The organism is Nocardioides montaniterrae, assembly GCF_054782655.1.
The window spans coordinates 55,880-113,550 of the sequence record NZ_BAAGSB010000004.1 but is presented as its reverse complement, the minus strand read 5'-3'; the positions used below and the strand labels follow the sequence as shown (position 1 = coordinate 113,550).

The window sequence follows — 57,671 nt, the reverse complement described above, 5'->3', positions numbered from 1 at the left end:
CCGGCCTGGTACCTCCGCGGCTACTGGCTGGTCCTGGGCCGGCTGCGGGGCCGCACCAACGAGCGCGGCATGCGCACCACCCTCGAACGCATCAAGATCGTCGTCGAAGGAGAAGCGAAGTGACCGACACCGTGACGACCCCGGAGGTCGAGCCTGTCGAGACCGAGCCGCTCACGCGGCGGGACGCGATGCTCGCCAAGATCGAGCGCATCCGGGCGGCGCAGCAGCAGGCCGTCGAGGCCGGTGGCAAGTACATCGAGCGCCACCACGAGCGCGGCAAGCTGACCGCCCGCGAGCGGATCGAGCTGCTCGTCGACGAGGGCTCGGCGTTCCTCGAGCTGATGCCGCTGGCCGGCTGGGGCTCGGACTTCACCGTGGGCGCCTCGATGGTCGCGGGCATCGGCGTGGTCGAGGGCGTCGAGGTCATGATCATCGCCAACGACCCGACCGTGAAGGGCGGCGCGCTGAACCCGATGACGCTGCGCAAGTCCTTCCGCGCCGCCGAGATCGCGGAGAAGAACGGCCTGCCCTCGATCAACCTGACCGAGTCCGGTGGCGCCGACCTGCCCACGCAGAAGGACATCTTCATCCCCGGCGGGCGCGGCTTCCGCGACCTGACGCGGGCGAGCGCGGCCAAGCTGCCGACGATCTCGGTCGTCTTCGGCAACTCGACGGCCGGTGGCGCGTACGTCCCCGGCATGAGCGACTACGTGATCATGGTCAAGGAGCGCGCCAAGGTCTTCCTGGCCGGCCCGCCGCTGGTGAAGATGGCCACCGGCGAGGAGTCCGACGACGAGTCGCTCGGCGGCGCCGAGATGCACTCCCGGATCTCCGGCTCGAGCGACTTCCTGGCGCTCGACGAGCAGGACGCGATCCGGCTCGCTCGCCGCTGCGTGGCCCGGCTCAACTGGCGCAAGAAGGGCAGCACGCCCGACCCCACGTCGTACGCCGAGCCCGACCTCGACCCCGAGGAGCTGCTCGACCTGTTCCCCGACGACCTCAAGGAGCCGTTCGACCCGCGCGACGCGATCCTGCGGATCGTGGACGGCACCTCGCCCGACAACGGGCAGCCGTTCGACGAGTTCAAGCCGCTCTACGGATCGTCTCTCTGTGTCGGCTGGGCCAAGCTGCACGGCCACCCGATCGGCATCATCGCCAACGCACGCGGCGTCCTGATGAGCGAGGAGGCCCAGAAGGCCGCGCAGTTCATCCAGCTGGCCAACCAGAAGGACACCCCGCTGCTGTTCCTGCACAACACGACCGGCTACATGGTCGGCGCGGAGTACGAGCAGGGCGGCATCATCAAGCACGGCGCGATGATGATCAACGCGGTCTCGAACTCGCAGGTCCCGCACCTGACGGTGATCATGGGCGCGTCGTTCGGTGCCGGCAACTACGGCATGAACGGCCGCGCCTACGACCCGCGCTTCCTCTTCACCTGGCCCTCGGCCAAGTCCGCGGTCATGGGCCCCGCCCAGCTCGCCGGCGTGATGGAGATCGTCGCGCGTGAGTCCGCGGAGAAGAAGGGCCAGCCCTTCGACGCCGAGGGGTTCCAGGGCATCAAGGACTTCGTGATGCAGGCCATCGAGGACCAGTCGCTGCCGGAGTTCCTCTCCGGCCTCGTGTACGACGACGGCGTCATCGACCCGCGGGACACCCGCACCGTCCTGGGCATCTGCCTGTCCGTCATCGACAACCGACCGATCGAGGGCGCGATGAACTTCGGCGTCTTCAGGATGTGATGGGAATGAGCATGCAACGCGTCCTCGTGGCCAACCGCGCGGAGATCGCTTCGCGCGTCTTCCGCACCTGCCGCCGGCTGGGCATCGACACCGTCGCGGTGTTCTCCGACGCCGACGCCGACCTGCCCTACGTCGGAGAGGCGGACCTGGCGGTGCACCTGCCGGGCACCTCGCCGACCGACACCTACCTGCGGACCGATCTCATCCTCGAGGCCGCCCGCCGGACGGGTGCCACCGCGATCCACCCCGGCTACGGCTTCCTCTCCGAGAACGCCGCGTTCGCGCGGGCGGTCATGGAGGCCGGTCTGAAATGGATCGGCCCCGCACCGGAGTCGATCGAGCAGATGGGCTCCAAGATCGAGAGCAAGAAGCTGATGGACGCGGCCGGCGTACCCGTGCTGACTGCGCCCGCCTCGCCGACCGACGCCGACCTGCCGCTGCTGGTCAAGGCGTCCGCAGGTGGTGGCGGTCGCGGTATGCGGGTCGTCCGCTCGCTGTCCGCGCTGGCCGGCGAGATCGAGGCCGCGGAGTCGGAGGCGCTGTCGGCGTTCGGCGACGGCACCGTCTTCGTCGAGCCGTACGTCGAGAACGGCCGGCATGTCGAGGTGCAGGTCGTCGGTCACCCGTCCGGCGTCCTGGTCTTCGGTGAGCGCGACTGCTCGGTGCAGCGTCGCCACCAGAAGGTCGTCGAGGAGGCGCCGGCGCCAAAGCTGCCCGACGTCACCCGCACCGCCCTCCATGACGCGGCCCGCGCCGCCGCCGAGGCGATCGACTACCGCGGCGCCGGCACTGTCGAGTTCCTCTACGACCCGGCCCGCGACTCGTTCTTCTTCCTGGAGATGAACACCCGGCTGCAGGTCGAGCACCCCGTCACCGAGGAGATCTTCGGGGTCGACCTGGTCCAGCTGCAGCTGGAGTCGGCCGGCGTCATCGCCCCCACGTCCCCGACCGTCGGCGCCCCCGCCGGTCATGCGATCGAGGTCCGCCTCTACGCGGAGGACCCGGCGGCGGACTACGCCCCGCAGGTCGGCCGGCTGAGCCGCTTCGAGTTCCCAGAGGTCGAGGGGCTTCGGGTCGAGGCCGGCTTCGTCTCCGGCTCGGTCGTGTCGCCGTTCTACGACGCGATGCTGGCGAAGCTGGTGGTGCACGCTCCGACGCGCGACGACGCCGCCCGGCGGATGGTCGCGGTCCTTCGCAAGGCCCGCCTGCACGGCCTGACGACCAATCGCGAGCAGCTGATCGACGTGCTGACCCGGCCCGACTTCCTCTCCGGCGACGTGTCGACCGCGATGCTCGCGCCGGAGAACGGACCGATCGGCATCACGACCGGGTCCGGTGACGCTCAGCGGGGCGACGCCGAAGCGCGTTCGGTCCGTTCTGCGGCCGCGCTGGCCTGGGTGGAGAGTTGCCGCGCGGCCGCGCGGATCCAGCAGCGCATCGCGCCGGGCTTCCGCAACGTGCCGAGCCAGCCGCAGCGCGTGGAGTTCACCGATGACACCGTCGCCGAGTGGTGGGGCGAGCGGACGGGCTATCGGGTCGAGGGCGCGACGGTCATCTCGGTCTCGACAGGCTCGACCACCGGTACTTGGGCGGTCGAGCTCGAGGTGGACGGCGTACGCCGCCGCTACGAGGTCGCCATCGACGGCCACCGGATCGACGTGGACGGCCCCGACGGCCACACCGCGCTCGAGGGCAAGCCGCGTTTCGTCGACCCGTCCACCCAGGTGGCCGAGGGCTCGCTGCTCGCGCCGATGCCCGGCTCGGTGATCCGGGTCAGCGCCGCCGTCGGCGACGTCGTCGAGGCGGGCCAGCCCCTCCTCGTGATGGAGGCCATGAAGATGCAGCACACCATCACGGCGCCGTACGCCGGCACGATCACCGAGCTCGCCGCCACCGAGGGCCAGCAGGTCGAGGCGGGCAGCGTGCTGGCCGTCGTCGAACCGTCCGAGAACACCGACACCGCAGGAGCAGACGCATGACCGTCCCGTTCACCGAGACCGAGGAGCGCATCGCGCTCCGCGAGGCCGTCAAGGGCCTGGCTTCGAAGTACGGCTACCAGTACATGGCCGAGACCGTCGCCAAGGGCGGGAAGACCACCGAGATGTGGCTCGACTACGGCAAGCACGGCTTCCTCGGCGTCAACATCCCCGAGGAGTACGGCGGCGGTGGCGGCGGCATGGGCGACCTGGCGGCCGTGCTCGAGGAGGCGTCCGCCGCAGGTGCCCCGCTCCTGATGATGGTGGTCAGCCCGGCGATCGTCGGCTCGATCATCACCCGCTGCGGCACCGAGGAGCAGAAGAAGACGTGGCTGCCGGGCATCGCCTCCGGCGAGATCACGGCGGCCTTCGCGATCACCGAGCCGGACGCCGGGTCGAACTCCCACCAGATCACCACCACCGCCACGCGCGACGGCGACGAGTGGGTGATCAAGGGCCAGAAGACGTTCATCTCCGGCGTCGACGAGGCCGACGTGATCCTGGTCGTGGCCCGCACCGCGGACGCCAAGACCGGCAAGCTCAAGCCGGCCCTGTTCCTGATGCCGACCGACGCCCCCGGCTTGGAGCGCCAGGTCATCCCGATGGAGTTCGTGGCGCCGGAGAAGCAGTTCACGCTGTTCTTCGACGACGTGCGCCTCCCCGCCGACCGGCTCGTCGGCGACGAGGACGGCGGCCTGTGGCAGCTGTTCGCAGGCCTCAACCCCGAGCGGATCATGGGCGCCGCGATGACCTGCGGCCAGGCGCGCTACGCCCTGGAGAAGGCCGTCGAGTACGCCAAGACCCGCAAGGTCTGGAAGGACGTCATCGGCACCCACCAGGCGATCGCGCACCCGCTCGCCAAGTGCAAGATCGAGCTCGAGCAGGCCCGGCTGCTGATGCAGAAGGCGGCGGCGCTGTACGACGCCGGCGACGACTTCACCGCCGGCGAGTACGCCAACATGGCCAAGTACGCCGGTGGCGAGGTCGCCTGCAACACCCTCGACGTCGCCGTGCAGACCCACGGTGGCAGCGGCCTCACCACCGAGCTCGGTCTCGGCAACCAGCTGGTCGCCGCCCGCCTCGGTCGGATCGCTCCGGTCTCGCGGGAGATGATCCTCAACTTCGTCGCGATGCACTCTCTGGGGCTGCCCAAGTCCTACTGACGGCAGGGCTGCACGGACGGGGCCCACGGTCGGGATAGGTTGCGGCCGTGGGCTTCGTCGAGGACTTGGACAGGGGGCAGCGCAAGAACCGCTGGATCGGGTTCCCGCTGGCGGTCTTCTACAAGTTCTTCGACGACCAGGGCAACTACCTCGCGGCGATCCTGACGTTCTACGCGTTCCTCTCGATCTTCCCGCTGCTGCTGCTGGCGACATCGATCTTCGGCTTCATCCTGCAGGGCAACCCGGACCTCCAGGAGAAGGTGCTCGACTCGGCCCTGGGCCAGTTCCCGATCATCGGTGACGCGCTCGGCCGTCCCGAGGGGCTGCAGGGCTCGACCGGCGGCATCATCGTCGGCGCGCTCGCGGCGCTGTACGGCGCGATCGGCCTCGGCCTCGCGCTGCAGAACGTCCAGTCGGCCGCGTGGGCGGTGCCGCGCAACAGCCGTCCGCACCCGGTGATGACCCGGGTCAACTCGCTCTTCATCCTGATGGCCGCGGGTACCGCGATCCTCGGTTTGTCGATCGGGTCGGCGATCCTCACCTCGACCCAGCTGATCGGCGACCTGTCCACCCACGGGTGGTTCACCTGGTTCCTCCGACTGCTGACCGTGCTGATCCTCGGCCTGATCTTGACCATGCTGCTGCGGATGGCCGCGGCCCGCAGCATCAAGGAGAACGTGGTCCACGCGGCCCCCGGCGCGTTCACCATCGCGATCCTGTGGCAGCTGCTCCAGCACATCGGTACCTGGTACGTCACCAACGTCATCGCGGGCGCCCACCACCAAGGGATGCTCGACGACTTCGCGGTCCCGCTGGGCCTGATGGGTCTGCTCTACATCGGTGCGGTGATGGGCGTCCTCGGCATCGAGGTCAACGTCGTGCTGGCCCGCCGCCTCTGGCCCCGCGCCCTGCTGACGCCGTTCACCGACCGCGTCGACCTCACCGACGCCGACCGCCGGGCGTACGCCATGTACACCCAGATGCAGCGCCACAAGGGCTTCCAGACCGTCGCGGTCCGCTTCGACGGCCGCGACGGCGACACCCACGAGATCGTGCTCGACCCCAAGACCGAAGAGGTCATCAAGCAGCACATCCCGGGCCTGCCGCCCCGCCCCGAGGCCGCCGACGAGCTCACCGAGCTGATCAACCTCGACGACCTCCGGAACCCGCCGCCCTCGATCTGACGTGGGCGCCTGGTCCGCGATGCGTGGTGAGGACGGGCTCTGCCGGAGAGGTAGGGACTATGGGCCAACTGGCCCATAGTCCCTAGCGGCCCGAAGGTGGTCGGTCGGTGCGCACCCACGGCGGGATCTCACCAGGTTTCGGCGGGTTCGTGGCGCGGGTAATACCTCTTTGACCCGCTCGGACGGACCTGGCGGAGGAGGGGAAAAACCATGAAGCGCTCGTTCACAGTGAAGTCGGCAGTCCTCGCCGTCCTTGTCTCGCTCCTGGCCGTCGTCGGTGGCGTCGCGGCGCCCGCCGCCCACGCCAGCTGCCCGCCGCCCGACTCATCGGCGCAGTACATCTACAAGTTCGCCAACAAGACCACGACCTACCACTCGACCAACCTGGCGAGCGACTGGGTCTACTGGCCCCAGGGCGGCAGCATCAACTACACCAAGAACACGACCGGAACCACCTCGGCCTCGGTCACCGCGACCGTCTCTGCGGAGGCGGGTGTCATCTTCGCCAAGGCGTCGACCAGCTTCGGCATCACCGTCGGCAAGACGTGGAGCAAGTCTCAGGTCTGGAGCTACACCGCGAACGTGCCCAGCGGTACCGGCTACCGCTACCGCCTCCACATGTACCACTACTCGCTCAACTTCGACGTGATGAAGAAGACGTGGAGCTACGGCACCTGCGGCTACATCAACTACTGGAGCAGCTGGCAGCACGTCGCCCACGCCCCCGTGGCCTCGAGCTCGAACATCTGGAGGCTCGACCGCGCCTCGATCTGACGCGAAGGTCCGTACGTCGCCCCCGGTCGCCCCTGCGCACCGGGGGCGACGTCGTTCCGGCGGCTACGCGCGTCACGGGAGCAGCAGCGCCCGCAGCCGCTCGAGCACCTCGTCGCCCAGCCCGAGCCCGTCCCGGAGATAGGTGAGCCGGTCGCCGTACAGGCTCTCGACGGACGCGTACGCCGAGTGCAGGTACTCCAGGTCCGCCACGAGCGTCGGCTCGAAGATCTCCACGCCGTGCTCGCCGAGGTGGGTCCTGATCTCGGACTCGACGCGTGCCCGGGACCCCGCGCCGAGGGAGTTGGTGAGCAGGTAGTCGTCCTCGATCACGGTGTCCGGGACTCCGCACACGTGCAGCAGCAGCGCCGCGACCCATCCGGTGCGGTCCTTGCCGGCCGTGCAGTGGAAGACCTGGGGGCCGCCAGCGGCCAGGGTACGGAAGACGCCCGCGAAGCCGGCTCGCGAGTGCGCCGACTCGACGAAGCCGGAGTAGACACGGTCCATCAGCGTCACCGCCTCGGCCCGGCTCGAGAGCGCACCGACCTCCTCCATCGGGATGCCGATGACGTCGAAGTGGCGCCAGGTCGACCCGGGCACCTCCGGATCGGGGTGTCGCTCGATCTCCAGGTCGGCGCGCAGGTCGATGATCCCGCTCAGCCCGAGTGCCGAGAGCGCCGCGAGGTCCTCGCCGGAGAGGCGCAGCTCGTTGGAGCGGTAGAACACGCCCGGTCGCAGCGGCGCGCTCCCCGCGCCGACGTAACCCGGCCCCGCCACGTCGCGGAAGTTGTCGGCCGAGGCGAGCCGGAGCAGCTCCTCGCCGGACTCCTCGACGCTCATGAGTCCCAGCCCTCGACGACCTCGGTGAGGACGTCGGGCGGCAGCGGCCGGTCGGCGACGGCGATGTGGACCAGCGCGTCACCCGCGTTGACGATCGGCGCCATGGTCAGCCCGATGACGATGCCCGAGCGGTCGGCGTGGACCAGCCGCACGCGGCGTCCGAACGTGTCGGACAGACCGCCGATCCGGCGCCCCTCCTCGACCCAGTCGCCCAGGTGCACCTCGAGGTGCAGGATGCCGGTGCTGCGTGCCCGCACCCAGCCGCTCTCGCGCGACTCGACGACCACCGGCGTCGGCAGCGGCTCGGCGGGCGGGTCGATCATGTCCAGGGTCTCCAGGACGCGGCGTACGCCGGTGACGCCGACCGCGATCGGCGCCTCGTCGAAGCGCAGGATCTCGCCGGCCTCGTAGAGCAGCACCCGAGCACCGGCCTCGAGCGCGGCCTGCCGCAGCGAGCCGTCGCGCAGCTTGGCGTGCAGCTTGACCGGTGCGCCGAACGCCTCGGCCAGCTCGCTGGTGCGGGGGTCGTCGAGGTCGGCGCGGATCTGCGGGAGGTTGTTGCGGCGGTCGGCGGCGGTGTGGAGGTCGATGCCGAGCTCGCACTTGCGGACGACCTCGGTCATGAACAGGTGCGCGATCCGGCTGGCCAGCGACCCGCGCGTGGAGCCGGGGAAGGAGCGGTTCAGGTCGCGGCGGTCGGGCAGGTAGCGGTCGCCGGCGAGGAAGCCGAAGACGTTGACGACGGGTACGGCGAGGATCGTGCCGCGCACATCCTTGGCCTTCAGGGTGGCCGTCACCTGGCGGATGATCTCGACGCCGAGGACCTCGTCGCCGTGGATCGCCGCGCTGATCCAGATCACCGGGCCCGGCGCGCGGCCGTGGATGACCCGGACCGGGAGGGTCGCGTCGCCGCCGGTGACCATCTTGCTGATCGGCAGCTCCACCTCCTTGGTCGAGCCGGCCCGGACCCGGACGTTGCCGATCGCGAACGACTCACGCGCCACGGGGGGTGCTCCTCTCGGCGACGCCGCGGTTGCGGCGGCGTACCTGCTTGGGCGGACGACCGCCGAGATAGCTGCGGCCCGAGTGCACGAGGAACCCCTGGCGCAACGCCTCACGGCCGATGAGGAGCCGGAAGCCCATCGAGTCGCGCCGGGTGAGCGTCACCTCGGACACGACGTCGGCGCCGTGGATCTGCAGTCGCATCAGGACGACGTACCTCTCCTGCTCGTGGCCCGTGCTGCTGCGGACCTGTCGGCGGTCGTGGACCGGCAGCTCGACGCGCTGGGAGTCCTCGGCGCTGCGCTGCCACGGATGGATCGAGAACCGGACCCACGCGGCGCCGTCGCGGGTGAACTCCTCGACGTCGAACGCGTGCAGCGCTGAGGTGCGGGCACCGGTGTCCAGCTTGGCCTTGATGTGCTCGACACCGAGGTCCGGCAGACCGACCCACTCTCGCCAGCCGGCGGTCACCGAGGGCCTGATTGAATGGGTCACGGGATGGGTCGCCCGCTTCGGGTCCTTCGCATCCTTGGCCACGCCACCATCCAATCAGGTCGGAAATTTCACCCCCATGAAACTCGCGATCCTCTCCCGCGCACCCCGTTCCTACAGCACCCAGCGTCTGCGGACGGCCGCGCTCGATCGCGGGCACGAGGTCAAGGTCCTCAACACCCTGCGCTTCGGCATCGACCTGTCGAACGACCTCCCGGACCTGACGTTCCGCGGCCAGCCGCTCTCGGACTACGACGCCGTGCTGCCGCGGATCGGCAACTCGATCACCTACTTCGGCACCGCCGTCGTGCGGCAGTTCGAGCAGATGGACGTCTACACCCCGAACACCGCGTCCGGCATCACCAACTCCCGCGACAAGCTCCGGGCGTTCCAGATCCTCAGCCGGCACAACATCGACATGCCGCCCACGATGTTCGTGCAGGACCGGGCCGGCGTGATCCCGGCGATCGAGCAGGTCGGTGGCGCGCCCGTGGTGATCAAGCTCCTCGAGGGCACCCAGGGCATCGGCGTCATCCTGGCGCCCGGCCTCAAGGTCGCCGAGGCGATCGTCGAGACGCTGCAGTCGACCCGTCAGAACGTCCTGATCCAGAGCTTCATCAAGGAGTCCAAGGGCCGCGACATCCGCGCGCTGGTCGTGGGTGACCGGGTGGTCGCGGCGATGCGACGTACGGCGAAGGGCGACGAGTTCCGCTCCAACGTCCACCGCGGCGGCTCGGTGGAGAAGGTCGAGCTCGACCCCGAGTTCGAGCGTACGGCGGTCCGCGCCGCCCAGATCATGGGCCTGAAGGTCGCCGGCGTCGACATGCTCGAGGGCGACGACGGCCCGCTGGTCATGGAGGTCAACTCCTCCCCGGGCCTGGAGGGCATCGAGACCGCGACCAACCTCGACGTCGCCGGCGCGATCATCGACTACATCGACAACCAGGTCGCCTTCCCGCAGATCGACGTCCGCGAGCGCCTGGCCGTCTCCACCGGCTACGGCGTCGCCGAGATCGTCGTCCACGGCGACGGTGCGTTCGTCGGCAAGACCCTCGGCGAGTCCGGCCTGCGCGAGAAGGACATCACCGTCCTCACGCTCCACCGCGGCACCCAGGTCATCCCGAACCCGTTCCCCCGCCACGTCCTCGCCGCCGAGGACCGACTCCTCTGCTTCGGCAAGCTCGAGGAGATGCGCTCGATGATCCCGGCCCGCCCCAAGCGGCGTACCCGGGTCAAGAAGCTCCCCAAGCAGCCCATCCACGTCGAGGACTGAGGCTCGGTCCTGCAGGTTTCCCAAGGGATGCAGGGAAACCTGCGCTTCCCCATGGTTGCAACGCTTGGGGAGTGCAGTTTCGGCTGCATCCCTTGGGAAACCTGCAGGACCGGCGTGAGGCAGGATGGCGCGCATGACTGACACGACCACCGAGCTCGTCCACCTCGACGTCGCCGACGGCGTCGCGACGATCACCCTCGACAGCCCGGCGAACCGCAACGCGCTGTCCAAGCAGCTGGTCACCGAGCTGCTCGGCCACCTCGAGGCGATCGACGGTCGGGAGGACGCGAAGGTCGTCATCCTCAGGTCGAGCGGACGTGTGTTCTGCTCCGGCGCCGACCTCTCCGAGGCCAGCACCGTTCCGCTCGAGGAGGGCCTCGCCGCGATCGCCCGCCTGCAGCGCCTGATCCTCACCCTGGCCCAGCCGGTCGTCACCGTCGTCCAGGGCGCGGCCCGCGCCGGCGGCATCGGCATCGTCGCGGCCTCGGACGTCGCGATCGTCGCCGAGGACGCCACCTTCGCCCTGACCGAGGTCAAGCTCGGCCTGACGCCGGCGATCATCTCGCTCACGGTCTTCCCGCGGCTCACCCAGCGCGCCGCCCAGATGGCCGCGCTCGGCGGTGAGGTGTTCAGCGGGGCCGACGCCGCGGCGTACGGCCTGGTCAGCCTCGCCGTCCCCGCCGCCGAGCTGGACGAGGCCGTCGAGGCCGTCGTCGAGCGCCTCGGCACGGGCGCCGCCCAGGGACTGCGCGAGACCAAGGCGCTGCTCAACGCCGCGATGGTTGCCGACATCGACGCCCGCGCGGGCGAGCTCGGGGCGCTGTCGGGGAGGCTGTTCGCCTCCGACGCGGCGCGGGAGGCGATGCTCGCCTTCCTGTCGCGGAAGAAGTGACTGGCCGCTCCCGCCTGTAAAGTTGGGTGCCTGCCTTTTCGGGGCCGGCATCAACAGCCAGGACAGCAGGGGAGCAGCGTTGTCGGAGCAGCAGGAGACGCGCGAGGTCGCGACGGAGCAGGCGTTCGTCGACCGCGTCTACCGTCAGATGGAGATCGCCGGCAAGGCCGCGCAGGACCTGGCCGAGGAGGGCCACCAGCGCGGCAAGCTCGGCCACGAGGGTGGCCTCGTCGAGCGCGACGCCATGGTCTTCCAGGCCGCCAAGCGGATCGCCCAGCTCGACGCCGCCCACGAGGGCCTGGTCTTCGGGCGCCTCGACCTGACCGACGACATCGACAAGCAGCCGAGGTACGTCGGCCGCATCGGGCTGCGCGACGACGACCGGGAGTCGCTGCTCATCGACTGGCGCGCCCCGGCCGCCGCGGTCTTCTACCAGGCCACGGCCGCGACCCCGCACGGCGTGATCCGCCGCCGAGTGCTGCGCAGCGGCGGCCGCAAGGTCGTCGGTGTCGAGGACGAGCTGCTCGACGCCGAGGCCCACGAGCAGGCCGAGGCCAACGGTCGTGAGCTGCCGATCATCGGCGAGGGCGCGCTGATGGCGCAGCTCTCCCGCGCTCGCGACCGCTCCATGCACTCCATCGTCGCCACCATCCAGGCCGAGCAGGACAAGGCGATCCGCGCACCCGCCAAGGGCGTCGTCTCGATCTCGGGCGGCCCGGGCACCGGCAAGACCGTCGTGGCACTGCACCGCGCGGCGTACCTCCTCTACACCGACCGCCAGCGCTACGAGCGCGGCGGCGTGCTCGTGGTCGGCCCGTCGGGCGTCTTCATGCGCTACATCGAGCGCGTCCTCCCCTCGCTCGGTGAGACCGCCGTGGCGCTGCGGTCCCTCGGCGAGGTCGTGTCCGACGTCCGCACGACCCGCCACGACGACCCCGCGGTCGCCGACATCAAGGGCTCGGACCGGATGGCCGAGCTCGTACGCCGCCTCGCGCGCCAGCAGGCGCCGGGCTCGCCGGAGGAGTTCCGGTTCTACTACCGCGACGACCGGCTGCTGCTGGACCGCGGCCGGCTCGGCCAGATCCGGCGCAGCCTGATGGGCCAGGGCCTGCGCAACAAGCAGCTGCCCCGCGTCTCGCACGCCCTGCTCGACCAGCTCTGGCGCCAGGTCCGCTCCCAGCGCGGCCGCGACCTGGGCCGCGAGGCGTTCAACGAGGAGCTGCTCGGCAACGACGGCTTCCTGGAGTTCTCGGCGGCCTGGTGGCCGCCGCTGGACGCGCCGACGGTGCTCTGCTGGCTGCGCGACCCCGAGCTGGTCGCCCGCATCTCCGACGGCCTGCTCAGCCCCGACGAGCAGCGCCTGCTCGCCAAGTCGTGGGCCCACTTCGACCCCTCGGCCAAGATCGACGGCCAGCTCTCGATCGAGGACGTCCCGCTGCTCGACGAGCTGCGCTACCTCCTCGGTGACAAGCCGCAGCGCAAGGTCGACGACGACGGGTACGCCGACCTGCTCAAGGCCAGTGATCGCGACGAGCTGATGACGGCCTCCGACCGCGAGTTCGCCGGACCGGGTGGCTGGGTCGCGCCGACGTACGGCATCGACGACGACCCCTACTCCCACGTCCTCATCGACGAGGCCCAGGACCTGAGCCCGATGCAGTGGCGGATGGTCGGCCGCCGCGGACGTACGGCGACCTGGACCATCGTCGGCGACCCGGCCCAGTCATCGTGGCCGGTGCGCGCCGAGGCCGAGGCCGCCCGCGCCAAGGTGCTCGAGGGCAAGGCCGTGCACGGCTTCCACCTCTCCACCAACTACCGCAACAGCGCGGAGATCTACGCCTTCGCCGCGGCGTACGCCGAGCGGGTCGGCCTCGACGCCGACCTGCCCGACGCGGTCCGGCGTACCGGCGAGGAGCCGGTTCGGGTCGGTCCGGTCGACGACCTGGAGGCCGCCACCCGGGCCGCCGTGGCCGAGCTGGCCGGGCGGGTCTCCGGCACCGTCGGCATCGTCGTGCCGGTCGCCCGGCGCAGCGAGGTCAACGGCTGGCTGGCCTCGTGGCCCGAGCTCGCCGAGGACGCCCCGAGCGCTGCGGCCTCGGCGCGCGACGCCCACACCACGCCGAGCGGCACCGACCGGGTCGTGGTGCTGACCGGCCTCGACACCAAGGGCCTGGAGTTCGACGCGATCGTCGTGGTCCGGCCGCAGGAGATCGAGGACGAGTCGGCCACCGGCCGCGCCACGCTGTACGTCGTGCTCACCCGCGCCACCCAGCTGCTCACGACGGTCTCCTGAGCGAGATTCGCGGGCAACCGTGACAGTTCTGCTGTCACGGTTGCTACGCTGTCCCCAGCTTCGACCGCTACACGCTGTAGCGGTCCACCCCCTAGCTTCGGAGGAACACCGTGCCCGCACGCCGCCAGCCCTGGATGAACCAGGACCTCGACGACTTCCGCGCCATGTGCCGCACCTTCATGGAGAAGGAGGTCCGGCCGAACGTCGAGAAGTACATCGAGCAGAAGGAGGTCGACCGCGACCTCTGGAACAAGGCGGGCGCGCAGGGCCTGCTGTGCCTGTCCATCCCCGAGGAGTACGGCGGCGGTGGCGGCACGTTCGCCCACGAGGCGATCCTCATCGAGGAGCAGGCCCGCGTCGGCGACTCGTCGTGGGGCGTGAGCCTGCACAACGGCATCGTGGCCCACTACCTCCTGGCCTACGGCTCGGAGGAGGTCAAGCAGGAGTGGCTGCCGAAGATGGCCTCCGGCGAGGTCGTCGCGGCCATCGCGATGACCGAGCCCGGTACCGGCTCGGACCTCCAGAGCGTCAAGACCAAGGCGATCCGCGAGGGCGACGAGTACGTCATCAACGGCTCGAAGATCTTCATCACCAACGGCCGGCAGGCCGACATGGTGGTCACGGTCGCCAAGACCAACCCGGAGGAGGCCGCTGCCGGCATCTCCCTGATCGTGGTCGACACCAAGGCGGCGGGCTTCTCCCGCGGCAAGACCCTCGACAAGGTCGGCATGAAGGGCCAGGACACTGCTGAGCTCGTCTACGAGGACGTGCGCGTCCCGGTCGGCAACCTGCTCGGCGCCAACGAGGGCGAGGGCTTCATCCAGCTGATGACCCAGCTGCCCCAGGAGCGGCTCATCATCGCCGTCTCCAACGTCGCCGCGATGGAGTTCATGGTCGACGAGACCCTGCGCTACGTCCACGACCGCCAGGCGTTCGGTCGCCCGATCTGGGGCTTCCAGAACACCAAGTTCAAGCTGGCCGAGTGCGCCACCGAGGCCCGCGTCGCGCGCTCGTTCGTCGACGAGTGCCTCCAGCTGCACCTCGAGGGTCAGCTCGACATCCCGACCGTGGCGATGGCCAAGCTGCACTGCTCGGAGAAGGCCCAGGAGGTCGCCGACAAGTGCCTGCAGCTGCACGGCGGCTACGGCTACATGAACGAGTACCCGATCGCCCGCGCCTGGGCCGACCTGCGCATCTCGCAGATCTACGGCGGCACCAGCGAGATCATGAAGGAGATCATCAGCCGGACCATGCAGGCCCCGGCCTGATCGATCCCGCGCTTCGTCGTACGACGAAACGGCCCGCCTGTCCGAGGACAGGCGGGCCGTTGTGCGTCTGAGGTGTTCTCAGCAGGCCTTGTCGTAGGTGCCGCGGACGAGCTGCGGGGCCTTGATCGACTTGGTGCTGGGCCGGTTGTAGGTCCAGTAGCGCATCCAGTCGGCCTGCAGGCGCGAGTGGTTCATCCGCTTGCCGGGGGTGCCGATCAGCGAGAACCGGAAGGTCATCAGCTTGCCGGACAGGGCGGCGTCGCGACGCTCGGTGCGGACGACGTGCGCGTCGATGAACCAGGAGATGTGGCTCTTGGTGACCTCGACCGCGAAGGTGTGCCACTGGTCGTTGCGCAGGTGCATGCGGTGCTTCGCCGCGAACTCCAGGTTCGGCAGGGTCCGCGTGTAGAGGTGGGCACGGCGGGTGCCGAGGCGGTAGTTCTCCAGGCCGATGTTCTGCGCGCCGCAGTGGTAGCCGGCCGCACGGGCCGGGATCAGCTCGGTGGCGACCTTGTAGTTGGTGTACTTCTCCTCGTAGCGCCGCGAGCGCAGGCGCACCTCCCAGCGACCGTAGCGGTGGGCGTGCCCGGTGAGCGTGGCGCTCAGGGTGCCGTGGCTGGTCTCCAGCGTGATCATGCCGTGCTGGGTGCGGACGGTGCCGCGGCCGTGGCGGTGCCAGAAGCTGGGCAGCCCGCCGACGAACTCCTGGCGCCACACGTTGTTGTGGTGGTACCAGCCGTAGGTGTTGCCGGCGTGGATCGGGCCGGGCACGGCGGACTCCGACGCGGCGATCCCGGCGGTGGCCAGAACGGTCGCGAGGAGGAGGACGAACGCGGCGCGAAGAGACTTCGGTGCGCGGGTCCCGTTGGTCTGGGGCGGGTGTGCCGAGAACATGGTCAACGACGGTATCTCGCGATCCGTGCCGGGTCGAATCCCCTCGAACAGGCCCCGCAATAGGCTTCGCCCATGACTGACGCCACCCTCACCGCCCGGGACGCCATCGCCGCGATCCAGGGGCACGAGGCGTGGGCGATCATCCGGCGGTCCACGCGGGCCGGTGAGAGGGACACCGTGGGCGTCATCGGTGGCTCGCGCAGCGTCGTCGACTCGATCATGGACATCCCCCTCTCGGAGGGGGTCCCGGGTGACGGGCACGTCGCGGACCGCCTCGTCGCGGTGCCGTTCCGGCAGATCGCCGAGCGCGGCTTCGAGGCCCACGACGACGGCACCCCGCTGGTGGTCGTCGACGTGGCCGAGGAGCACGAGTTCTCCGTGGCCGACGTCATCGAGGCCATCGCGCCGGAGGAGGTCGGGTTCACCGACCGTGGCGGCTTCGACCTCGACGACGAGTCCTATGCCAAGGTCGTCCGCCAGATCATCGACGAGGAGATCGGTCAGGGCGAGGGCGCGAACCTCGTCATCGGCCGCACCTTCCGTGCCGAGGTCGCCGACTGGAGCGCCGCCAAGGCGCTGACCGTCTTCCGGCGCCTGCTCGAGCGCGAGCGTGGCGCCTACTGGACCTACGTCTTCTTCACCGGCGACCGCTTCCTGATCGGCGCATCGCCCGAGCGGCACGTCTCGGTCCACGGGGGCGACGTACGCATGAACCCGATCTCGGGCACGTTCCACCTGCGCGCGCCGGCCGGTGAGACCCGCGGGATCGAGGCGCGGATGCGCGACTTCCTGCGCGACGAGAAGGAGATCTACGAGCTCTTCATGGTCGTCGACGAAGAGCTCAAGATGATGTGCGACATCTGCAACGAGGGCGGCCAGGTGCTCGGCCCGTTCCTCAAGCCGATGACCCACCTGATCCACACCGAGTACCTCCTCGCCGGCCGCACGTCCAAGGACGTGCGCGAGGTCCTGCGGGACACGATGTACGCCGCCACGGTGACCGGGTCGCCCGTCGAGAACGCCTGCCGGCTGATCAAGGCCTACGAGCCCGAGGGTCGCGGCTACTACGCCTCCGCCCTCGCGCTGTTCGGCCGTGACGAGTCCGGCGAGCAGGTCCTCGACAGCCCGATCATCATCCGCACCGCCGACGTCTCCCTCGACGGATCGCTGAAGGTGACCGCCGGCGCGACGCTGGTGCGCGACTCGTCGCCGGAGTACGAGGTCGCCGAGACCCACGCCAAGGCCGGCGGCATCCTCTCCGCCTTCGGCCTCGTCCCGGCCGCGCCCGTGGCCGACGTGGACGTGGCGCAGCTCGTGGCCGACGAGGACGTGCTGATCGAGCTCAACTCGCGCAACCGCCGGCTGTCCCACTTCTGGCTCGCCGACCAGGCCGGCTCGCCGGTCGACCCGCGGCTGATCGGCAAGAAGGCGGTCATCCTCGACGGCGAGGACGACTTCGTGAACATGCTGCGACACATGCTCATGCGCATGGGCATCAGCTCCTCCGTCGTACGCCACGAGGACTACGTCCGCGGCTGCTTCGACGGCGCCGACCTGGTCATCGTCGGCCCCGGGCCCGGCGACCCGCGCGACGACGCCGACCCGAAGATGGCGCAGCTGCGTGCCGCCGTCGCCGAGCTGCGCGAGACGGAGAAGCCGTTCCTCGCGGTGTGCCTCGGCCACCAGGCCCTGTGCCACTCGCTCGGCATCCCGCTGGCGTTCAAGGACATCGTCTTCCAGGGCACCCAGGCCGAGGTGCTCTTCGACGGGCGTCCTGAGCGGGTCGGCTTCTACAACACCTTCGTCGGCCGGCCGGACTCCACGACCGTGCTGCCGACGGGTGTCTGGGTCGAGACCGACAAGGTCTCCGGCGACGTCAACGCCGTCGGTGGGCCGCACTTCCGCGGCGTGCAGTTCCACGCCGAGTCGATCCTGACCGAGCGCGGCTTCGGCATCGTGCACGACCTGGTCTCCGGGGTGCTGCTGGGTGGCGCACCCGCCTGACGTCGTGGTGGTGGACCACCACGACTCCTACACGTGGAACCTGGTCCACCTCGTCGCCGCGGTGACCGGGGTGCTGCCCGAGGTGGTGTCGTGCGACGACGCCGCCGACCTCTCGGCGTACTCCCACGTCGTGCTGTCGCCCGGGCCCGGCCACCCCGACGAGTACGACTGGTCGCTGCTCTCGCTGGGTCTGCCGGTGCTCGGGGTCTGCCTGGGGATGCAGGGCATCGTGACGACGTACGGCGGGCGCGTCGAGCGCGTCGCGCCCGCGCACGGCGAGGTGGCGGCCGTCCGGCACGACGGGCGCGGTGTGTTCTCGGCGCTGCCATCGCCGCTGGAGGTCGTCCGCTACCACTCGCTGGCGGCGGTCTCGCTGCCCGACGAGCTCGTCGCGACCGCGTGGGCCGGGGACGTGATGATGGGAGTGCGCCACCGCGACCTGCCGATCGAGGGCGTCCAGTTCCACCCCGAGTCGATCCTCTCCGAGCACGGCGCGCAGATGATCGCGAGCTTCCTGGCGGGTTCCCGATGACGACGTACGGCGACCCGGTGGAGGCGTTCCGCGCCGTCCAGGCCGCCCACGCCCGCTGCATCTGGCTCGACGGCGGCGGCGCGCGCGACTGGTCGAGGGGCCGCTCGATCCTCGGCTGGCTGGAGCCGTCGGACGTGTCGCTGTCCTACTCGGCGGCTCGTCGCGAGGTGACGCGCCACGTCGGCGGCGGCTCCGAGGTGGTCGGCGACGACCCGTTCGTGGTGCTCGAGGCCGAGCTCGCGGCCGGACCGGCATCGGCCCAGTGGTTCGGCTACTTCGGGTACGCCGCCCGCCCCGACCTCGCCGGCGTACCGGACCCCGACCTCCCCGACGCTGTCTGGATGCGCCCCTCGCACCTCCGCGAGTTCACCCATCCAGCCCCACCCGTCACCAGCTCTCATCAGTTCCTGAACTTCCAGGGCAATGCATCGGGGTGGAAGTTCAGGAATCACCGGTTAACCGGTGATTCCTACCCGACCCCGCCCGACTACGCCGCCGCCTTCGCCCGCGTCCAGGACGAGCTGCACGCCGGCAACTCCTACGAGGTGAACCTGACCCACCGCCTCACGGTGGAGAGCGACATCGACCCGGCGACCGCCTATCTCCGGCTGCGCGAGCTCAACCCGGCGCCGTACGCCGGCTTCCTCCAGCACGCCGTGCCGGGTGCCGAGGCGTGGCTGCTGAGCTCGAGCCCGGAGCGGTACGCGCTCATCGACGCCGAGCGGACGATCGAGACCAAGCCGATCAAGGGCACCACGCCCCGCGGGGCCACCCCCGAGGCGGACGAGGAGGCCCGGCGCCACCTGGCGACAGATCCGAAGTTCCGCGCCGAGAACCTGATGATCACCGACCTGCTGCGCAACGACGTCGGCATGGTCTCCGAGCCGGGCTCGGTGACCGTCCCGGGGCTGATGGAGGTCGAGTCCTACACCGGCGTGCACCAGCTCGTCTCGACGGTGCGCGGGCGCCTGCGCGACGACGTCTCGACGGTCGAAGCACTCAGGGCGCTGTTCCCCGCCGGCTCGATGACCGGCGCCCCCAAGCTGCGCACGATGCGGATCATCGACGCCGTCGAGGCCACGCCGCGCGGCGCCTACTCCGGCGCGTTCGGCTGGATCTCCGGCGATGGCCGCGCCGACCTCGGCGTCGTCATCCGCAGCCTGATGACCGGCGGCCCCACGGTGGGCTCCGGGACCCGGACCTACCGCGTCGGCACGGGCGGCGGGATCACCGTCGCCAGCGACCCTGCGGAGGAGTACGCCGAGACGCAGTGGAAGGCCGACCGCGTCCTGGCCGCGCTCAGCTCCCTGTCGTAGGCGTCGCCGACGGGGAGACCCCGGCGCCGGCCTTGTCCGCCCGCTTCGACAGGGCCGTCAGGACGGCCTGGATGCCGGTGATCGCACGTGCCTTGTCGTACGGCGCCGGGTCGACCAGGTTGATCACCTGGAACAGGTCGCCGTTCTGCACGAAGCCGCTGACGTAGAGCTGGCTCTTCCGCTCGTCGACCACGATCTTGGCGCCGTCGGCCAGCGCGATCTTCGGCGATCGGACCTTGGCCTTCCCGATGCCCATGTGCTTCCAGTAGGTGTCCAGGTCCAGCGGGGTGAGCTGGTAGTTCGCGTTCAGCGCCGGGTCGCCGGCCTTCGGGTCGACCGGCACGAAGCGGCAGTCGGGCGCGGTCGGCGTACCGTCCGCCTCCTTCACGTGCGCGCCGAAAGCCTTGTCGATCATCGCCGCGTCGAGCGCGTCGCACGGGTTCCACAGCGCGGGCGCCTGGGTCGGGAAGGTCGGGCGGGCCGAGGCGTCGCCGCCATCGGACCCGCAGGCCGCGAGGGTCAGGGTGAGCGGGAGCGCGGCGGCCGCGGCCACCCAGCGCGTGCGAAGAGGGCGGTGGGTGTCAGACATGGTGCTCCCGTCCGGGCAGGCGGAGGACCAGGCGGGCGCCTCCGGTGGAGTTCTCGGTGGCGACGACGGTGCCGCCATGACGTACGGCGACCTGCCGCACGATGCTGAGGCCCAGACCGGAGCCGGGCATGGTGCGGGCGTCCGCGGAGCGCCAGAAGCGGTCGAAGACCTGGGTCCGGTCGGCCTCGGCGATGCCCGGGCCCTGGTCGTCGACGGTGAGCACGCCGTCGCTGAGTCGCACAGTCACCTGACCTCCCTCCGGGCTCCACTTCGCGGCGTTGTCGAGCAGGTTGGTCACCGCGCGCTCCAACTCTGCCGCCTCGCCCTCGACCCACCACGGGCGGGTGAACATCTCGAAGGTGATCGAGGGGGCGCGGCGACGTACGCGCTGCACGGCGTGCTCGACGACGGCCGGCAGGTCGACCGGCTCCACCTGGAGCTTGACCGGCTCGTCGCGGGCCAGCTCGGTGAGGTCGCCGATGAGGGTGGTGAGCTCCTCGATCTGGGCGCGTACGTCGTCGAGCAGCTCGGTGCGGGCCTGCTCGGGCAGCGCCTCGGGGTCGTTGGCGACCATGGTCAGCAGGTCGATGTTGGTGCGCAGCGCGGTCAAGGGCGTGCGCAGCTCGTGACCGGCGTCGGCGACCAGCTGGCGCTGCCGGACCCGGCTCGCGTCGAGCGCGGTGAGCATGTGGTTGAACGCCGTGGCCAGGCGCGCGACCTCGTCGTCACCCTCGACGGGCAGGGGCGTGAAGTCCTCGGTCCGCGCCACGCGCTCGACCGCGGCGGAGAGGCGGCGTACGGGACGCAGGCCGTTGGTCGCCACCAGCCAGCCCGCGAACGCGGCGCCCAGAACGCCGACCAGGCCGAAGGCGAGGGTGACCCAGCCGAGCCGGGACAGGACGTGGTCCTGGGTCGCCAGGGGCTGCGCGAGGATCACGGCGACACCGGTCGCACCGTTGTCGTCGGTGGTCGCGACGGTGATCATCCGGAAGCGCTGGTCGGCGATCACCACGGTGTGCGGCTTGCTGTGCCGCTCGCCCCGCGCGACCGCGAGATCGGCACGCGTCAGCGGGATCGTCGGGCCGCCGTCGAGGACGACCTCGGTGCCGTCCGCGCTGACCAGCGCGAGGCGTACGTCGGCCGCGCCGATCTCCCACGGGGACAGGCCAGCACCCTGGGCGCCGTACAGGGAGGTGACGTTGGCGGCGTACTCGGCGCGCTCGGTGAGCGAGCGGTCGAGGTCCTGCTGCATCTGCACGCGCGCGGTCAGGTACGCGCCGGCCGCGACGAGCCCGACCGCGATGCCGACCGCCATCGAGACGAGCAGGATGACGCGGCTCGCCAGGGAGCGACGGTAGTGCCAGCGACCGCCCGTTCCGGGAGCGATCGCGAGCGGCCAGGGGGTCGTCATCGGCCCGGGCTACTCGGCCCTGAGGACGTAGCCGATGCCACGAACGGTGTGGATCAGCCGCGACTCGCCCTCGGCCTCGGTCTTGCGGCGGAGGTAGCCGACGTACACCTCGAGGGAGTTGGCGGTCGTCGGGAAGTCGTAGCCCCAGACCTCCTCGAGGATGAAGCCGCGGTCGAGTACGCGCCGCGGCCGCCGGAGGAACACCTCCAGCAGGCTGAACTCGGTGCGGGTGAGCTCGATGCGGCGGCTGCCGCGCGTCACCTCGCGGGTCGTCACGTTCATGGTGACGTCGCCGAAGGTGACGACCTCCTCGTCGTCGGAGTCGCCGATCGGGGTGGCGCGGCGGAGCAGTGCCCTGAGCCGGGCGAGCAGCTCCTGCAGCGCGAACGGCTTGGTGAGGTAGTCGTCGGCCCCTGCGTCCAGGCCCTCGACCCGTTCACCCACCGCGTCGCGGGCCGTGAGGACCAAGACCGGTACGTCGTTCCCCGCCGCCCTCAGCGCGCGGGTCGTCTCCAGCCCGTCGAGCCGCGGCATCATCACGTCCATCACCACGACGTCAGGGTGCAGGCTCCCGATGAGGGCCAGTGCCTGGGTGCCGTCCTCGGCCAGGTGCACGCTGTAGCCGTTGAACTCCAGGCTCCGGCGCAGGCTCTCGCGCACCGCACGGTCGTCGTCGACGACGAGGACCTTCGCCTGCGGCGTCGGGCTGTTCAGGGACACGCCTGCCATTGTTGCGGATCGGGCTGAGGTGGTGCTGAGAGGTGGTTCCGCTGTTGGTCGAGCCCGTCCCTCGTTGGTTGAGTAGCCGCGAACGCCCGCGTCTCCGTTGGTTGAGCAGCCGCGAGCGCCCGGTCCTCCGTTGGTTGAGTAGCCCGAGGCGCTAGCCGAGGGCGTATCGAAACCAACTCCGTGGCTGGTGCGGTCTCCGGTGATGTTCCGCGTGCTCGACTGGCGGCCGCGCTTAGCCGTCCGTCTCCCGCCGTCAAGGATCCTCGCTTCGCTCGGCCCGCTCCGCGGCGCCTTCGGCGTCCTTGACCGCGGGACCCTGACGGACGGCTTGCGGCGCGGATGGGCGGCGGCTCGCTTCGCTCGCGCCGCCGCTGACGCGGCCGCCCGCGAGGTTGTCGCTGTCGTGTTCGAAAAACCTCGAAATCAACCGAAAAATATCGTCTATAAATGTTTAAAGCCCCGGGGATCAGGGGAGGACTCTGGTATGTCGGCCTCACCCACTCGCGACCACCCGCTCCTGGCGGCCGTGGAGGCCGCGCGCCGGTCGATCAGCGGGGTCGGTGAGGTTCTGCCGGTGTACATGAAGCCGGCTGACAAGGCTGCTGCGCTGGTCGAGGTCGCGGCGTTGAGGGCCCAGGTCGACGAGCTCGAGATGCGGGTCCTCGCCGCGTCGGGCGACCTGGCGCAGGACAGCGGTGCGAAGGATGTTGGTCAGTGGCTGGCCCATGAGGCGCACCTCGACCCGCGGACCTGCCACGGCGAGCTCAAGCTGGCCGGAGCGATCGACGAGCGGTGGCGACAGATCGGTGTCGCGATGCGCGAAGGTTTCGTGAATCGTGCGCAGGCGCAGGTGATCGTCGCGGCGTTGGAGAAGCTCCCACCCGAGATCGACCAGGTCACCCGGCGCCGTGCCGAGAAGCACCTCGTGGAGCTCGCCGGTCAGTTCGGGCCGCGTGAGCTGCGGACCCTGGGCGAACGGATCCTTGCCGTGGTCGCGCCCGAGATCGCCGATGAAGCAGACGCGAAGGCACTCGAACGCGAAGAACGCTCCGCGCGGGTCAAGACCTCCCTCCGCTTCAAGCGCCTCGGCGACGGCATCACCCGGATCATCGGCCAAGTTCCCGATGCGGTCGCCGCACGCCTCGAGACCTACCTCGACGCGTTCTCCTCGCCCAGGGTCTCGACCGGCGAACGCATCCCACGGAACAACCGACTCGGCCAGGCGTTCTGCTCTCTGCTTGAGCACCTCGACCCGAGCAAGCTGCCCGACCACGGCGGCGACACCACCACCGTCGTGGTCACCATCAGTCTTGACGCCCTCCGCTCGGAGCTGGCCACCGGCACGATCAACGGGAGCCTCGACGGCGACCTCCGCATCACCGCTTCGGAGGCCCGGCGCCTGGCCTGTACCGCGAAGATCATCCCCGTGGTCCTCGGCGGCAAGGGCGAGATCCTCGACCTCGGCCGAGCACGACGCCTCTACTCACCGGCCCAGCACAAGGCCCTCCGCCTCCGCGACAAGCAATGCCGCGCCGAGGGCTGCTCGATCCCCGCCACCTGGTGCGAAGCACATCATTCACATCCATGGTCAGCCGGCGGGAAGACCGACCTCGCCGACGGCGTGCTCCTCTGCAGTCACCATCACCACGTCGTCCACGACCCCCGGATGGCTCACGACCTCACACCCACCGGAGCCTGGCGGTTCCACCGACGGCCCTAGGCCGAACGCGACCGACTTCCTTCGATCGTTCTTCTCGGCGCGCAACCACAGCGAGCACCTCCGCGGCGCCCGCGCCGAACCGGCGACCGCAACCACCTACCGCGACCACCGCGACCGACCGCCCGCAACAGAGGTCGCCACTGCGGCGCGCAACCAACGCGCCAGCGTGTCGCCCTACGATCCGACAGTCGACCGTGCCGGCCGATCCCCTCAGAGGTAGCGCGAGGCGAGACGGGCGGCGCGGGCGCCGTACTGGCCACCGAAGAGGCAGGCGTGGACCAGCAGGGGGAAGAGCTGGTGGAACGCGACGCGGTCCTCCCAGCCGTCGGCGAGCGGGGTCGCCTCGACGTACGCGGCCAGCACGGCCGGGAGCTGGGGGAGGCCGAAGAGGGCGAGCATGGCGAGGTCGACCTCGCGGTGTCCGGCGTACGCCGCCGGGTCGATCACCACGACCCGCTCGTCGTTGGTCCACAGCACGTTGCCGTTCCACAGGTCGCCGTGCAGGAGCGCGGGCGGCTCCTCGGGGACGATCGTGGAGGTGCGGGCGATGGCGCGGCCGATGGTCTGGGCGTCCTCGGGGGCGATCAGGCCCTTGTCGCGCGCGACCTTGAGGTACGGCGTGATCCGGCGCTCCACCCAGAACTCCGACCAGGTCGGGAGCGGGCGGTTGGCCAGGGGGAGGCGACCGATGTAGCCGTCGGCGTCGCTGCCGAACGAGGGAGCGGTCACGGCGTGGGTCGCCGCCAACGCGCGCCCGAACCTGCCGGCCGCCTCGGCGCCGGGACGGCCGGTCTCGACCCACTCCAGGATCAGGCACTCGGCATCGACGGCGAGCACCGAGGGCGTGGCCACGCCACCGGACGGGGTGGCGGCGGCGAGCCGGGCCAGCCCGGCGGCCTCACGCTCGAAGAAGCGGGGCGGGGCAGGGTGCAGGGTCTTCAGCAGCGCCGTACGTCCGCTGGACAGGCGCAGCTTGACGGCGGTGCAGACGTCGCCGCCCGCGACCGGCGCCGTGGCCACGACCGCCGACCCGAGCAGCTGCTCGGCCCGCTGGGCGACCACAGGTTGGCGAGCCACCCGCGATCACCCCCTACGTCGTACTTCTCGGAATCAGGCCTTGCTCTGCTCGAGCGCCGCAGCGGCTGCGGCGGCCTGGCCGCTGCTCTTCAACGCCGACGGGATCGTCTTGCCACTGGCGATGGCACGTTCGGGAGCCTTGACCTTCTTGAACTTACGGATGGCGACCAAGACCAGCAGCACCGCGAGCAGCGTGTAGCCGCCGAAGACGATGAGGAAGGACCACTGCAACGCGAGGCCGTCGCCGTTCCAGTGGATGAAGTAGGCGATCGCCACCGACAGCATGATCACGCCGAGCAGCAGCAGGAACACCGCGACCCCGATGAGGGCCGCGCCGATGCCGCCGGCGGTCACGCTGACCTTGAGCTCTGACTTCGCCAGCTCGATCTCCTTGCGGATGAGCAGGGAGAGGTCCTTGGACGCGTCGTTGATCAGGCGCCCGATGGTGGGCTCTTCCTGGATCGGTTCGGTGGCCATGGTGCTGACCTTAGCGAAGATGCGGCGGGCGTCGTACGCCGTGACACCCAGCGGGCCGGATGCACGACGGCATGGACGACGGCCGACGGGTCAGGCGGACGGCGGGGAGGGCGCGGGCTCCTCGAAGACGTGTCGCAGCAGCCCGGCGTCCTCAGGGCGCCCCAGGATGAGCGCCTCGTCCCCTGCCTCCAGCGACGTCGCGCCACCCACCGGCACGAGCCGCCCGGCACGGACGACGAAGCTGACCCACGAGCCCTCCGGCATCTCGTCGAGCTCGGCGATCGTGCGCCCGTCGGCGAGCGCGCCGGGACGCACGGTCAGGCGGAGCACGCCGTTGGGCTCGTCGCGCAGGCGTACGCCGAGGCTCCACGGCTCGGGCTCCACCTCGCGCATGGGGATCCGCAGCCAGCCGGCGATGAACGGCACCAGGCTCGCCTGGACCAGCACCGAGAAGACGACGACCACGACGACGATCCCGTAGAGCCGCTCGGCGTGGGGCACCCCCGAGACGAGCAGGAAGTTGCCGAGCAGGATCGGCACCGCGCCCTTGAGGCCGGAGAAGACGACGAACAGCTTCTCGCGCCGGTCCAGGCCGGAGCGGGTCAGCATCGGGCCCACGACGAGGGGGCGTACGACGAACGCCAGCACCGCACCGACCAGCAGACCGGGCACCCAGACATCGGCCTGGACCAGGTCGCCCAGGTGGACGGTGAGGCCCAGCATCACGAACGCCACGATCTCGGCCAGGCTGGCCAGGCCGGAGTGGAAGTGCTCGACCTCCCGCTTGTACGGCGCTCGCGCGTCGCCGATGACGATGCCTGCCACGAAGACCGCGAGGAAGCCCGACCCGTGGGCGATGGAGGCGATGCCGAACAGCGCGAAGGCGCCGGCCAGAGTCCGCAGCGGGTAGAGGCCCTCCCCGGGCAGGGGCACGTGCCGCATCGTCCACAGCAGCAGCCGGCCACCGACGACACCGACGACGGCGCCGACGGCCATCTGCAGCACGAACTCGCCCAGGACGTCCCCGGCGACACCCAGCGAGATGGTGCCGGCGCCGATCAGGCTGGCCATCAGCGCGATGCCGACGGGGTCGTTGGCGCCCGACTCGCCCTCGAGGATGGTGCCGCTGCGACCGGAGATCTCGCGCCGGCCGAGGACCGAGAACACGACGGCGGGGTCGGTCGGCGAGACGGCCGTGGCGACCAGCAGCGCGGGGAACCAGTCCACGCCGACGGCGTAGTGCACGACCGCGGCGACGCCGGCGGTGGTCAGGAACGTGCCGAGCACTCCCACCACGCCGATCGGGGTCGCCGAGCCGCGGAAGCGGCGCCAGCCGATGCCCATTCCGCCGTCGAGCAGGATCAGGACCAGGGCCACCGAGACGAGCCGCTCGACCGCCGACTCGGACGGCGTGTGCAGGTTCGGGATCGCCGCCAGTGCGACCGCCGAGGCGGCCAGGACCAGCAGGGGGGCCGGGAGGCGGAGTCGCTCGGCGACCCGGGTCGCCAGCAGCGAGCCCAGCCCGACGACGGCGACGACCAGCATCAGCCAGCCGAAGCTGATCGTGTCATCCATGGTGCTCCTCGTGGATCGTCGGCAAGGATCTTGCCGACCAGACTTCCCGGCGCACCACCTCGACCCTATCGTGGCGAGGTGGAGCTGATCATCGCGTCCGGGCCGCTGGAATCGCCTGCGCGGGTCGATCCGCCGGACCGGCCGACGATCCGGGTCGGCCTGGTGCAGCACCGCTGGCGTCCGGACGCCGCCGAGCTCGCCGGCGTGCTGCGGGACGCGATCGGACAGGCGGCCGGCGCCGGCGCCGAGGTCGTGTTCCTGCCGGAGATCGCGCTGCTGCGCTACCCGGCCGACGTCCGCGCCACCGGACGACCGGGTGACGACGCGGAGGAGCTGACGTCGGGACCGTCGTACGCCCTCGCTGCGGAGGCGGCAGCGGCGTACGACGTGCACGTCCACATGTCGCTCTTCCGCCGGCCCGCCGAGGCCGACGCCGAGGACGGTCGCGGCCTGAACACCGCGATCCTCGTCGCGCCGGACGGCTCGATCGTCGGCGAGACCAACAAGCTGCACATCCCGGTCACGGCCGGCTACCACGAGGACACCTGGTTCCGTCCGGGCCCGGCCGACACCGCCTACCCGGTGCACGAGGTGAAGGCGCTCGACGGGCTGCGGCTGGCGATGCCGACCTGCTGGGACGAGTGGTTCCCGGAGGTCGCGCGGGCCTACTCGCTCGGCGGCGCCGAGGTGATCGCCTACCCGACCGCGATCGGCTCGGAGCCGGACCACCCCGACTTCGACACCGCCCCGCTGTGGCGGCAGGTGATCGTCGGCAACGGCATCACCGCGGGCACCTTCATGGTGGTGCCGAACCGGGTCGGGTCCGAGGGGGCCCTGACGTTCTACGGCTCGAGCTTCATCTCCGACCCCTACGGCCGGGTGCTCGTCGAGGCGCCGCGCGACGCGGAGGCGGTGCTCGTCGCGGACCTCGACCTGGCCCAGCGGCGCGACTGGCTGAGGCTCTTCCCGTTCCTGGCGACCCGACGCCCCGACACCTACGGCCCGCTGGTCGAGCCGGTGCGGCCGGACCGTCCGCTGGGCGGCGACTGATGCCGCTGATGCCGGCGGAGTGGGCGCCCCAGGACCGCATCTGGATGGCCTTCCCCGCGCCCGGCTACTCGCTCGGGGGGACGCCGGAGGAGCAGGAGGAGGCGCGTACGACGTGGGCGGCGGTCGCCAACGCGGTGCTGGAGTTCGAGCCGGTGACGGTCGTGGTCGACGCGACCGAGGTGGCGGCCGCGCGACGCCACCTGTCGCGGGGCGTGGAGATCGTCGAGGCGCCCCTGAACGACGCGTGGATGCGCGACATCGGGCCGACCTTCGTGCACACCGACGACGGCTCGGTGGTCGGCGTGGACTGGGTGTTCGACGGTTGGGGGCGGTCCGACTGGGCGCGGTGGGACCGCGACGAGATGGTCGGCGGGCTGGTCTGCCGGGAGGCCGGCGTACGTCGCCTCGCCTCGTCGATGGTCAACGAAGGCGGCGCCCTCCACGTGGACGGCGAGGGCACGGTGCTGGTCACCGAGACCGTTCAGCTCGGCCGCAACCCGACGTGGAGCAAGGCCGACGTCGAGGCCGAGCTGGCGCGCACGATCGGTGCTCGTGACGTGGTGTGGCTGCCGCGCGGCCTGACCCGCGACTACGAGCGCTACGGCACTCGGGGCCACGTCGACATCGTCGCCACCTTCACCGCGCCCGGGCAGGTGCTGCTGCACGACCAGACCCATCCCGGTCACCCCGACCACGCGGTGACCGCGCAGCTCCGAGCGCTGCTCGAGCAGCGCTTCGAGGTCGTGGCGCTGCCCGCGCCCACGGTGATGCGGGACGCCGAGGGCTGGGTGGACTGGTCCTACGTCAACCACCTCGTCGTCAACGGCGGCGTGATCGCGTGTTCCTTCGACGACCCTCGTGACGCCGACGCCGTCGCGATCCTGCGCGACGCCTACCCCGGTCGTGAGGTCGTCACCGTCGACGCCCGTCCGCTCTTCGACCGTGGCGGCGGCATCCACTGCATCACCCAGCAACAGCCGTCGCCGAAGGATGGTTTCGATACATCTTCGCTCGTGCCTCGCGACAGATCGCCTAGCGGCTCGGGCTACTCAACCAACGAACAGCCGGTGGTTGAGTAGCCGACGAGCGCCAGCGAGGAGGCGTATCGAAACCACTCAGTCCTCGGTCGAGGTCGCCTGACCGGCGGAGATCAGCGACATGATCGAGGAATCGGCCAACGTGGTCGTGTCCCCGACCTCGCGCTTCTCGGCGACGTCGCGGAGCAGGCGGCGCATGATCTTGCCCGACCGCGTCTTCGGCAGCTCGGGGACGATCATGATCGAGCGCGGCTTGGCGATGGGGCCGATCTCGGTCCGGACGTGGTCCGAGAGCACGCGCGCGATGTCGGCGCCGCCGTCGCCGGCGGACTCCTTGAGGATGACGTACGCCACGGGCGCCTGGCCGGTGTCCGGGTCGGAGGCACCGACGACCGCGGCCTCCGCGACCATCGGGTGCGACACCAGCGCCGACTCGATCTCGGTCGTGGACAGGCGGTGGCCGGAGACGTTCATGACGTCGTCGACCCGGCCGAGGATCCAGATGTCGCCGTCCTCGTCCTTCTTCGCCCCGTCGCCGGCGAAGTAGTAGCCCTTGTCCTTGAACATCTTCCAGTAGGTGTCGACGTACCGGTCGTCATCGCCCCAGATCGTGCGCAGCATCGACGGCCACGGCGAGGTGACCACGAGGTAGCCACCCTCGCCGTTGCCGACCGGCTCGCCCGCCTCGGAGACCACGTCGACCTCGATCCCGGGCATGGCCAGCATCGCCGAGCCCGGCTTGCCGGCGGTCACGCCGGGCAGCGGCGACATCATCGTCGCGCCCGTCTCGGTCTGCCACCAGGTGTCGACGATCGGGGTGCGGTCGCCGCCGATGACCCGGCGGTACCAGACGTAGGCCTCCGGGTTGATCGGCTCACCGACGCTGCCGAGGATCCGCAGGGACGACATGTCGTACGACGACGGCACCTCGTCGCCCTGCTTCATGAAGGACCGGATCGCGGTGGGAGCCGTGTAGAACAGCGACACCTTGTGGTCCTGGATGATCTGCCACCACCGCCCCCGCTCCGGCGAGTCCGGCGTGCCCTCGTAGAGGACCTGGGTGACGCCGTTGGCCAGCGGGCCGTAGGTGATGTAGCTGTGGCCCGTCACCCAGCCGATGTCGGCCGTGCACCAGTAGACGTCGGTCTCCGGCTTGAGGTCGAACTGCGCCCAGTGCGTGTACGCCGCCTGCGTGAGGTAGCCGCCGGTCGTGTGCTTGATGCCCTTCGGCTTGCCGGTGGTGCCGGAGGTGTACATGACGTAGAGCGGGTGCTCGGCGTCGAACGCCTCCGGCGTGTGCTGGTCGCTCGCGCTGTCGACCACGTCGTGCCACCAGACGTCGCGGGAGTCGTCGAAGGCGACGTCCTGCCCGGTGCGGCGTACGACTAGGACGTGCTCCACCTGGCCGGGCTTGACCGCCTCGACCTTGGTGATCGCCTCGTCGACCGCGGGCTTGAGCGCCGAGGCCGAGCCGCGCCGGTAGCCGCCGTCGGCGGTGACGATCAGCTTGGCGCCGCAGTCCTCGACCCGGGCGGCGAGGGCCTCGGCCGAGAACCCGCCGAAGACCACCGTGTGGATCGCGCCGATGCGGGCGGCGGCCAGCATCGCCACGATCGCCTCGGGGATCATCGGCATGTAGATCGCGACGCAGTCGCCGGTCCCGACGCCCAGCGACTGGTAGGCGTTCGCGGCGCGCGACACCTCGGCCTGGAGGTCGGCGTACGTCAGGGAGCGCTTGTCCTCGATCGGCTCACCGACCCAGTGGATCGCGACCCGGTCGCCGTTGCCGGCCTCGACGTGGCGGTCGACACAGTTGTACGCCGCATTGAGCTTGCCGCCCACGAACCACTGGTAGAACGGCGGGTTCGAGTCGTCGAGCACCTGGTCCCAGGGCTCGGCCCAGGTCAGCCTCTCGGCCGCGCGAGCCCAGAACCCGAGCCGGTCGGCCCGCGCCTCGTCGTACGCCGAAGCCTTGACGTTGGCGTTCGCGGCGAGCTCGGCGGGCGGCTCGAAGCGGCGGTTCTCGTGCAGCAGGTTGGAGAGCGTCTGGTCGCTCACGGCGTGCTCCTCACGGTGACGGGGATGGGCGGCGGGGTGTCCTGGGTCACGTTAGTCCCGGTCACTTCACGCGGGTGGGCAGGATGGGGCGGCCGAAGGTCGAGGCGGCCACGCCCGCCATCGAGGTGTACCAGGCGGCGACGGCGGTCAGCAGGCCGAAGTAGCCGCCGATCATGGTCAGCCCGTGGCCGGCCGCGTCGTCGCTCCAGTTGCCGAACGCCAGCAGCGGGAAGGTCACCGTCAGCAGCGCGAAGATCGTCATCAGTGCCAGGTTCCCGGTGCCGAGCGAGGCCACGAGCATGTAGGCGGTGAAGATGCCCCAGCCGAGGAGGAACAGGCCGACCGCATGCGGGTAGGCCACGGCGTCGTGGCTGACGATCCACCAGAACGAGAGCCAGAAGGCGCCGTACGACGTGAACGCCGTCGCGCCGAACGTGTTGCCCTTCGCGAACTCCCACATGCCGGCGAGGACCTGGGCGATGCCGCCGTAGGCGAACGCGAGACCGAGCACCGTGACCTCGGCCTTGGCGTCGATCCAGCCGGCGTTGACGGTGCTGAGGAAGAAGGTGGTGAGGGCGAAGCCGGCGAGGCCGAGCGGGGCCGGGTCGGCGAGGTGGGCGCCCCGGGCCACAACGGGCTCGACGGGGGCTACGGGGGTGGTCGTGGACATCTCGACTCCTTCGTCGGTGGTCGCCGGCGGTGGTGCCGGGAGCACCACGGTCGCGCACCTGTGACCGCGCTCACAGAGGGTCGGAGGCGCGTTGCGGCCGACGGCGCCGGCCGTGCGCCGAAACGTCGCGGTCCCTGCGCCGAACGGCTGCTGGCGTACGACGAACGGTCAGCCCGCGTCGTCGGCGGCGGACCCGCGCGGCCGGAAACCGCCACGGTCGACGGCGATCGCCTCGGGGGTGTGCAGCCGGACGAGGGTGCGCGCGACGTGCGCCGGGAGGCGCCGCTGGGTGGCCAGCGAGCCGCCCACCATCACCGCGAACGCGACCGGGACGGTGACCAGCGCCGGCTGGGCGAGCAGGTCGGCGGTGAACCCCGAGGCGTGCACGCCGACGGTCGCCGCGACGACCGCCGCCGTCGACAGACCACCGCCGACGGCTAGGCCGGCGATCGCCCCGGGGGCGGTGAGGCCGCGCCACCAGATGCCGAGCAGCAGCAGTGGGCAGAACGTCGACGCCGACACCGCGAACGCCAGCTCGACGGCGTGCGCGACCGCCAGGCCCGAGCTGGCGGCGGTCAGCACGAGCGCGCCCACGGTCGCCAGCACGGCGGCCAAGCGGAACGCCGGGACCGCCCCGATGCGGCGGCCGAGCAGGTCCTGCCCGACCACCCCGGCCACCGAGATCACCAGGCCCGAGGACGTCGACAGGAACGCCGCGAACGCACCCGCCGCGAGCACGGCGGTCACCACCGCGCCGACGTCGCCGCCGAAGATCGTGGCCGGCAGGCCGAGCAGCATCGAGTCCGTGTGCGCCAGCTCCGACGAGCCGCCGGGCAGGTAGCCCCGCGCGAGGGCGGCGTACACCGGCGGGAGCAGGTAGAAGCCGGACAGCAGCGCGATCACCGCGATCGTCGTACGCCGCGCCGTACGGCCGCTGTTGGTCGTGTAGAACCGGACCACGACGTGGGGGAGGCCCATCGTGCCGAGGAACGTCGCGACGATCAGCGAGTAGGTCAGGTAGAGGCTGTGGTGGCCGGCTGACCAGTCGGTCGCCCAGTCGGCGGCATGGATGCGGCGTACGGCGCCCTGCGCGCCACCGCCGTGGATCGCGAACACGAGCGCCAGGGGGACGAGCAGCGCCGCCAGCTTGATCCAGTACTGCACCGCCTGGACCAGGGTGATCGAGCGCATGCCACCGGCCGCGACGTTGAGCAGCACGACCACGGCGACCGCGACCGCACCGACCCAGGTGGGCGCACCGGTGAGGATGTGCACGGTCAGACCGGCGCCGCGCAGCTGCGGCACGAGGTAGAGCACCGCGATCAGGACGACGAGGACCGACGCGGTCGCGCGCGCTCGCGACGACTCGAGCCGGAACTCCGCGAAGTCGGGCACCGTGTAGGCGCGGCTGCGGCGCAGTGGCGCCGCGACGAACAGCAGCAGGACGAGGTAGCCGGCCGTCCAGCCGACCGGGTACCAGAGCATCTCCGGGCCGCGCGAGGCGATCAGGCCGGCGATGCCGAGGAAGGACGCGGCGGAGAGGTACTCGCCGCTGATCGCGGCGGCGTTGACCGTCGGGCCGACGGCGCGCGAGGCGACGTAGAAGTCGCTGGTGGTGCGCGAGATCCGCAGGCCGAAGGCGCCGAGCGCCAGGGTCACCACGGCGACGGCGACGATCGCGCCGATGCTGAGCGGTCCGGCCAGACCGCTCATGCGTCGTCCCGGTCGGCGGCGTGGGGGTCGTGCGCCACCAGCTCGGAGAAGCTGCGCTCGTTGCGCTCGGCCCGGCGTACGTAGAGGGCCGCGAGGGTCAGCAGCATCGGGTAGCAGCCGGCCCCGAGCACCACCCAGATCACGGGTACGCCGGCCACGCGGTGCGCCGCCAGCCCCGGCCAGACGCGGAAGACGAGCGGGAGGGTGCCGACAGTGGCCAGCAGCAGCGCCAGGACCCCCAGCGCGAGGCGCAGCTGGCTGCCCATCAACGAGCGGATGTAGATGTCGCCGACGACGGTCTGGGCGTCGATCTCGGCCACGACCGTGCTCCGGCGGGGCCGCCCACGCCTCGGCCCGGTCACCCGCACCCTCTGCTGGTTCACTCCTGACCCCGGCGGGTACGCCGCAGCAGCTCGCGCAGGCTCGGCGTGAGCCGTCGCGAGACCGGGAGGTCGCGGTCACCGACCCGGACCGTCAGCCGGCCCCCGGCCTCGTGGATCTCGTCGACGTGGTGCAGCGCGACGAGGAAGGAGCGATGGATCCGCACGAACCCGCCGTCGCGCCAGCGCTCCTCCAGCATGCTGATCGGCAGCCGCACCAGGTGCGTCCCGGTGGCGGTGTGGAGCCGGCTGTAGTCGCCCTGCACCTCCACGAACCGCACCTCGCCCCGGTGCACGAACCGGGTCACTCCACCCAGCTCGACCGCGATCGTGTCCTCCGCCGGGCGGTCGACCTTGCCGAGATCGGGTCGGTTGTCGGGACCCGAGTCGACGATCCGGCGTACGGCCTCGCGCAGCCGCTCGGTGCGCACCGGCTTGAGCAGGTAGTCGACGGCGTGCAGGTCGAACGCCTCGACCGCGTGCTCGGAGTGGGCGGTGACGAAGACGATCGCCGGCGGCGTGGGGGACCGGCCGATGACCGCGGCCAGGTCCAGCCCGGACAGCCCGGGCATCGCGATGTCGAGGAAGACCGCGGCGTACGTCGACGAGCGCAGCTCGGCCACGGCGTCGGTCGCGACGTTGCAGCCGGTGATCGACCCGACCCGCTCGTCGCTCCCGAGCAGGTAGACCAGCTCGTCGAGGGCGGGCTGCTCGTCGTCGACGACCAGCACGCGCAGCGGCGTCATGGGCGCACCCCCGCGGCGTACTTGGGGACCCGGACGGTGACCTTGGTGCCGGCGCCCGGGGCCGTCTCGACGACCAGGCCGTAGTCGTCACCGAAGCTGGAGCGCAGCCGCTCGTCGACGTTGGCCAGGCCGACCGAGTCGAGGCTGACGTCGCCGGCCAGCACCCGGCGGATGCGCTCGGGGTCCTCGCCGACGCCGTCGTCCTCGATGGTGATGACGGCCTCGCGATCGAGGTCGCGGCCGATGATCGTGACCGAGCCGCCCTCGGCGCGGGGCGCGAGCCCGTGGCGCACGGCGTTCTCCACCAGCGGCTGGAGCGAGAGGACCGGGATCGTCACCGGCAGGATCTCGGGGGCGATCTGCAGGGTGACCCCGAGGCGCGGCCCGAAGCGGGCCTGCTCGAGGACGAGGTAGCGCTGGATCGAGGACAGCTCCTCGTCGAGCGTGGTGAAGTCGCCGAGCTGGCGGAAGGAGTAGCGCGAGAAGTCGGCGAAGTCGAGCAGCAGCTCGCGGGCGCGGTCGGGGTCGGTGCGCACGAAGGAGGCGATCGCGGTCAGCGAGTTGTAGATGAAGTGCGGGCTGATCTGGGCCCGCAGCGCGCGCACCTCGGCGGCCATCAGCCGCTGCCGCGAGCTCTCGAGCTCACCGAGCTCGAGCTGGCCCGAGACCCATCGGGCGACCTCGGTGGCGGCGCGCACGCGGCCGGCCGAGGTGTTCGGGCCGAAGACCTGCAGCGAGCCGACGACCCGGTCCTCCACGGTCAGGGGCGCCAGGATCGCGCTGCGCAGCGGGCACTGCGGGTCAGCGCAGTCGAAGCGCGCGTGCTTGGCCACCGTGGTCGCGCCCTCCTCGGCGGCGAGGTGGGCGAGCTCGGGCGCGTGCTCCCCGTGTGCGGGACGTACGCCGTCCCAGGCCAGCAGCGCGTCGACGTCGGTGAGTGCCACGGCCGGTGCCGAGAGCAGCGAGCGCACGTGCCGCACGGACTCCTCGGCCGAGCTCGCGGTGAGGCCACCGCGCAGGGCGCCGGTCATCAGCGAGGCCGTGTGCAGCGTGCGGAACGTGGCCCGGTCGGCCTGGCTGCCGAGCTGCCCACGCCTGCCGAACACCGCCGTCTCCTCTGTCTCGCCCCCAGCGTTCGCAGGGTAGCGGTGCGCCGGCGTACGGCGAAGCGTTCCGTTGCGTCCGCCAAGCATTCACGTGGGCGCCGCGGCACGGACACCGGGAGTGGATCGACTGGACCGAACACCCCTGGTTCCACCTCGTACCGAAGGACACCACCCCATGTCTGCATCCCGTCGTTCCCTGCTCTCCGGCGGTGCCGCCGCCGGTCTCGGCCTGGCTGTCGCCGGCGCCATGCCCTCGCTCGCCGAGGCCACACCCGGCAGTCGCTCGGCGACCCCGCGCGGCACGGGCCTCACGCCCGCGAAGACGTTCCCGCCCCTCGCCGACGATCCGGCCGGCATCATCGCGCTGCCCGCCGGCTTCAGCTACGCGATCGTGACCCGCGCCGGCGTGACCACCCTCGACGAGGGTGCGAAGACGCCCGGCGCCCACGACGGCACGGCCGCGTTCACGGTCGGCCGCGGCAGGTACCGCTTGATCCAGAACCACGAGCTCAAGGCCGGCAACGAGCTCGGCGTGCCCCACGTCGCGGGCACCGTCTACGACCCCGGCGCCGTCGACGCCGGCGGCTGCACGGCGATCAGCACCGACGCCAAGGGCCGCAACCTCGGCGAGCACGTCGCCATCTCCGGTACGTCGACCAACTGCGCCGGCGGACCGACGCCGTGGGGCACCTGGCTGACCTGCGAGGAGACCGAGGACCGCGCCGGCAAGGCCTGGAGCGGCAACGGGAAGAGCGGTGTCTACGCCAAGGACCACGGCTACGTCTTCGAGGTCTTCCACGACGGGACCAAGAACCCCGAGCCGATCAAGGCCTTCGGCCGCTTCGCCCACGAGGCGTGCGCGATCGACGCCGCCCAGAAGCACGTCTTCCTCTCCGAGGACGCCTCCGGCCCGAACGGCCTGTTCTACCGCTGGACCGCGCCGCGCGGCTTCAGCATGGGCCCGGGCCTGGCCGACCGCCTCGGCGACACCGATGGCGAGCTCGCGGCCATGCAGATCCTGATGCCGGACGGCTCGGTCCTCCCCGACGTCGCCTACCTGACCTCCGCGCAGATGGGCCGCCCCTTCCCGGTGCGGTGGAAGGCGGTGCCGGACCGCGACGCCCGCACCACGTCGGTGCGCAAGCAGTACGCCGACCGGGAGGTCACCCGCGGCAAGAAGTTCGAGGGCGTCTACGGCACCGACGAGGGCGTGTACGTCGTCAACTCGTTCGCGTTCTCCGAGGGCGACCTGCCGGCCGACGCCGTCGCCCACGACGGCATGGTCTGGTTCTACGACTACGCGGCGGAGACCATCCAGCTCGTCGCCTACTTCCCGCACCAGGCCACCGCGGTCAGCGGCGCCGCGGCGAAGTACGACGACCTCACCTTCGACGGCCCCGACAACGTCACCGTCACCCCGTGGGGCTCGCTGGTGCTGGCCGAGGACGGTGCCGGTGCCTCGCACGTGCTGTCCTCGACGCCGTACGGGCCGACCCAGGCGATCGTGCGCAACATGCTCAACGACTCGGAGTTCACCGGTCCCACGTTCTCGGCCGACGGCCAGGTGCTGTTCGTGAACATGCAGACGCCGGGCCTGACCTTCGCGATCACCGGTCCCTGGGAGAAGTACCTCGGCTGAGGACCCGGGCGACGGATGGACCGCGCTCGAACGGGTACCGGGCCGCCGTGCCGGACGTCCTCCTTCCTCTTGCCGGCCGCTACGACCTGGGTGAGCTGGTCGGTCGCGGTGGCATGGCCGACGTACGCCGGGCCACCGACCGGGTCCTCCAGCGCGAGGTCGCGGTCAAGCTGCTGCGCGGCCACGAAGCGGCGCCGGACGAGCGGGCACGGTTCGCGACGGAGGCCCGCGCGATCGGCCGGCTCGCGCACCCCGGCATCGTCACGCTCCTCGACGCCGGCCTCGACGAGGACCGGCCCTACCTCGTCCTGGAGCTGATCGAGGGACCGTCGTTGGCCGCCCGGATGGCTCAGGGACCGCTCGACCCCGCGGAGGTCCTCTCCATCGGCATCGCGTTGGCCGACGCCCTCGCCTACGCCCACGCCCAGGACGTCGTGCACCGCGACGTCAAGCCCGGCAACGTGCTGCTCGACGCCGAGGGCCACGCCTACCTCGCCGACTTCGGCATCGCGCGACTGGGCGACTCCGCCACGCGGCACACGGCGGTCGGGCACGTGATCGGGTCGCCGGCGTACGTCGCCCCCGAGCAGGTGCTGGCCGAGCCGGTGGGACCACCGGCCGACGTCTACGCGCTCGGGTTGGTGCTGCTCGAGGCGCTGACCGGCCAGCGTGCGTTCGAGGGCACCGGGACCGAGGTCGCCTACGCCCGCATCCACGGAGCCCCGGAGATCCCGGTCTCCCTGGGGCCGCGGTGGACCTCCACGCTCGCGGCGATGACCGCGCGCGAACCGGCGGACCGGCCCTCGGCCGCCGTGGTGCGTGACCTGCTCACCGGTGCGGGAGCGCCCGACCGCGGGGCGACCGAGCCCTTCGCGGTGGCGCCCGCCGCGACCACGACCCGGTCGCTCGGGGGCGCGCCGCGCCGGTGGCGGGCGTGGTGGTGGCTCAGCGGGGCCGTCGCCTCCATCGTCCTGGTGAGCCTGCTGGTCGGTGGCACCGACCCGAGCACGGGCGACGGACCGGCCCCAGCCGTGGGCGCGACCGCTTCCGGCGCTCCGCGGACGCCCGCGGCGCACCCCTCACCGACCACCGTCGCGGCAGCATCAACCCCGGTGGTCGCCCACCGTGCGCCGAGGCATGCGCCGCACCACGCGGTGCACCACCGGGCCGCGAAGCCGAAGAAGCACCACGGCAAGGGGCACCACAAGCACCGTCACCCGTGAGGTGGTGAGGAAAGGTTGACCCTTTGGGGCCGGCCGCGCGCGGTGGGCCGAAACGGGCCGCCCACAGGATCAAGGCATTGAATCGCCCGATCCTGTAGGAGCCGCAATGACTCTCACCAACAATGCCTCCGGGGTGTCCGAGGCCGTCGACAACGCTGTCGCCGCCGAGGCCACCCGCCGCCGTGGACGCTGGATCGACGACTGGCGTCCCGAGGACCCCGACTTCTGGGCCAACGGCGGGGCCAAGATCGCCAAGCGCAACCTGATCTGGTCCATCTTCTCCGAGCACGTCGGCTTCTCGGTCTGGCTGATCTGGAGCGTCTCGTCGGCCTTCCTGCTGGCGCAGGGCTTCAGCTTCACGCCCCAGCAGCTGTTCTTCCTCGTCGCCATCCCGAACCTCGTCGGTGCGCTGCTCCGGGTGCCCTACACCCTCGCGGTCGGCAAGATCGGCGGGCGCAACTGGACGATGGTCAGCGCCGGCATGCTCCTGCTGCCGACGTTGCTGTTCGCCTACTTCGTGACCCAGCCGGGCACGCCGTACTGGGCCTTCTGCCTGATCGCGGCCACGGCCGGTGTCGGTGGTGGAAACTTCTCCAGCTCGATGGCGAACATCAACTTCTTCTACCCCTCGCACCTCAAGGGCTCGGCCCTGGGCCTCAACGCGGCCGGCGGCAACGCCGGTGTCGCCGTGATCCAGTTCTTCCTGCCCCTCGTGGTCGGCGGGGCGGGTGCCTTCGGCCTGGTCAAGGCCTCGGCCGGTGGCATCCACCTGGAGCGCGCCGCCTGGCTGTACGCCGGTCTGTCGGTGCTCGGTGTCCTGGCGGCGTACTTCTTCATGGACAACATCACGTCCGCGAAGACCGACACCAAGTCGCAGCTCTCGGTGCTCAAGCACCCGCACACGCTGATCATGGCGTTCCTCTACATCGGCACCTTCGGCTCGTTCATCGGCTACTCGTCCTCGATGCCGCTGCTGATCAAGCTCAACTTCTGGCGCCAGCCCCTGCCGTCGGTCGTCGGCATCGGCATCAACTTCGCCTTCTACGCCTTCCTCGGCGCGCTCGTCGGCTCGGCCACCCGTCCGCTGGGCGGCTACCTGGCTGACAAGTTCGGTGGCGCCAAGGTCACCGTCGTCGCGTTCCTCGGCATGATGGTCGGCACGCTCGGCCTGCTGTTCACGCTCGGCCGGCTGGAGGCCTTCCCGCCGCCGCCCACCCCGGACGTGCTGGCCAAGATCGCGGCCGACCCGAAGGCGTTCACCTTCCCTGAGCCCGTCGTCCACGCGATCCACGCCAACCACGGTGTCTTCCCGATGTTCCTGGCGATCTTCCTGATGGTCTTCGCCTTCAGCGGCATCGGCAACGGGTCGGCGTACAAGATGATCCCGGCGATCTTCCGCAAGGACGTCGTCGGTGCCACGGCCGAGGGCAGCCCCGAGCGTGAGCTCGGCCTGCTCGCCGCCACCAAGAAGGCCTCGGCCGCCGCCGGCATCATCGGCGCGATCGGCGCCATCGGCGGCTTCCTCATCCCGATCACGTTCTCCAACCCGTGGGTCACCGACCCGCTGGGCGCCACCAAGACCGCGTTCTGGATCTTCACCGCGTTCTACGTGGTGTGCGCGGTCGTGACCTACCTGGTCTACGTGCGGAAGAAGGCGACGTACGCCGGCGTCTGATTCCACCTGCAGGTCGAGAGGTCGCACCGGCGACCCTCTCGAGACCGGGCCGGGACCGCGATGGAGCGGCCCCGGCCCGGTTGCGTGTGAGGACGTGAGAACTAGTTGACGCCGAGGGTCGGCTCGAGTCTCCGACCGCGAAACCGCGAGCACCAGAATTGAGCCCATGACCGAGACCCGGCCGACGCAGGTCCGCACCCACTGCCCGTACTGCAGCCTGCAGTGCGGCATGACCCTGCAGGTCCAGGGTCGCGGCCCGCGGGCGGTCCTCGAGGTCCAGCCGTGGGACGAGTTCCCGGTCAACGAGGGCGCGATGTGCCGCAAGGGCTGGACCGCTGCGGGTCTGCGCGGCCACCGCGAGCGGCTGACCACGCCGATGATCCGTGACCGCGCCACCGGTGAGCTCAAGGCCGCCACCTGGGACGACGCGCTCGACCTCGTCGCCGCCCGCATCTCCGCGATCCAGGCCGAGCACGGCAAGGACGCCGTCGCGGTCTTCGGCGGCGGCGGCCTGACCAACGAGAAGGCTTACCAGCTCGGCAAGTTCGCCCGGGTCGCGCTCGGCACCAGCCAGATCGACTACAACGGCCGCTGGTGCATGAGCTCGGCCGCCAGCGCCGGCAACCAGGCCTTCGGCATCGACCGCGGCCTGCCGTTCCCGCTCGCGGACGTCGAGCAGGCCGACGTCGTGGTGCTGGTCGGCTCCAACATGGCCGAGACCATGCCGCCGGCCGCGCGCCACCTCGACCGGCTGCGCGAGCGTGGCGGCAAGGTCGTCGTGATCGACCCCCGGCGTACGGCGACGGCCGACCGCGCCGACCTCTTCCTCCAGCCGGTCCCCGGCACCGACCTCGCCCTCGCCCTCGGCGTGCTGCACCTGCTCGACGCGGCCGGTGCGGTCGACGAGGCCTATGTGGAGGCGCGCACGACGGGCTTCGACGCCGTACGCCGATCCGTGGCGGCGTGGTGGCCCGAGCGGGTCGAGCGCGTGACCGGCGTCAGCGGCGAGGAGCTCCGTGCCCTGGCCACGCTGATGGCCGGCAACCAGCGCGTGATGGTGCTGACTGCGCGCGGTGCCGAGCAGCAGTCCCAGGGCACCGCCACGGTGCTGGCCTGGATCAACATCGCGCTCGCTCTCGGGCTCCCCGGCAGGGAGTACGCCGGCTACGGCTGCCTCACCGGCCAGGGCAACGGCCAGGGCGGCCGCGAGCACGGCCAGAAGGCCGACCAGCTGCCCGGCTACCGGATGATCGACGACCCGGCCGCCCGGGCGCACGTCGCGCGCGTCTGGGGTGTGGAGCCGGAGACGCTGCCCGGCAAGGGGCTCTCGGCGTACGAGCTGCTCGACAGCCTCGGCTCGGGTGGCGGCGCGAAGGCGCTGCTCGTCCACGCCTCCAACATCGTCGTCTCGGCGCCCAACGCGGTGCACGTCACCGAGCGGCTCGAGTCGCTGGACCTGCTCGTCGTGGCCGACATCGTGATGAGCGAGACCGCTGCGCTCGCCGACGTCGTGCTGCCCGTGACGCAGTGGGCCGAGGAGACCGGCACCATGACCAACCTCGAGGGCCGGGTCATCCTGCGCCAGGCCGCCGTGACGCCGCCCGAAGGGGTGCAGAGCGACCTGTTCGTCATCGACGGTCTGGCCCGCCGGCTGGGCTCCCCGATCGCGTTCTCCCAGGAGCCGGAGGAGATCTTCGCCGAGCTGGGCGCCGCGTCGTCGGGCGGCAAGGCCGACTACGCCGGCATCACCTACGACCGGATCCGCGACGAGTCGGGCGTGTTCTGGCCCTGCCCGTCGCCGGACCACCCCGGCACCCCGCGCCTGTTCGCCGACCGCTTCCCGACCCCGGACGGGAAGGCACGCTGCCTGGTGCAGGAGCACGTCGGCGCGGCCGAGCAGCCCGACGACGAGTACCCGATCCACCTCACGACCGGCCGGGTGCTCGCGCAGTACCAGTCCGGCGCGCAGACCCGCCGGGTCAGGGAGCTCCCCGACGTCGGCGCGTTCGTCGAGATCCACCCGATGCTGGCCGCCCGTCTGGGGGCCGAGGAGGGCGCGCCGCTCACCGTGCGCACCCGCCGCGGCGAGATGTCGGCCCCGGCCCGCCTGGTCACCACGATCCGCCCGGACACGGTCTTCGTGCCGTTCCACTGGGTCGGCGCGAACAAGCTGACCAACGACGCGCTCGACCCGTCGAGCCGGATGCCGGAGTTCAAGGTGTGTGCGGCGGAGGTGCGCGCATGAGTGACCTGATCAGGAAGCGGCTGGTCGTCGTCGGGGCCGGCATGGCCGCCACACGGCTCGTCGAGGAGCTCGTCGCTCTCTCCGCCGACTGGGACATCACGATCCTGGGCGACGAGGCAGCGGCGCCGTACAACCGGATCCTGCTGTCCGCCGTCCTCGAGGGCACCCACCGTCCCGAGGCGATCACGCTGCGGGGCGAGGACTGGTTCGAGGCCAACGGCGTCGACCTGCGGCTCGGTGCGCGTGTCCTGGGCGTCGATCGCGAGCGCTCCGACGTGATGCTCGTCGACGGCACCGTGATCGAGTACGACGCCCTCGTGCTGGCCACCGGCGCGATCCCGACCCTGCCGCCGATCCGCGGGCTGGTCCGGATGGACGGCTCGCTGCACGAGTCGGTCCACGCCTTCCGCCACCTCTCCGACTGCGAGGGCCTGCTGTCCGCGCTCGACGACGGGCACAAGCGGGCGGTCGTCGTCGTCGGCGGCGGCCTGCTCGGTCTCCAGGTCGCCCGCGCCCTGGCGACCCGGGGCCTCGAGGTCGAGGTCGTCGAGGGCTCGGACCACCTGCTGCGCGGCCAGGTCGGCCGTACGGCGGGCCGGCTGCTCGCCCGTGATCTGAAGCGGATGGGCACCCAGGTCTACACCGGCGCGCGCGCCGTACGTCTCGTCGACGCCAAGAGCGGCCCTGGCTTCGGCCTGGCGCCGACCCGCGAGATCGACGGCCGCGTCTCCCTCACCCTCGACAACGGCGCGGTGCTCGACACCGACCTGGTCATCCTGACCGCCGGCGGTCGCCCGGCCACCGCGCTGGCCCGCAAGGCCGGCCTCGAGGTGCACCGTGGCATCGTCGTCGACGACTCGCTGCGCTCGGTCAGCTGCGGGCCCGGCGAGGAGATCTACGCGATCGGTGACTGCGCCGAGCACGAGGGCCGCACCACCGGCTTCGTCCCACCGGCCTGGGAGCAGGCGGGCATCCTCGCCGCCCTGCTCGCCGGCAAGCCGGCCACGTACGACGGGCACCGCAACGTCGCGCGTCTCCGCGCCACAGACCTCGACGTGGCCGTCCTCGGCGACCCCGAGGCCGAGGTCGGCGACGACTGCCAGGTCGTGGAGATGTCCAACCCGGTCCGCGGCTCGCACCGCAAGCTCGTGGTCCGCGACGGCCGGATCATCGCCGGCGCCCTGGTCGGCGACCTGTCCCGCGTCGGGCTGATCACCCAGCACTTCGACCGCGGCACGGTCCTCGGTCCCAACGAGCCCGGCGAGCTACTGCTGGCGGTGACGGAGGGCGCCGACGTGGCGGCGCAGATCCAGCTCCCCGACGACGCCGAGGTCTGCCAGTGCGCCGGTGTCTCCGCCGGGGCCATCCGCGCCTGCTCCTCGCTCGAGCAGGTCAAGTCGTCGACCCGCGCGACCACCGGCTGCGGCGGCTGCTCCGACGCCGTCCGCCAGCTGCTCGCCACGCGCGCCTGAGCCGTCACCCGGGTCAGTCCCGCGAATCCCTTCCCCGGGTCGGTGTCGAAGGCCAAGATGACCCCATGCCCACTCGCAACGAGCCCTGGCCGGCCGGCACCCCGAACTGGATCGACCTCGCGGCCGACGACCCGGTGGCGGCGGCCACGTTCTACGAGGGCCTCTTCGGCTGGACGATCGAGGGCGGCGGCGAGGAGACCGGCGGCTACGCGATGGCCACGCTCGACGGTCACCAGGTCGCCGGGATCGGCCCACGGCCGAGCCCCGAGGCGCCGAGCATGTGGTCGACGTACTTCGCCTCCGACGACGCCGACGCCGCGGCGGCTCGCGTCAAGGAGAGCGGCGGCACGCTGCACATGGACCCCTTCGACGTGATGGACGCCGGCCGGATGTTCTTCGCGACGGCGCCGGACCACTCGACCTTCGGCGTGTGGCAGAGCATCCAGCACCACGGGGTCGGCCTGTTCAACGAGCCGGGCTCGGTCGCCTGGAACGAGCTGCTCTCGCGTGACCTCGAGATCGCGCGCACCTTCTACGCCCAGGTCTTCGACTTCACCTACGAGGACGTCAGCACGCCGGACTTCCGCTACTTCCTGGCCCAGCCGCCGGCGGCCGAGCGGCCCGTCGCGGGTCTCGGTCCGGCCGACTCCCTGCCCGCGGGCGCCCCGAGCGTGTGGATCACCTGGTTCGCGGTCGCCGACTGCGACGCGAGCGTGGCGAAGGTCGAGGAGCTCGGCGGGACCACCACCATGGCGCCGCAGGACAGCCCGTTCGGCCGGATGGCCGTCGTGTCCGGCGTACAGGGTGAGGTGTTCGGCGTGATCCAGCTGGACACCAACGAGCCCGGTCGCTGACGGCGCCCCTCCTAGACTGGCCGGCGTGACGACCCGGTGGCTCGATGAGCGTGAGGCGGCCGCCTGGCGCGGCTGGCTCGACGCCCATCGCCTGCTCTTCGCCGAGCTCAACCGCGAGCTGGGCCGGACCAGCGGGCTGTCCCTGGCCGACTACGAGGTGCTGGTCGCGCTGACCGACGTCCCGGAGCGCAGCCTGCGGGTCTTCGAGATCGGCGAGCACACCGGCTGGGAGAAGAGCCGCGTCTCCAAGCAGGTCGCCCGGATGGCCGCGCGCGGCCTGGTCGTACGCCGGGAGTGCCTCGATGATCGACGCGGTGCCTTCATCGACCTCACGCCCGCCGGCGAGCAGGCGATCGCCGCGGCCGCTCCGCCCCACGTGGAGCTGGTCCGGGAGCTCGTCTTCGACCACCTGACGGCCGAGCAGGTCGACGTGCTCGCCACCATCACCTCCGGGATCCGCGAGCGCCTGACCGCACGGGCGCCTGAGTAGCCTTCGCACGTGGGTCACGGACACGGGCACGGCCATGCGGCGGCGGACCTCGATCGCGCGGTCCACGTCGGCGCGACCGCGCGCAACCTGCTCCTCGGCGGGCTGGTGCTCGCTCTCCTGGCCACGATCGTCGGCCTGGCCGTCTGGTGGCCCGACCACGCGGTGCGGGCCGACCGCGGCATCGCGGCCGAGCAGGGCGTCCGGTTCGCCGCCCCGGGCGTGACCTTCCCGCAGGGGGAGATCACCGCGGTCGGCGCGGCCTGCCCGGCGAGCACGAGCACCCAGCCACCGGGCTGCGGCACGATCACCGTCGACCTCGGCAAGGACGGTCAGCAGCGGGTCACCGTCCCGCCGGAGGTCGCCGCATCCGGCCTGGCGAAGGGCGATCGGGTCGAGATCCTCCGCACCCCGCCCACCGGCCAGGCGCCGGCGACGTACTCCTACTTCACCACCCTGCGCGGCCACTCGCTGCTCTGGCTGACCCTGCTCTTCGTGGTCGTGGTCCTGGCGGTGGCCCGGCTGCGGGGCCTGTTCGCGCTGCTCGGCCTGGCGGTCGGCGGCGCGGTGGTCTGGTGGTTCCTGCTGCCCGCGCTGTACGCCGGCGCGCCCGGCATCGGGGTGGCCCTGGTGAGCGCGACCGCGATCATGTTCGTGGTGCTCTACTCGACCCACGGTCTCTCGTTGCGCACGAGCACAGCGCTGGCCGGCACCCTGGTCGGCATCGCGCTGACGGCGCTGATCGGTGCGATCTCGATGGGTGGCGCGCACCTGACGGGCATCACCGACGAGAGCGCCACGATCCTGCAGACCCTCAAGCCCGACCTGGACTTCCGCGCCCTGCTCGGTGCCGCGGTCGTGATCGCCGGCCTCGGTGTCCTCAACGACGTGACCATCACCCAGGCCTCCGCGGTGTGGGAGCTGCGCGCCGCGACGCCGGACGCCAGCCGCCGCAGCCTGTTCACGAGCGCCATGCGGATCGGCCGCGACCACATCGCCTCCACGATCTACACGATCGTCTTCGCGTACGTCGGCACCGCCGTCGTCGGTCTCCTGCTGGTCCAGGTCTACGGCCGGCCGCTGATCGACCTGGTCTCCTCCGAGCAGCTGGCCGAGGAGATCGTGCGGACCCTGGCCAGCGCCATCGGCCTGGTGCTCGCCGTACCGATCACCACGGCGCTCGCCGCCGTCATCGCCTCCCCGGGAGCGTCCGCGAAGCCGCCGAAGGCGCCTGCCGGTCGCCGCATCGCCGGCCGCTGATGTCGCCTCACCCGTCACACAGGCCCCTGAGTTGCACCAATTCCTGCACCGGGCCGCCGACGACCTCAGACGCTCGGCTCGGTCCAGGCCAGCTGCAGCGCCTCGGTACCCCGATCACGGGTGACCAGCCGGCCTCGGCCGGGCTGGGCCAGCGACGGCCGGAGGCCGCCGATGAGCGGACCCTCGTCGCGGTTGCCGGAGAGCAGGATGCCGGGCTGGGCGAGGTCGCGCAGCGACTGGATGACCGGCTCGTAGAGCGCCCGTGAGGCGCCACCCGAGCGCCGCGCGACGACCAGGTGCAGGCCGACGTCGTGGGCCTGCGCGAGCAGCGGCTGCAGCTCCTGGATCGGTGAGCTGGTGCCCGTCGCGACGAGGTCGTAGTCGTCGACGACCACGAACACCTCGGCACCGGTCCACCACGACCGCGTGCGGAGCTGCTCGGGCGTGACGTCGGGACCGGGGATGCGGCTGCGGAGGTACGCCGCGAGGTCGGCCAGCGCGGGCTGTGCCTGCGCCGCCGAGGTGAGGTAGCTGAGCTGGTTCTCCTCGGGGATCTCGCCGAGCAGCGAGCGCCGGTAGTCGACGATCATCAGCTGGGCCTCGGCCGGCGTACGGGTGCGGATGACCTCGCGGCAGTAGGAGCGCAGGAACGTCGACTTGCCGGACTGGCCGTCACCGAAGAGCAGCAGGTGCGGCTCGGCGTCGACGTCGAGGGCGACCGGGGCGAGCTCCTTCTCGTTGATGCCCAGGATCAGGCGGCGGTCCAGGCCGCCACCGGCCGAGGCCATCTCCCGCAGGCGCTCGAGGTCGATCCGGTCGGGCAGCAGCCGCAGCTTGGGGCCGGGCTGGCCGCGCCAGGCGCGGGTCACGCGGTCGATCAGGTCGTCGACGCCATCGCCGAGGCTGTCGGCGTCCGGTGAGCCGTCGACCCGCGGCAGCGCGCCGAGGAAGTGCAGCTTGCCGGGCAGGATGCCGCGCCCCGGGCGGACCGGCACCAGCGAGGCCAGCTTGCGGTCGATCTCGGAGTCCATCGGATCACCCAGCCGGAGCTCGAGTCGGGTGCCGAACAGGTCGCGGGTCGCGGCGCGGAAGTCCGCCCACCGGGCGGCCGCGGTGATGACGTGGAGACCGAAGGTCAGGCCGCGCGTCGCGAGCTGCTGGATCTCCATCTCCAGGTCGTCGAAGTCGGCGCGGATCGAGCTCCAGCCGTCGACGACCAGGAAGACGTCGCCGTACCCGTCGTCGATGGTGGCGCCACCGGAGGCGCGGAACCGACGGTTGCGGTAGGTCTCGATGGAGTCGATGCCGTTCGCGCGGAAGTAGGCCTCGCGGCGGTCCACGATGCCCTTCACCTCGGCCACGATGCGGCGTACGACCTCGGGCTCGGCGCGTGTGCCGACGCCCGAGACGTGCGGCAGGTGGGCCAGGGGCGTGAACGTGCCGCCACCGAAGTCGAGGACGTAGAACTGCGACTCCAGCGGCGTCGTGGTCAGCGCGAGCGAGGTGACCACGGTCCGCAGCAGCGTGCTCTTGCCGCTCCGGGGACCGCCGACGATCGCCGCGTGACCCGCGGCGCCGGCCAGGTTGATCGAGAGCGTGTCGCGACGCTGCTCGCGCGGGCGGTCGACGGTGCCGATCGGCACGACCAGGCGCCCGGCCGCGCGCCACTGCTGGGAGACGAGGCCGAGATCGGGGTCCGGCGCGAGGTCGGGGAACAGCCCGTCCAGCGTGTCCGGCACGTCCAGCGGCGGCAGCCACACCTGGTGCGCGGCCGGGCCGTGGCCCTCCATCCGGCGTACGGCGATGTCCAGCAGGGACTCGCCGTTCTCGTCGACGGGCACCGGCAACGGGGTGACCTCGGAGACCTCCGCGGCGGCGTAGTCCTGCACCTCCGAGATGGTGAACGGCAGGATCCCGCGACGCGGTCCGCCGGAGGTCGCGCGGGAGGCCGCGCGGCCGGCCGGGGGCCCGGAGACGTACGCCGCCTTGAACCGCAGCATCGTCGTCGGATCGGGCTTGAGGTAGCCCAGGCCGGGCACGGCGGGCAGCTCGTAGGCATCGGGTACGCCGAGCACGGCTCGCGACTCCATCGCGCTGAACGTGCGCAACCCGATGCGGTAGGACAGGTGCGACTCCAGGCCGCGCAGGCGGCCCTCCTCCAGGCGCTGCGAGGCGAGCAGCAGGTGCAGCCCGAGCGAGCGGCCGAGGCGACCGATCGCGACGAAGAGGTCGATGAACTCCGGCTTGGCCGAGAGCATCTCGGAGAACTCGTCGACGACGATGAACAGCGAGGGCATCGGCTCGAGGGCCTCGCCGGCGGCGCGGGCCTTCTCGTAGTCGCGGACCGAGGCGAAGTTGCCGGCCTCGCGGAGCAGCTCCTGGCGGCGCACCATCTCGCCGGACAGGGCGTCCTGCATGCGGTCGACGAGGGTGAGCTCCTGGGCGAGGTTGGTGATGACCGCGGAGACGTGCGGCATCTCGGACATGCCGGCGAACGTCGCACCGCCCTTGAAGTCGACCAGCACGAAGTTGAGCTGCTCGGGGGAGTGGGTCAGCGCCAGCCCGAGCACGAGCGTGCGGAGGAACTCGGACTTGCCGGAGCCGGTCGCGCCGATGCACAGGCCGTGGGGGCCCATGCCCTGCTGGGCGGACTCCTTGATGTCGAGGTGGATCGGGTTGGAGAGCCCTCCGGCCTCGCCGATCCCGATCGGCACCCGGAGCCGGTCGCGGGCGGGGCGCGGACGCCAGGTCGTGGCGGGATCGAGGGTGGTGACGTCGCCGAGTCCGAGCAGGGTCATGAAGTCGAAGGGGCCGGCCGTCTCGGTCGGGTCCTCGCCGACCACGGTGCCGGCGCTGGGCGTGTAGAGCGCGGTCAGGCGGCGGGCGAACGCCTCGGCGGTCGCGACGTCGCACTGGTCGGCCTTGGCGTGGATGGGCGTCGCGCGCTGGCGGGACGCGAGCAGCGCGACCATCGGCTCGCCGGCCACGGTCTCGGCGGGCTCGCCGTCGGGCAGCTCGAGCACCAGCGTCGAGGCCTCCTCGACGTCGCTCCAGCGTCGGGGCAGATCGATGACGGTCACGCCGTGGAGTCCGTCGTCGGGGATCAGGTGGTTGCCCGGCGGCAGCGTCGCGCCGTCGGTGACCAGGACGACGTGCGGCAGCGCGGCCCGCTCGTCGGCTCCGAAGCGAGGACGGTCGCCGAGGTCGGCGGGCAGCATCGTGATCAGCTCGTCGAGCGAGGTCGAGACCATCCGGGCCGGCCCGATGGCGTCGGTGCGCCGGGCGCTGTGGGCGTGCGGGAGCCACTTGATCCAGTCCCACCGGGCCAGGGTGTCCTCGCCGGCCAGGACCGCGATCTGCACGCCGTCCGGCGACTGGAACGCGGCGGCGGAGCAGAGCATCGCGCGGACCAGCGCCCGGGCCTGGTCGGCGGCTCCGCGCACCTCGATCCGGGCGAAGGCGCGCAGGTCGACGGCGGCCGGGAGGTCCGGCTGGTTGCGGTGCACCACGAGCAGCCGGTGCAGGGCGGAGGCGGCGGCCGGGTCGACGTCCTCGATGGCGGTCCCCTCCGGTGGGACCAGCTCGAGGGCGAGCGGCTGCGCGCACACGCCGTACCTCGCCTGGAGGAACATCGGGTCGCTGGTCGTGCGCTCCCAGACGCGCGAGCGGTCCTCGGCGAGCGAGGGGAGCGCCGACGGCGCGGGGTGGTGCCAGGTGAGGGCGTCACGCTGCTGGTCGGCGGCCTCGCGCGCGACCTGGCGTACGCCGGAGAGGTAGCGCAGGTACTCCGTGCGGGACCCGGACACCGTCTGCTGGCGCTGCTTCCGCTGGCGGTCGATCTGGATGACGATGAAGCCGAGGGTGGCGAACAGGAACATGCCGGCCGCGATGAAGCGCGGCGCCTGGTTGCCGCCGCTGCCGCTCATGCTGGTCACCAGGATGATCGAGCCGAGGCTGCCCAGCATCGGGATCGCGTTCATCGCCACGCCCGCCGCGCCCTCGTTCGGCTGCAGCTGCGGCGGCTCCTGGAGCTGGATCTGCCCGGACGGCATCTCGGGGCGCTCGGAGCGGCCTCCGCGCAGGACCGGGGTCTCGCCGGCCTTGGTGGTCACCATCGCTTTTGCTCATCCGTTCGTCGATCTGCCCGATCACATCCGTCGATTGGTGGGATTACCCTGCCATGGAGCTCGCCAATCTCGGAGGAACGATGTCCACCATCCCGGCTGTCCCCGGTCCTGACCTGCAGGGCCTCGCCGCGGTGTCCGTCCACGGCCCGCGCGGTGTGGTCGACCTGACCGTCCCCGACGCGGCCTCCTTCGCCGAGATCGCCTCGGCGTACGCCGCCTCCGCCGCGCTCGCCGCGCCGCCGCGCCTCGTCCTCGCCTCCGGTCGCGAGCTGGCGCCCGACGCCACCCTCGCCTCCGCCGGACTCGCCTCGGGCGTCGTGCTCGTCGCCGTGGAACCTGCCGTTTGGGCACAAACGACAGCTCCGACCGCCGAAAAACTGCCGTTTGTGCCCAAACGGCAGTCCTCCGGGGCCCTGACCGCGGCCCTCGCCGCGCTGGCGGTCGCGCTCGGAACGGCAGCCGCGATCGCGACCGACCACCGCACGACGGCAGCCGTCGCGGCCCTCGTGGGGGCCGTCGTCGGGATCGCCCCGTTCGGCGTACGTCGCCTCGCCCGGGTGGTGACCGCGCCCGCGCTCGGTGCCGCGGCCGGGGTGGCGCTCGCCTGGAGCCCGCACGCCGAGCGACTGCCGACGGTCGTCGCCGCCGGCACCCTGGCCGCCGCCGTGACGGCAGGGATCGGCCGCTCGGTCACGCCGGATGGAAGCCCTGCCCACGAGCCGCTCAAGGTGTGGATCGCCGCCGGCGTCGGCTGGTTCGCCCTCGCCTCGGCCTGCGCCCTGCTCGGCACGCCGGACAGCGTGCCGTGGTCGCTCGGCTTCCTGATCGCCGTGCTCGGTGCCCGCTGGGTGCCGGCATTCGCGATCGACGTGCCCGACCAGCACCTGCTCGACCTCGAGCGCCTCGCCGTCACCGCCTGGAGTGCGCGCGAGCGACCGGCCGGCAAGCGCGGCAGGGTCGTCATCGGTCAGGAGTACGTCGACGGCCTGGCCCGCAGCGGCGGGCGCACCGTCCTGGCCTCGTCGGTCGCGATCCTGGTGGCCGTCCTCGTCTCGGCGCCCCTGCTGCTGACCAGCAGCGACCAGACCGTCGACCGCGCCGGTGCGCGGGTCATGGTCCTGGCCGGTGGGGGCGCGCTGCTCCTCGCGGCCCGCAACTACCGCCACGTCGTGGCCCGGCGCCTGCTCAGGCTGGCCGGTGTCACCGGCATGGTCCTGGTGGCGGGCGCGGTGCTCGACGGTCTCCCGGTGTGGCTGGTCGCCGCGAGCCTGGTCGTCGCGACCGGGCTGATCGTGATGGCGGTCGCGCTCGGCCGCGGCTGGCGCTCGGCGTGGTGGTCCCGGCAGGCCGAGATCGCCGAGGCGCTGTGCGGTGCGACGGCGATCGCGGCGCTGTTCGTGGCCACCGGGCTCTTCCGCGACCTGTGGGATCACCACATCTGATGTTTAGCCCTCGACGAGGGCGGGGTAGCAGTCAGTCATCGGCTCTTTGGCAACACTCGGGAGCCACCGGATAACGAACCATCCGCAGGCTCCTCTCGGGGCCACCACATCAAGGAGCACACATGGGTAACGATGCCCCGATCGTCGGACAGGGAGCCGGCGTCCTCTCGCAGGCCGCCAAGCTCGTCGCCGACGCCAAGGCCGACTTCGCCAAGCAGAGCCAGAACCTCGACAGCCAGATCGCCCAGGTCAAGGGTCGTTGGGGCGGCGCCGGAGCGACCGCGTTCCACTCGCTGCACGTCGCGTGGACCGAGAAGCACCAGACGATCGTCAACGCGTTGAACAACTTCGAGGCGTCGCTGCAGGCGACCGAGAAGGACAACATGAACACCGACCAGTCGGCCGGCGACGCCATGACCAGCCTGAGCAACAAGCTCGGCTCCATCCCGAACTGATCGACGAGGAGATACGACGATGTCTGACGGAACCGACGGCCTCCGGGTCGAGCACGGCGCCCTTGATGGCGCAGCACAGGACATGGCCACCACGGTCAAGCAGATGGACGCCCGGCTCAACCAGCTCGAGCACGACCTCGCGCCGCTGAAGTCGCAGTGGCTGGGCTCCCAGCAGGTGGCCTACCAGCAGGCCAAGGCCGCCTGGGACCAGGCGATGGCCGAGATGCAGGCGCTCCTCGGCGAGACCAGCACCACGGTCGCCCAGTCCAACGTGGACTACGCCTCGGCCGACAGCCGCGGTGCCGCTCGCTTCGAGTTCTGAGCGAGCACCCGTAGGACCCAGGAGGGGGCCGACACGATCGTGTCGGCCCCCTCTCCGCATGAGATGGTGCCCCTGCTCGTTTGATCTCGGGAGGATGAATTGACCGCCACACCGCTGCAGTCCGGACTGGTACGCGTCACCGTCACCTCCGGCACCCGCCGCGTCGACCTGATGCTCCCCGGAGCCGTCCCCGTCGCCGAGCTGCTGCCCGAGCTCGCGCGAAGCGTCGGCCTGCTCGACGGTGCGACCGCGCACGGCGGCTACCGCGTCGTCGCCTCCGACGGCCGCCGGCTCGCGACCGACACCGGTCTGACCGCCCAGGGCGTCGAGGACGGCGGCCTGCTGACGGTGACCGCCGGGGTCGACGTACCTGCACCGCGGATCTACGACGACGTCGTCGAGGCGATGACCGACGCCGTCGAGGGGCACCTCGCGCCGTGGCGGCCCGAGTCGGGCCGGCGTACGGCTCTCGTCGCCGCCGCCCTCCTGCTCGCCCTGGGCGCTGCCGCGCTCTGGCAGCTCTCCGACCGCAACCTCGCCTCGGCTGCTGCGATCGTGGTCGCCGTCGCCCTGTGCGCCGGGTCGGTCGTCCTCTCGCGCGTCCAGGCCGAGCCCGAGGCCGCGGTCGCCGTCGGCTGGCTCGGTGCGGCGTACGCCGGCGTGGCCGGCGCCCTGCTCACGCCGGCCGGCTCGGCGCCGCTCGGCAGCCCCATCGCCGCAGCTGGAGCCGGCGCGCTGCTGGCCGGGATGGTCTGCGTGCTGGGCCTCGGTGAGGGTCGGGTCCTGCTCTTCCCGCCGGTCGTCCTCGGCGCGATCGGCGTGATCATCGGGCTGGCGATGCACGGCGCGCACGGCGACTGGCCGGCCCGGGTCGTGGCCATCGCCCTGGCGGTCGTGGTGCTGCTCGGCAGCGTCTTCCCGTGGCTCGCCCTCGGGGCGACCCACACCCGCGTCGACCCGATGTTCAACCACGCCGACATCACCGCCGACCCGGCCGACGTCGTCGCCGACGACGTCAGCGCCGACGCCCGCACCGCCCACGAGATCCTGCTCGCGATCACCGGTACCGTCGGCGCGCTGCTCGTTCTGGCCTCGCCGGTCGCGGTCCACCTCGGCCTGGCCGGCGCGCTGCTGGCCGTCGACGCCGCGCTGGTCCTGGTGCTGCGCACCCGCCAGTACCGCACCGGCTCGGAGGTCATGGTCGGGCTGGTCTCCGGCATCGCCGGCCTGCTCGTCACCGCCGTCGCGGTGCTCCTGCAGCACCCGACCTGGCGTCCGACGGTCGCGGTCGTCCTCGCGGTGGGTGGCGCCGCCCTGCTGGCCGGCACGCTGCTTCCGGCCGAGCCCTCCGTACGCCGCGGCCGACTCGGCGACGTGCTCGAGACCGTCGCGCTGCTGAGCCTGCTTCCGCTGCTGCTGGTCGCGATCGGCCTGTTCGGCTCGGTCTCGGACCACGTGGGCTGAGGTCAGGAGATGGCCACCAAGAAGGACCTCGTCGAGGCCTACTCGTTCAGTCGCCGCCGGCTGGTGACCGCCTTCGTCTCGGGTGCGCCCGGCGGTCGGGAGGTCGAGCCGTCGCGGCCGGGCCGCACGGTCATCGGCGGGCTGGCGCTCGGGGTCCTGCTGCTGGCGGGTGCCGCGATCCTCGGTGTCTTCAAGCCGGGCAGCACCTTCGATCCCGCCCAGGCGGCCCTGCTGGCTGGCCCGCACGGCGTCCTCTACGTCAACCTCCCCGCCGCCGATGACGCCGCCGCGGTCGACACCACGGGCGACGCCAAGAGGTCGCCCACCCTGCACCCGGTCATCAACTCGACGTCCGCGATGTTGATCCTCGGCACCGACGAGCCGGGCAAGCTGACCGACAAGGACCTGACCAAGTACGGCAAGGCCGGCCCGATCGGGATCCTGCAGGCCCCGGCCACGGTGCCGGAGCCGAGCGACCTGGTGCAGTCGGGCTGGACCGCCTGCACCGCGAGCGGTCACGGCGTACGGGCCAAGATCGGCGCCTCCGCCACCGTGCCGTTCTCGGGGGCGGTCCTCATCCACGACTCGGCGTACCACGTCCTGGCGACGAACGCGGCCGGCGAGGCCCACGTCTACGACGTGGACCAGGCCCGTCTCGGCCCGCTCGAGACCGCGCTGCACCTGAACAAGAGTGCGGTGCAGGTGTCGGCGAAGTGGACGGCGCTGTTCCCCCAGGGCACGCCGCTGACGGCCCAGGGGCTCGGCATCGGCACCATCGGCTCCCCGCTCCCGACCTCGGCCATCGGCCAGGCTGCCCTCAACGGCGACCTGTTCGACGCCAGCGGTGAGACCCTCGTCGCGACCAAGGACGGCTTCGCCTCGGCAACCCCGTTCGCCAAGGCCGTCCTCAGCGCCGAGAACGCACGCCCCCGGGGCGCCGCGCCGGCCAACTACCCCCAGCCCACCGAGCCCTTCGACCCCGACTGGCCGACCGCCGTGCCGACGACGACGCTCGTCGGCGCGCAGGTGTGCGCGGTCCTCCGCCCGGGCAGCGGTGGCGCCACCTCGGTCTCGCTCGCCACCGCCGCCGACCCCGGTGTGAACGGCTCCGAGCTCCCGGCGGGCGCGATCGACGCGGCCGTCGACCCCGGGAAGGGCGCCGTGGTGCAGTCGGTCGCCGGTACGCCGACCAGCGGTACGCCGTACCTCATCGACGACCGTGCCTTCGCCTACCGCATCGCGAGCACGGGCGATCTCGGACGCCTCGGCTACGCCAAGGTCGCTCAGGTCCTGGTCTCGCCGTCCTGGATCGCGCTGTTCCACCCCGGCGTCGAGCTGTCCCGTGCGGCGGCGCTCTGCCCGCCCACGGTGTCCGGGGGCAAGGCGTGCTCCTGAGGCGCGGCCTGGCCGTCCTGGTCACGGCGGCGGCGGTCAGCGTGGTCCCGACGACGGCGGCACACGCGGCCGACCGGCCGTGCGGGACCGGCGGCGCCGGAGACGGTGGCGCGACCGGCAAGGGCAAGCCGTACGACGAGCTGGGCATCGCCGGCGCGGCCCAGCGGGCCGGTGGGTCGCACGCGGGCAAGGGCATCCACCTGTACGTCGTGGACACGCTGTCGAGCAGCGACGCGCACGCCGCCATCGCCCAGGGGATCGCCGAGGAGATCGCGCCGGGCCTGACCACCCACCTGGTCAAGGTCGCCGGAGACCTGCCGACCGCATCGACCCTGGCATCGGCCCTCGACGGGCTGCGCGGGATCGGAAGCCACGACATCGTCCTGGTCCCGCGGATCGTCGCCACCGACCCGACGCTCAAGACCGCCGTCGCCGGCCTCACCGGGCGGGCGCTGGTCATCGCGCCGATCGGCGACGCGCCGACCGCCGCCGACGACCCGGTGGTCGGCCAGTTCTACGAGGCCGACTCCAACGCACCGCTGCGTGATGCGGCCGGGGCGGTGGCGCCGGCGGCGTACGCCGGTGTGCTCGGCGTCGGCGTCGCGGGCTCGTCCTTCGGCGCGGAGGCACCCGCCCTGCTCGACTCCGACGTCGACCTGGTCGCCCCGGTGGGGGGAGGCGTGTCGAAGGACGGGATCGGCCCGTGCGTCGTCGACGGGATCACCACCGACTGGGCCGCCGCGGAGGTCGCCGGCGTGGCCGCGATGGTCTGGGCCAAGCTCCCGGCGCTGTCCGCGGGCCAGGTCGTGACCCGCCTCGAGAAGACCGCCGACGGCGGTGGCAGCTGGCAGGGGAACCTGGCCGGGTACGGCGTGGTCCAGCCGCTCGCGGCCGTCACGGTCAGCGACCAGGCGCTCGCTGCGCGGGGACCGGTCGACCCCGACCAGCGCCGCGCCCCGGCCCCGCAGACCCGCGACGACGTGCTCGCCCCGACCCGCCGTGCCGCCCTCTGGTGGGGCCTGCTGGGCGGTGGCGGCCTGGTCGTCGCCCTGTTGCTGCGGCCGCTGCTCGCCCGACGTCGCTCCTGAGCCCTGTCCGGGATTCGTCCGGACCGCGCGTCGGCGCGTGACCGCGACCGCTCGTCGGGTGTTGGCTGGGTGCGGACGTGAACCTGCCGGAATCGCTGCAGCGCGGCTCGGTCCTCTTCTAGCCTTCTCGCTGTCCACCATGTGGGGGCGGACAGAGTGGGGGCTGCGATGGAGATCGGCGACGCTGTGGCCGCGCAGGAACCGGGTCATTGGGACCGGCTGATCGAGCACCTGCAGGCCTATCGGGCCAGCGTGGGCAACCCGTCGTACGCCGAGCTCGCCGAGCGGCTCAGCCGCGTCCGGCAGGAGGCCGGCGCCGACGCGTACGCCGCCCGCATCGCCCGCTCCACCGTGTACGACGCGCTGCGTCCGGGCCGTCCGCGCGCGAACGTGCCGCTGCTGCGGGAGGTCGGCCTGGCGCTCGGCGTACCGGCGGCCGACATCGACGGCTGGATCCGCAGCTGTGACAAGCCGGTCTCGCCCTTCACGTTGTCGCCGGTCGACCGACCCGTCGACGAGCCGGCCGATCCGCCGACGTCACGC

General features: G+C 71.7%; 48 protein-coding genes (2 of these 48 running past the window's edge). 31 read left to right on the top strand and 17 right to left on the bottom strand.

Features of this window, described 5'->3' with window-relative positions; translation table 11 throughout:
* The 6 genes from ACYVJ3_RS08455 to ACYVJ3_RS08430 form a co-directional block, all read left to right on the top strand.
* Window positions 1-123, top strand: the end of a protein-coding gene (locus ACYVJ3_RS08455) for an SRPBCC family protein (protein WP_460852405.1). The gene continues 360 nt to the left of window position 1, outside the view; the window shows 123 of its 483 coding nt (coding positions 361-483); its start codon lies beyond the left edge, outside the window; it ends in the stop codon at window positions 121-123.
* Between the two features lie 65 nt (window positions 124-188).
* Window positions 189-1,742, top strand: coding sequence for an acyl-CoA carboxylase subunit beta (locus ACYVJ3_RS08450; RefSeq protein ID WP_460852725.1), 1,554 nt, complete (start codon window positions 189-191; stop codon window positions 1,740-1,742).
* Window positions 1,743-1,747: 5 nt separating this feature from the next.
* Window positions 1,748-3,721 carry an acetyl/propionyl/methylcrotonyl-CoA carboxylase subunit alpha gene (locus ACYVJ3_RS08445; RefSeq protein WP_460852404.1) on the top strand — a complete coding sequence of 658 codons (1,974 nt, stop codon included), beginning with the start codon at window positions 1,748-1,750 and terminating at the stop codon, window positions 3,719-3,721.
* Window positions 3,718-4,881 (top strand): acyl-CoA dehydrogenase family protein, encoded by a 1,164-nt coding sequence (locus ACYVJ3_RS08440; protein WP_460852402.1) that lies wholly within the window; start codon window positions 3,718-3,720, stop codon window positions 4,879-4,881. Before ACYVJ3_RS08445 ends, ACYVJ3_RS08440 begins: the two co-directional genes overlap by 4 nt.
* Window positions 4,882-4,928: 47 nt before the next feature.
* Window positions 4,929-6,065 (top strand): YihY/virulence factor BrkB family protein, encoded by a 1,137-nt coding sequence (locus tag ACYVJ3_RS08435; RefSeq protein WP_460852401.1) that lies wholly within the window; start codon window positions 4,929-4,931, stop codon window positions 6,063-6,065.
* A gap of 210 nt (window positions 6,066-6,275) precedes the next feature.
* The gene (locus ACYVJ3_RS08430) at window positions 6,276-6,839 is read left to right on the top strand and encodes a hypothetical protein (protein WP_460852400.1); all 564 of its coding nucleotides are present in this window, start codon (window positions 6,276-6,278) and stop codon (window positions 6,837-6,839) included.
* Between the two features lie 72 nt (window positions 6,840-6,911).
* Here the strand turns inward: ACYVJ3_RS08430 and ACYVJ3_RS08425 are convergent, their stop codons facing one another.
* Genes ACYVJ3_RS08425 through ACYVJ3_RS08415 form a run of 3 tightly spaced genes read right to left on the bottom strand, consistent with a single transcriptional unit; the run spans window position 6,912 to window position 9,215 of the window.
* Window positions 6,912-7,676 carry a tyrosine-protein phosphatase gene (locus tag ACYVJ3_RS08425; RefSeq protein ID WP_460852398.1) on the bottom strand — a complete coding sequence of 255 codons (765 nt, stop codon included), beginning with the start codon at window positions 7,674-7,676 and terminating at the stop codon, window positions 6,912-6,914.
* A complete protein-coding gene (locus ACYVJ3_RS08420; protein ID WP_460852396.1) occupies window positions 7,673-8,680 on the bottom strand; it encodes a succinylglutamate desuccinylase/aspartoacylase family protein in 1,008 nt (335 codons plus the stop codon). Before ACYVJ3_RS08420 ends, ACYVJ3_RS08425 begins: the two co-directional genes overlap by 4 nt.
* The gene (locus ACYVJ3_RS08415) at window positions 8,670-9,215 is read right to left on the bottom strand and encodes an ATP-dependent zinc protease family protein (RefSeq protein ID WP_460852394.1); all 546 of its coding nucleotides are present in this window, start codon (window positions 9,213-9,215) and stop codon (window positions 8,670-8,672) included. The genes ACYVJ3_RS08420 and ACYVJ3_RS08415 overlap by 11 nt, the downstream gene beginning before the upstream one ends.
* 34 nt (window positions 9,216-9,249) lie before the next feature.
* On the opposite strand from ACYVJ3_RS08415, the gene ACYVJ3_RS08410 reads away from it, so the two are divergent.
* The 4 genes from ACYVJ3_RS08410 to ACYVJ3_RS08395 all read left to right on the top strand — a co-directional run bounded on the left by ACYVJ3_RS08410 (window position 9,250) and on the right by ACYVJ3_RS08395 (window position 14,896).
* Window positions 9,250-10,443, top strand: coding sequence for a RimK family alpha-L-glutamate ligase (locus ACYVJ3_RS08410; RefSeq protein WP_460852392.1), 1,194 nt, complete (start codon window positions 9,250-9,252; stop codon window positions 10,441-10,443).
* A gap of 133 nt (window positions 10,444-10,576) precedes the next feature.
* Window positions 10,577-11,335, top strand: a complete 759-nt coding sequence (locus ACYVJ3_RS08405) for an enoyl-CoA hydratase-related protein (RefSeq protein ID WP_460852391.1) — start codon at window positions 10,577-10,579, stop codon at window positions 11,333-11,335.
* 79 nt (window positions 11,336-11,414) lie between these two features.
* Window positions 11,415-13,628 (top strand): HelD family protein, encoded by a 2,214-nt coding sequence (locus ACYVJ3_RS08400; RefSeq protein ID WP_460852390.1) that lies wholly within the window; start codon window positions 11,415-11,417, stop codon window positions 13,626-13,628.
* Between the two features lie 110 nt (window positions 13,629-13,738).
* Window positions 13,739-14,896 carry an acyl-CoA dehydrogenase family protein gene (locus ACYVJ3_RS08395; protein ID WP_460852387.1) on the top strand — a complete coding sequence of 386 codons (1,158 nt, stop codon included), beginning with the start codon at window positions 13,739-13,741 and terminating at the stop codon, window positions 14,894-14,896.
* A 78-nt stretch (window positions 14,897-14,974) separates the two neighbouring features.
* Here the strand turns inward: ACYVJ3_RS08395 and ACYVJ3_RS08390 are convergent, their stop codons facing one another.
* Window positions 14,975-15,790 (bottom strand): LamG domain-containing protein, encoded by an 816-nt coding sequence (locus tag ACYVJ3_RS08390; protein ID WP_460852386.1) that lies wholly within the window; start codon window positions 15,788-15,790, stop codon window positions 14,975-14,977.
* 72 nt (window positions 15,791-15,862) lie between these two features.
* Between ACYVJ3_RS08390 and ACYVJ3_RS08385 the strand changes: the two genes are divergently transcribed.
* The 3 genes from ACYVJ3_RS08385 to ACYVJ3_RS08375 are packed head-to-tail and all read left to right on the top strand — an operon-like array spanning window position 15,863 to window position 19,642.
* Entirely contained in the window at window positions 15,863-17,794 is a 1,932-nt protein-coding gene (locus ACYVJ3_RS08385) for an anthranilate synthase family protein (protein ID WP_460852385.1), read from the top strand.
* Window positions 17,778-18,326, top strand: a complete 549-nt coding sequence (locus ACYVJ3_RS08380; RefSeq protein ID WP_460852383.1) for an anthranilate synthase component II — start codon at window positions 17,778-17,780, stop codon at window positions 18,324-18,326. The genes ACYVJ3_RS08385 and ACYVJ3_RS08380 overlap by 17 nt, the downstream gene beginning before the upstream one ends.
* Window positions 18,323-19,642 carry an anthranilate synthase component I family protein gene (locus ACYVJ3_RS08375; RefSeq protein WP_460852381.1) on the top strand — a complete coding sequence of 440 codons (1,320 nt, stop codon included), beginning with the start codon at window positions 18,323-18,325 and terminating at the stop codon, window positions 19,640-19,642. Before ACYVJ3_RS08380 ends, ACYVJ3_RS08375 begins: the two co-directional genes overlap by 4 nt.
* On the opposite strand, the gene ACYVJ3_RS08370 is transcribed toward ACYVJ3_RS08375, so the two are convergent.
* Genes ACYVJ3_RS08370 through ACYVJ3_RS08360 form a run of 3 tightly spaced genes read right to left on the bottom strand, consistent with a single transcriptional unit; the run spans window position 19,626 to window position 22,356 of the window.
* Window positions 19,626-20,231, bottom strand: coding sequence for a hypothetical protein (locus ACYVJ3_RS08370; protein WP_460852380.1), 606 nt, complete (start codon window positions 20,229-20,231; stop codon window positions 19,626-19,628). The two genes, ACYVJ3_RS08375 and ACYVJ3_RS08370, sit on opposite strands and share 17 nt — an antisense overlap.
* On the bottom strand, window positions 20,224-21,642 hold the full coding sequence (locus ACYVJ3_RS08365; RefSeq protein ID WP_460852379.1) for a sensor histidine kinase: 1,419 nt from the start codon (window positions 21,640-21,642) through the stop codon (window positions 20,224-20,226). Before ACYVJ3_RS08365 ends, ACYVJ3_RS08370 begins: the two co-directional genes overlap by 8 nt.
* 9 nt (window positions 21,643-21,651) lie before the next feature.
* Window positions 21,652-22,356 carry a response regulator transcription factor gene (locus tag ACYVJ3_RS08360; RefSeq protein WP_460852724.1) on the bottom strand — a complete coding sequence of 235 codons (705 nt, stop codon included), beginning with the start codon at window positions 22,354-22,356 and terminating at the stop codon, window positions 21,652-21,654.
* 499 nt (window positions 22,357-22,855) lie between these two features.
* Between ACYVJ3_RS08360 and ACYVJ3_RS08355 the strand changes: the two genes are divergently transcribed.
* Window positions 22,856-24,091 carry an HNH endonuclease signature motif containing protein gene (locus tag ACYVJ3_RS08355; RefSeq protein ID WP_460852378.1) on the top strand — a complete coding sequence of 412 codons (1,236 nt, stop codon included), beginning with the start codon at window positions 22,856-22,858 and terminating at the stop codon, window positions 24,089-24,091.
* 210 nt (window positions 24,092-24,301) lie between these two features.
* Here the strand turns inward: ACYVJ3_RS08355 and ACYVJ3_RS08350 are convergent, their stop codons facing one another.
* From ACYVJ3_RS08350 to ACYVJ3_RS08340, 3 genes are all read right to left on the bottom strand, one after another.
* Window positions 24,302-25,168: a fructosamine kinase family protein gene (locus tag ACYVJ3_RS08350; protein ID WP_460852377.1), complete on the bottom strand. Its 867-nt coding sequence runs from the start codon at window positions 25,166-25,168 to the stop codon at window positions 24,302-24,304.
* Between the two features lie 33 nt (window positions 25,169-25,201).
* Window positions 25,202-25,645, bottom strand: coding sequence for a phage holin family protein (locus ACYVJ3_RS08345; protein WP_460852376.1), 444 nt, complete (start codon window positions 25,643-25,645; stop codon window positions 25,202-25,204).
* A gap of 90 nt (window positions 25,646-25,735) precedes the next feature.
* On the bottom strand, window positions 25,736-27,220 hold the full coding sequence (locus tag ACYVJ3_RS08340) for a cation:proton antiporter domain-containing protein (protein WP_460852375.1): 1,485 nt from the start codon (window positions 27,218-27,220) through the stop codon (window positions 25,736-25,738).
* A 78-nt stretch (window positions 27,221-27,298) separates the two neighbouring features.
* Between ACYVJ3_RS08340 and ACYVJ3_RS08335 the strand changes: the two genes are divergently transcribed.
* Entirely contained in the window at window positions 27,299-28,270 is a 972-nt protein-coding gene (locus tag ACYVJ3_RS08335; RefSeq protein ID WP_460852374.1) for a nitrilase-related carbon-nitrogen hydrolase, read from the top strand.
* Window positions 28,270-29,349 (top strand): agmatine deiminase family protein, encoded by a 1,080-nt coding sequence (locus ACYVJ3_RS08330; protein WP_460852373.1) that lies wholly within the window; start codon window positions 28,270-28,272, stop codon window positions 29,347-29,349. Before ACYVJ3_RS08335 ends, ACYVJ3_RS08330 begins: the two co-directional genes overlap by 1 nt.
* A 36-nt stretch (window positions 29,350-29,385) precedes the next feature.
* Here the strand turns inward: ACYVJ3_RS08330 and acs are convergent, their stop codons facing one another.
* From acs to ACYVJ3_RS08300, 6 genes are all read right to left on the bottom strand, one after another.
* Window positions 29,386-31,365: an acetate--CoA ligase gene (gene acs, locus ACYVJ3_RS08325; protein ID WP_460852371.1), complete on the bottom strand. Its 1,980-nt coding sequence runs from the start codon at window positions 31,363-31,365 to the stop codon at window positions 29,386-29,388.
* 61 nt (window positions 31,366-31,426) lie between these two features.
* Window positions 31,427-32,035: an acetate uptake transporter gene (locus tag ACYVJ3_RS08320; protein WP_460852369.1), complete on the bottom strand. Its 609-nt coding sequence runs from the start codon at window positions 32,033-32,035 to the stop codon at window positions 31,427-31,429.
* 168 nt (window positions 32,036-32,203) lie between these two features.
* Window positions 32,204-33,748: a sodium/solute symporter gene (locus tag ACYVJ3_RS08315; RefSeq protein WP_460852368.1), complete on the bottom strand. Its 1,545-nt coding sequence runs from the start codon at window positions 33,746-33,748 to the stop codon at window positions 32,204-32,206.
* Window positions 33,745-34,068: a DUF485 domain-containing protein gene (locus ACYVJ3_RS08310; RefSeq protein ID WP_460852367.1), complete on the bottom strand. Its 324-nt coding sequence runs from the start codon at window positions 34,066-34,068 to the stop codon at window positions 33,745-33,747. Before ACYVJ3_RS08310 ends, ACYVJ3_RS08315 begins: the two co-directional genes overlap by 4 nt.
* Window positions 34,069-34,127: 59 nt before the next feature.
* Window positions 34,128-34,874: a LytR/AlgR family response regulator transcription factor gene (locus ACYVJ3_RS08305; RefSeq protein ID WP_460852366.1), complete on the bottom strand. Its 747-nt coding sequence runs from the start codon at window positions 34,872-34,874 to the stop codon at window positions 34,128-34,130.
* A complete protein-coding gene (locus ACYVJ3_RS08300) occupies window positions 34,871-35,980 on the bottom strand; it encodes a sensor histidine kinase (RefSeq protein ID WP_460852365.1) in 1,110 nt (369 codons plus the stop codon). Before ACYVJ3_RS08300 ends, ACYVJ3_RS08305 begins: the two co-directional genes overlap by 4 nt.
* Before the next feature lie 175 nt (window positions 35,981-36,155).
* Between ACYVJ3_RS08300 and ACYVJ3_RS08295 the strand changes: the two genes are divergently transcribed.
* The 8 genes from ACYVJ3_RS08295 to ACYVJ3_RS08260 all read left to right on the top strand — a co-directional run bounded on the left by ACYVJ3_RS08295 (window position 36,156) and on the right by ACYVJ3_RS08260 (window position 46,835).
* On the top strand, window positions 36,156-37,619 hold the full coding sequence (locus tag ACYVJ3_RS08295; RefSeq protein WP_460852364.1) for an alkaline phosphatase PhoX: 1,464 nt from the start codon (window positions 36,156-36,158) through the stop codon (window positions 37,617-37,619).
* Window positions 37,620-37,666: 47 nt separating this feature from the next.
* Entirely contained in the window at window positions 37,667-38,842 is a 1,176-nt protein-coding gene (locus ACYVJ3_RS08290; RefSeq protein ID WP_460852362.1) for a serine/threonine-protein kinase, read from the top strand.
* Between the two features lie 106 nt (window positions 38,843-38,948).
* A complete protein-coding gene (locus tag ACYVJ3_RS08285) occupies window positions 38,949-40,517 on the top strand; it encodes an MFS transporter (protein WP_460852361.1) in 1,569 nt (522 codons plus the stop codon).
* Window positions 40,518-40,683: 166 nt separating this feature from the next.
* A complete protein-coding gene (locus ACYVJ3_RS08280; protein ID WP_460852359.1) occupies window positions 40,684-42,762 on the top strand; it encodes a molybdopterin oxidoreductase family protein in 2,079 nt (692 codons plus the stop codon).
* Window positions 42,759-44,234, top strand: coding sequence for an FAD-dependent oxidoreductase (locus ACYVJ3_RS08275; RefSeq protein WP_460852358.1), 1,476 nt, complete (start codon window positions 42,759-42,761; stop codon window positions 44,232-44,234). Before ACYVJ3_RS08280 ends, ACYVJ3_RS08275 begins: the two co-directional genes overlap by 4 nt.
* 65 nt (window positions 44,235-44,299) lie before the next feature.
* Complete coding sequence (locus ACYVJ3_RS08270) at window positions 44,300-45,088, top strand: VOC family protein (protein WP_460852356.1); 789 nt, start codon at window positions 44,300-44,302, stop codon at window positions 45,086-45,088.
* 25 nt (window positions 45,089-45,113) lie between these two features.
* Window positions 45,114-45,578, top strand: coding sequence for a MarR family winged helix-turn-helix transcriptional regulator (locus ACYVJ3_RS08265; protein ID WP_460852354.1), 465 nt, complete (start codon window positions 45,114-45,116; stop codon window positions 45,576-45,578).
* Window positions 45,579-45,587: 9 nt separating this feature from the next.
* Window positions 45,588-46,835, top strand: a complete 1,248-nt coding sequence (locus ACYVJ3_RS08260; protein ID WP_460852353.1) for a YibE/F family protein — start codon at window positions 45,588-45,590, stop codon at window positions 46,833-46,835.
* Between the two features lie 65 nt (window positions 46,836-46,900).
* On the opposite strand, the gene eccCa is transcribed toward ACYVJ3_RS08260, so the two are convergent.
* Window positions 46,901-50,950, bottom strand: a complete 4,050-nt coding sequence (gene eccCa / locus ACYVJ3_RS08255) for a type VII secretion protein EccCa (RefSeq protein WP_460852352.1) — start codon at window positions 50,948-50,950, stop codon at window positions 46,901-46,903.
* A gap of 92 nt (window positions 50,951-51,042) precedes the next feature.
* Between eccCa and ACYVJ3_RS08250 the strand changes: the two genes are divergently transcribed.
* The 7 genes from ACYVJ3_RS08250 to ACYVJ3_RS08220 form a co-directional block, all read left to right on the top strand.
* Window positions 51,043-52,404, top strand: coding sequence for a hypothetical protein (locus ACYVJ3_RS08250; protein WP_460852351.1), 1,362 nt, complete (start codon window positions 51,043-51,045; stop codon window positions 52,402-52,404).
* Window positions 52,405-52,526: 122 nt separating this feature from the next.
* Window positions 52,527-52,859, top strand: coding sequence for a WXG100 family type VII secretion target (locus ACYVJ3_RS08245; protein ID WP_460852350.1), 333 nt, complete (start codon window positions 52,527-52,529; stop codon window positions 52,857-52,859).
* 19 nt (window positions 52,860-52,878) lie between these two features.
* Window positions 52,879-53,181 carry a WXG100 family type VII secretion target gene (locus tag ACYVJ3_RS08240; RefSeq protein ID WP_460852349.1) on the top strand — a complete coding sequence of 101 codons (303 nt, stop codon included), beginning with the start codon at window positions 52,879-52,881 and terminating at the stop codon, window positions 53,179-53,181.
* Between the two features lie 99 nt (window positions 53,182-53,280).
* Window positions 53,281-54,645: a type VII secretion integral membrane protein EccD gene (eccD, locus tag ACYVJ3_RS08235; protein WP_460852347.1), complete on the top strand. Its 1,365-nt coding sequence runs from the start codon at window positions 53,281-53,283 to the stop codon at window positions 54,643-54,645.
* Window positions 54,646-54,654: 9 nt separating this feature from the next.
* Window positions 54,655-56,040 carry a type VII secretion protein EccB gene (locus ACYVJ3_RS08230; protein ID WP_460852345.1) on the top strand — a complete coding sequence of 462 codons (1,386 nt, stop codon included), beginning with the start codon at window positions 54,655-54,657 and terminating at the stop codon, window positions 56,038-56,040.
* Window positions 56,031-57,128, top strand: a complete 1,098-nt coding sequence (locus ACYVJ3_RS08225; RefSeq protein WP_460852343.1) for a hypothetical protein — start codon at window positions 56,031-56,033, stop codon at window positions 57,126-57,128. The genes ACYVJ3_RS08230 and ACYVJ3_RS08225 overlap by 10 nt, the downstream gene beginning before the upstream one ends.
* A gap of 168 nt (window positions 57,129-57,296) precedes the next feature.
* Window positions 57,297-57,671, top strand: the 5' end (the start) of a protein-coding gene (locus ACYVJ3_RS08220; protein WP_460852342.1) for a hypothetical protein. 591 nt of this gene lie beyond the right edge of the window; only the first 375 of its 966 coding nucleotides appear in the window; its start codon is at window positions 57,297-57,299; its stop codon lies beyond the right edge, outside the window.

Excerpts from the sequence above, each read along its gene's own strand:
- ACYVJ3_RS08450 (WP_460852725.1), top strand. The coding sequence starts at position 189 with ATGCTCGCCAAGATCGAGCGCATCCGGGCGGCGCAGCAGCAGGCCGTC.
- ACYVJ3_RS08385 (WP_460852385.1), top strand. The coding sequence starts at position 15,863 with ATGACTGACGCCACCCTCACCGCCCGGGACGCCATCGCCGCGATCCAG.
- ACYVJ3_RS08305 (WP_460852366.1), bottom strand. The coding sequence starts at position 34,874 with ATGACGCCGCTGCGCGTGCTGGTCGTCGACGACGAGCAGCCCGCCCTC.
- ACYVJ3_RS08375 (WP_460852381.1), top strand. The coding sequence starts at position 18,323 with ATGACGACGTACGGCGACCCGGTGGAGGCGTTCCGCGCCGTCCAGGCC.
- ACYVJ3_RS08275 (WP_460852358.1), top strand. The coding sequence starts at position 42,759 with ATGAGTGACCTGATCAGGAAGCGGCTGGTCGTCGTCGGGGCCGGCATG.
- ACYVJ3_RS08370 (WP_460852380.1), bottom strand. The coding sequence starts at position 20,231 with ATGTCTGACACCCACCGCCCTCTTCGCACGCGCTGGGTGGCCGCGGCC.
- ACYVJ3_RS08405 (WP_460852391.1), top strand. The coding sequence starts at position 10,577 with ATGACTGACACGACCACCGAGCTCGTCCACCTCGACGTCGCCGACGGC.
- ACYVJ3_RS08270 (WP_460852356.1), top strand. The coding sequence starts at position 44,300 with ATGCCCACTCGCAACGAGCCCTGGCCGGCCGGCACCCCGAACTGGATC.
- eccCa (WP_460852352.1), bottom strand. The coding sequence starts at position 50,950 with ATGGTGACCACCAAGGCCGGCGAGACCCCGGTCCTGCGCGGAGGCCGC.
- ACYVJ3_RS08430 (WP_460852400.1), top strand. The coding sequence starts at position 6,276 with ATGAAGCGCTCGTTCACAGTGAAGTCGGCAGTCCTCGCCGTCCTTGTC.
- ACYVJ3_RS08330 (WP_460852373.1), top strand. The coding sequence starts at position 28,270 with ATGCCGCTGATGCCGGCGGAGTGGGCGCCCCAGGACCGCATCTGGATG.
- ACYVJ3_RS08355 (WP_460852378.1), top strand. The coding sequence starts at position 22,856 with ATGTCGGCCTCACCCACTCGCGACCACCCGCTCCTGGCGGCCGTGGAG.
- ACYVJ3_RS08365 (WP_460852379.1), bottom strand. The coding sequence starts at position 21,642 with ATGACGACCCCCTGGCCGCTCGCGATCGCTCCCGGAACGGGCGGTCGC.
- ACYVJ3_RS08245 (WP_460852350.1), top strand. The coding sequence starts at position 52,527 with ATGGGTAACGATGCCCCGATCGTCGGACAGGGAGCCGGCGTCCTCTCG.
- ACYVJ3_RS08315 (WP_460852368.1), bottom strand. The coding sequence starts at position 33,748 with ATGAGCGGTCTGGCCGGACCGCTCAGCATCGGCGCGATCGTCGCCGTC.
- ACYVJ3_RS08425 (WP_460852398.1), bottom strand. The coding sequence starts at position 7,676 with ATGAGCGTCGAGGAGTCCGGCGAGGAGCTGCTCCGGCTCGCCTCGGCC.
- ACYVJ3_RS08445 (WP_460852404.1), top strand. The coding sequence starts at position 1,748 with ATGAGCATGCAACGCGTCCTCGTGGCCAACCGCGCGGAGATCGCTTCG.
- ACYVJ3_RS08345 (WP_460852376.1), bottom strand. The coding sequence starts at position 25,645 with ATGGCCACCGAACCGATCCAGGAAGAGCCCACCATCGGGCGCCTGATC.
- ACYVJ3_RS08320 (WP_460852369.1), bottom strand. The coding sequence starts at position 32,035 with ATGTCCACGACCACCCCCGTAGCCCCCGTCGAGCCCGTTGTGGCCCGG.
- ACYVJ3_RS08285 (WP_460852361.1), top strand. The coding sequence starts at position 38,949 with ATGACTCTCACCAACAATGCCTCCGGGGTGTCCGAGGCCGTCGACAAC.
- ACYVJ3_RS08230 (WP_460852345.1), top strand. The coding sequence starts at position 54,655 with ATGGCCACCAAGAAGGACCTCGTCGAGGCCTACTCGTTCAGTCGCCGC.
- ACYVJ3_RS08390 (WP_460852386.1), bottom strand. The coding sequence starts at position 15,790 with ATGTTCTCGGCACACCCGCCCCAGACCAACGGGACCCGCGCACCGAAG.
- ACYVJ3_RS08240 (WP_460852349.1), top strand. The coding sequence starts at position 52,879 with ATGTCTGACGGAACCGACGGCCTCCGGGTCGAGCACGGCGCCCTTGAT.
- ACYVJ3_RS08410 (WP_460852392.1), top strand. The coding sequence starts at position 9,250 with ATGAAACTCGCGATCCTCTCCCGCGCACCCCGTTCCTACAGCACCCAG.
- ACYVJ3_RS08250 (WP_460852351.1), top strand. The coding sequence starts at position 51,043 with ATGTCCACCATCCCGGCTGTCCCCGGTCCTGACCTGCAGGGCCTCGCC.
- ACYVJ3_RS08280 (WP_460852359.1), top strand. The coding sequence starts at position 40,684 with ATGACCGAGACCCGGCCGACGCAGGTCCGCACCCACTGCCCGTACTGC.
- ACYVJ3_RS08340 (WP_460852375.1), bottom strand. The coding sequence starts at position 27,220 with ATGGATGACACGATCAGCTTCGGCTGGCTGATGCTGGTCGTCGCCGTC.
- ACYVJ3_RS08440 (WP_460852402.1), top strand. The coding sequence starts at position 3,718 with ATGACCGTCCCGTTCACCGAGACCGAGGAGCGCATCGCGCTCCGCGAG.
- ACYVJ3_RS08295 (WP_460852364.1), top strand. The coding sequence starts at position 36,156 with ATGTCTGCATCCCGTCGTTCCCTGCTCTCCGGCGGTGCCGCCGCCGGT.